Origin of the sequence: Pseudomonas sp. Pse79, from assembly GCF_024519615.1 — a bacterium.
GTDB classification, from domain to species: domain Bacteria; phylum Pseudomonadota; class Gammaproteobacteria; order Pseudomonadales; family Pseudomonadaceae; genus Aquipseudomonas; species Aquipseudomonas veronii.
Window position 1 is genome coordinate 199200 of record NZ_JALJRR010000007.1, and the last position, 56525, is coordinate 255724.

General features: G+C 62.0%; 56 protein-coding genes (1 of these 56 only partly in view). 28 read left to right on the top strand and 28 right to left on the bottom strand.

The window, feature by feature from the left end:
* From NR164_RS11785 to NR164_RS11805, 5 genes are all read left to right on the top strand, one after another.
* Positions 1-55 carry the final stretch of a GMC family oxidoreductase gene (locus NR164_RS11785; RefSeq protein ID WP_026140283.1) on the top strand. 1730 nt of this gene lie to the left of the window's left edge, so the window shows 55 of its 1785 coding nt (coding positions 1731-1785); its start codon lies beyond the left edge, outside the window; it ends in the stop codon at positions 53-55.
* A 12-nt stretch (positions 56-67) separates the two neighbouring features.
* Complete coding sequence (locus tag NR164_RS11790; RefSeq protein WP_017849000.1) at positions 68-1378, top strand: cytochrome c; 1311 nt, start codon at positions 68-70, stop codon at positions 1376-1378.
* 70 nt (positions 1379-1448) lie between these two features.
* Entirely contained in the window at positions 1449-2507 is a 1059-nt protein-coding gene (locus NR164_RS11795) for a PA0069 family radical SAM protein (protein ID WP_046381544.1), read from the top strand.
* A 227-nt stretch (positions 2508-2734) separates the two neighbouring features.
* Positions 2735-3466 (top strand): carbonic anhydrase, encoded by a 732-nt coding sequence (locus NR164_RS11800; RefSeq protein ID WP_017849002.1) that lies wholly within the window; start codon positions 2735-2737, stop codon positions 3464-3466.
* Positions 3467-3551: 85 nt separating this feature from the next.
* Complete coding sequence (locus tag NR164_RS11805) at positions 3552-5099, top strand: SulP family inorganic anion transporter (RefSeq protein ID WP_017849003.1); 1548 nt, start codon at positions 3552-3554, stop codon at positions 5097-5099.
* Positions 5100-5168: 69 nt separating this feature from the next.
* Here NR164_RS11805 and NR164_RS11810 read toward each other — a convergent pair whose 3' ends face one another.
* Positions 5169-5816: a hypothetical protein gene (locus tag NR164_RS11810; protein WP_057004942.1), complete on the bottom strand. Its 648-nt coding sequence runs from the start codon at positions 5814-5816 to the stop codon at positions 5169-5171.
* A gap of 368 nt (positions 5817-6184) precedes the next feature.
* Between NR164_RS11810 and coxB the strand changes: the two genes are divergently transcribed.
* From coxB to NR164_RS11830, 4 genes are read left to right on the top strand one after another with little or no spacing between them, the layout of a single operon-like run.
* Complete coding sequence (coxB, locus tag NR164_RS11815) at positions 6185-7312, top strand: cytochrome c oxidase subunit II (RefSeq protein ID WP_057004943.1); 1128 nt, start codon at positions 6185-6187, stop codon at positions 7310-7312.
* A 58-nt stretch (positions 7313-7370) separates the two neighbouring features.
* A complete protein-coding gene (gene ctaD / locus NR164_RS11820; RefSeq protein ID WP_017849006.1) occupies positions 7371-8960 on the top strand; it encodes a cytochrome c oxidase subunit I in 1590 nt (529 codons plus the stop codon).
* A 43-nt stretch (positions 8961-9003) separates the two neighbouring features.
* Positions 9004-9555 (top strand): cytochrome c oxidase assembly protein, encoded by a 552-nt coding sequence (locus tag NR164_RS11825; protein ID WP_026140285.1) that lies wholly within the window; start codon positions 9004-9006, stop codon positions 9553-9555.
* A 35-nt stretch (positions 9556-9590) separates the two neighbouring features.
* A complete protein-coding gene (locus NR164_RS11830) occupies positions 9591-10478 on the top strand; it encodes a cytochrome c oxidase subunit 3 (RefSeq protein WP_017849008.1) in 888 nt (295 codons plus the stop codon).
* 6 nt (positions 10479-10484) lie between these two features.
* Here NR164_RS11830 and NR164_RS11835 read toward each other — a convergent pair whose 3' ends face one another.
* Positions 10485-10688 (bottom strand): twin transmembrane helix small protein, encoded by a 204-nt coding sequence (locus tag NR164_RS11835; protein WP_017849009.1) that lies wholly within the window; start codon positions 10686-10688, stop codon positions 10485-10487.
* A 32-nt stretch (positions 10689-10720) separates the two neighbouring features.
* Here NR164_RS11835 and NR164_RS11840 point away from each other — a divergent pair, with 32 nt between their 5' ends.
* From NR164_RS11840 to NR164_RS11860, 5 genes are read left to right on the top strand one after another with little or no spacing between them, the layout of a single operon-like run.
* On the top strand, positions 10721-11485 hold the full coding sequence (locus tag NR164_RS11840; protein WP_256822775.1) for an SURF1 family protein: 765 nt from the start codon (positions 10721-10723) through the stop codon (positions 11483-11485).
* Entirely contained in the window at positions 11451-12044 is a 594-nt protein-coding gene (locus NR164_RS11845; protein WP_256822776.1) for a hypothetical protein, read from the top strand. Before NR164_RS11840 ends, NR164_RS11845 begins: the two co-directional genes overlap by 35 nt.
* 10 nt (positions 12045-12054) lie before the next feature.
* Positions 12055-13134 (top strand): heme A synthase, encoded by a 1080-nt coding sequence (locus tag NR164_RS11850; RefSeq protein WP_017849012.1) that lies wholly within the window; start codon positions 12055-12057, stop codon positions 13132-13134.
* Positions 13122-14021, top strand: a complete 900-nt coding sequence (gene cyoE / locus NR164_RS11855; protein WP_046381540.1) for a heme o synthase — start codon at positions 13122-13124, stop codon at positions 14019-14021. Before NR164_RS11850 ends, cyoE begins: the two co-directional genes overlap by 13 nt.
* Positions 14018-14653, top strand: a complete 636-nt coding sequence (locus tag NR164_RS11860) for an SCO family protein (RefSeq protein ID WP_017849014.1) — start codon at positions 14018-14020, stop codon at positions 14651-14653. The genes cyoE and NR164_RS11860 overlap by 4 nt, the downstream gene beginning before the upstream one ends.
* Before the next feature lie 144 nt (positions 14654-14797).
* Here the strand turns inward: NR164_RS11860 and NR164_RS11865 are convergent, their stop codons facing one another.
* Genes NR164_RS11865 through NR164_RS11875 form a run of 3 tightly spaced genes read right to left on the bottom strand, consistent with a single transcriptional unit; the run spans position 14798 to position 17301 of the window.
* A complete protein-coding gene (locus NR164_RS11865; protein ID WP_017849015.1) occupies positions 14798-15568 on the bottom strand; it encodes a MetQ/NlpA family ABC transporter substrate-binding protein in 771 nt (256 codons plus the stop codon).
* 51 nt (positions 15569-15619) lie between these two features.
* Entirely contained in the window at positions 15620-16294 is a 675-nt protein-coding gene (locus tag NR164_RS11870; RefSeq protein WP_017849016.1) for a methionine ABC transporter permease, read from the bottom strand.
* Positions 16294-17301 (bottom strand): methionine ABC transporter ATP-binding protein, encoded by a 1008-nt coding sequence (locus tag NR164_RS11875; RefSeq protein ID WP_017849017.1) that lies wholly within the window; start codon positions 17299-17301, stop codon positions 16294-16296. Before NR164_RS11875 ends, NR164_RS11870 begins: the two co-directional genes overlap by 1 nt.
* 244 nt (positions 17302-17545) lie before the next feature.
* Between NR164_RS11875 and katE the strand changes: the two genes are divergently transcribed.
* The gene (katE, locus tag NR164_RS11880; RefSeq protein ID WP_256822784.1) at positions 17546-19708 is read left to right on the top strand and encodes a catalase HPII; all 2163 of its coding nucleotides are present in this window, start codon (positions 17546-17548) and stop codon (positions 19706-19708) included.
* 102 nt (positions 19709-19810) lie between these two features.
* Here the strand turns inward: katE and NR164_RS11885 are convergent, their stop codons facing one another.
* From NR164_RS11885 to zur, 4 genes are read right to left on the bottom strand one after another with little or no spacing between them, the layout of a single operon-like run.
* Positions 19811-20530 carry a PA5502 family lipoprotein gene (locus NR164_RS11885; protein WP_017849019.1) on the bottom strand — a complete coding sequence of 240 codons (720 nt, stop codon included), beginning with the start codon at positions 20528-20530 and terminating at the stop codon, positions 19811-19813.
* A gap of 37 nt (positions 20531-20567) precedes the next feature.
* Positions 20568-21356: a zinc ABC transporter permease subunit ZnuB gene (gene znuB, locus NR164_RS11890; protein ID WP_017849020.1), complete on the bottom strand. Its 789-nt coding sequence runs from the start codon at positions 21354-21356 to the stop codon at positions 20568-20570.
* Complete coding sequence (gene znuC / locus NR164_RS11895; RefSeq protein WP_017849021.1) at positions 21349-22134, bottom strand: zinc ABC transporter ATP-binding protein ZnuC; 786 nt, start codon at positions 22132-22134, stop codon at positions 21349-21351. Before znuC ends, znuB begins: the two co-directional genes overlap by 8 nt.
* Positions 22134-22616, bottom strand: a complete 483-nt coding sequence (gene zur / locus NR164_RS11900; RefSeq protein WP_026140288.1) for a zinc uptake transcriptional repressor Zur — start codon at positions 22614-22616, stop codon at positions 22134-22136. The genes znuC and zur overlap by 1 nt, the downstream gene beginning before the upstream one ends.
* A 58-nt stretch (positions 22617-22674) precedes the next feature.
* On the opposite strand from zur, the gene NR164_RS11905 reads away from it, so the two are divergent.
* A complete protein-coding gene (locus NR164_RS11905) occupies positions 22675-23604 on the top strand; it encodes a zinc ABC transporter substrate-binding protein (protein ID WP_017849023.1) in 930 nt (309 codons plus the stop codon).
* 51 nt (positions 23605-23655) lie between these two features.
* Here the strand turns inward: NR164_RS11905 and NR164_RS11910 are convergent, their stop codons facing one another.
* Both NR164_RS11910 and NR164_RS11915 read right to left on the bottom strand, forming a co-directional pair.
* Positions 23656-24609, bottom strand: a complete 954-nt coding sequence (locus NR164_RS11910) for a homoserine kinase (protein ID WP_017849024.1) — start codon at positions 24607-24609, stop codon at positions 23656-23658.
* Between the two features lie 56 nt (positions 24610-24665).
* Positions 24666-24956 carry a DUF2782 domain-containing protein gene (locus NR164_RS11915; protein WP_079442558.1) on the bottom strand — a complete coding sequence of 97 codons (291 nt, stop codon included), beginning with the start codon at positions 24954-24956 and terminating at the stop codon, positions 24666-24668.
* A gap of 74 nt (positions 24957-25030) precedes the next feature.
* On the opposite strand from NR164_RS11915, the gene polA reads away from it, so the two are divergent.
* Positions 25031-27805, top strand: a complete 2775-nt coding sequence (gene polA, locus NR164_RS11920) for a DNA polymerase I (protein ID WP_017849026.1) — start codon at positions 25031-25033, stop codon at positions 27803-27805.
* Between the two features lie 269 nt (positions 27806-28074).
* Here polA and yihA read toward each other — a convergent pair whose 3' ends face one another.
* Positions 28075-28716, bottom strand: coding sequence for a ribosome biogenesis GTP-binding protein YihA/YsxC (gene yihA / locus NR164_RS11925; RefSeq protein WP_017849027.1), 642 nt, complete (start codon positions 28714-28716; stop codon positions 28075-28077).
* A 192-nt stretch (positions 28717-28908) separates the two neighbouring features.
* Between yihA and NR164_RS11930 the strand changes: the two genes are divergently transcribed.
* The 6 genes from NR164_RS11930 to NR164_RS11955 all read left to right on the top strand — a co-directional run bounded on the left by NR164_RS11930 (position 28909) and on the right by NR164_RS11955 (position 34498).
* The gene (locus NR164_RS11930; RefSeq protein WP_017849028.1) at positions 28909-29208 is read left to right on the top strand and encodes a cytochrome c5 family protein; all 300 of its coding nucleotides are present in this window, start codon (positions 28909-28911) and stop codon (positions 29206-29208) included.
* Positions 29209-29245: 37 nt separating this feature from the next.
* Positions 29246-29851: a cytochrome c gene (locus NR164_RS11935; protein ID WP_017849029.1), complete on the top strand. Its 606-nt coding sequence runs from the start codon at positions 29246-29248 to the stop codon at positions 29849-29851.
* Between the two features lie 167 nt (positions 29852-30018).
* Entirely contained in the window at positions 30019-30654 is a 636-nt protein-coding gene (dsbA, locus tag NR164_RS11940) for a thiol:disulfide interchange protein DsbA (RefSeq protein ID WP_017849030.1), read from the top strand.
* 10 nt (positions 30655-30664) lie between these two features.
* Entirely contained in the window at positions 30665-31543 is an 879-nt protein-coding gene (locus NR164_RS11945) for an endonuclease/exonuclease/phosphatase family protein (protein WP_046381537.1), read from the top strand.
* Positions 31540-33633, top strand: coding sequence for a GGDEF domain-containing protein (locus NR164_RS11950; RefSeq protein WP_256822777.1), 2094 nt, complete (start codon positions 31540-31542; stop codon positions 33631-33633). Before NR164_RS11945 ends, NR164_RS11950 begins: the two co-directional genes overlap by 4 nt.
* Before the next feature lie 88 nt (positions 33634-33721).
* A complete protein-coding gene (locus NR164_RS11955; RefSeq protein ID WP_017849033.1) occupies positions 33722-34498 on the top strand; it encodes an N-acetylmuramoyl-L-alanine amidase in 777 nt (258 codons plus the stop codon).
* A gap of 3 nt (positions 34499-34501) precedes the next feature.
* Here the strand turns inward: NR164_RS11955 and NR164_RS11960 are convergent, their stop codons facing one another.
* Both NR164_RS11960 and algB read right to left on the bottom strand, forming a co-directional pair.
* The gene (locus NR164_RS11960) at positions 34502-36289 is read right to left on the bottom strand and encodes a KinB sensor domain-containing domain (protein ID WP_046381534.1); all 1788 of its coding nucleotides are present in this window, start codon (positions 36287-36289) and stop codon (positions 34502-34504) included.
* 10 nt (positions 36290-36299) lie between these two features.
* Positions 36300-37646, bottom strand: a complete 1347-nt coding sequence (algB, locus tag NR164_RS11965; RefSeq protein ID WP_017849035.1) for a sigma-54-dependent response regulator transcription factor AlgB — start codon at positions 37644-37646, stop codon at positions 36300-36302.
* Between the two features lie 376 nt (positions 37647-38022).
* Here algB and NR164_RS11970 point away from each other — a divergent pair, with 376 nt between their 5' ends.
* The 5 genes from NR164_RS11970 (at position 38023) to NR164_RS11990 (ending at position 42412) form a co-directional block, all read left to right on the top strand.
* Positions 38023-38313, top strand: coding sequence for a hypothetical protein (locus tag NR164_RS11970; RefSeq protein WP_256822778.1), 291 nt, complete (start codon positions 38023-38025; stop codon positions 38311-38313).
* Between the two features lie 79 nt (positions 38314-38392).
* Complete coding sequence (locus NR164_RS11975; RefSeq protein ID WP_003170804.1) at positions 38393-38557, top strand: DUF1328 domain-containing protein; 165 nt, start codon at positions 38393-38395, stop codon at positions 38555-38557.
* A 2-nt stretch (positions 38558-38559) separates the two neighbouring features.
* The gene (locus NR164_RS11980; RefSeq protein WP_046381532.1) at positions 38560-39027 is read left to right on the top strand and encodes an inhibitor of vertebrate lysozyme family protein; all 468 of its coding nucleotides are present in this window, start codon (positions 38560-38562) and stop codon (positions 39025-39027) included.
* 728 nt (positions 39028-39755) lie between these two features.
* Positions 39756-41087 carry a glutamate/aspartate:proton symporter GltP gene (gene gltP, locus NR164_RS11985; protein WP_046381531.1) on the top strand — a complete coding sequence of 444 codons (1332 nt, stop codon included), beginning with the start codon at positions 39756-39758 and terminating at the stop codon, positions 41085-41087.
* A 95-nt stretch (positions 41088-41182) separates the two neighbouring features.
* Positions 41183-42412, top strand: a complete 1230-nt coding sequence (locus NR164_RS11990) for a nucleoside recognition domain-containing protein (RefSeq protein ID WP_017849039.1) — start codon at positions 41183-41185, stop codon at positions 42410-42412.
* Positions 42413-42515: 103 nt separating this feature from the next.
* Here the strand turns inward: NR164_RS11990 and NR164_RS11995 are convergent, their stop codons facing one another.
* The 14 genes from NR164_RS11995 to NR164_RS12060 form a co-directional block, all read right to left on the bottom strand.
* A complete protein-coding gene (locus tag NR164_RS11995) occupies positions 42516-43127 on the bottom strand; it encodes an ABC-type transport auxiliary lipoprotein family protein (protein ID WP_057004949.1) in 612 nt (203 codons plus the stop codon).
* The gene (locus NR164_RS12000) at positions 43124-44062 is read right to left on the bottom strand and encodes an MlaD family protein (protein ID WP_046381529.1); all 939 of its coding nucleotides are present in this window, start codon (positions 44060-44062) and stop codon (positions 43124-43126) included. The genes NR164_RS11995 and NR164_RS12000 overlap by 4 nt, the downstream gene beginning before the upstream one ends.
* Position 44063: 1 nt before the next feature.
* Entirely contained in the window at positions 44064-44867 is an 804-nt protein-coding gene (locus tag NR164_RS12005; RefSeq protein ID WP_017849042.1) for an ABC transporter ATP-binding protein, read from the bottom strand.
* Entirely contained in the window at positions 44864-46012 is a 1149-nt protein-coding gene (locus NR164_RS12010; protein WP_046381527.1) for an ABC transporter permease, read from the bottom strand. The genes NR164_RS12005 and NR164_RS12010 overlap by 4 nt, the downstream gene beginning before the upstream one ends.
* 54 nt (positions 46013-46066) lie before the next feature.
* The gene (locus NR164_RS12015; RefSeq protein ID WP_017849044.1) at positions 46067-47098 is read right to left on the bottom strand and encodes a DUF5924 family protein; all 1032 of its coding nucleotides are present in this window, start codon (positions 47096-47098) and stop codon (positions 46067-46069) included.
* A 70-nt stretch (positions 47099-47168) separates the two neighbouring features.
* The gene (locus tag NR164_RS12020) at positions 47169-48551 is read right to left on the bottom strand and encodes a pitrilysin family protein (RefSeq protein WP_046484541.1); all 1383 of its coding nucleotides are present in this window, start codon (positions 48549-48551) and stop codon (positions 47169-47171) included.
* Between the two features lie 57 nt (positions 48552-48608).
* Entirely contained in the window at positions 48609-50267 is a 1659-nt protein-coding gene (locus tag NR164_RS12025; protein ID WP_079442566.1) for a Na/Pi cotransporter family protein, read from the bottom strand.
* Between the two features lie 211 nt (positions 50268-50478).
* A complete protein-coding gene (locus NR164_RS12030; RefSeq protein ID WP_017849047.1) occupies positions 50479-51246 on the bottom strand; it encodes a TerC family protein in 768 nt (255 codons plus the stop codon).
* 64 nt (positions 51247-51310) lie between these two features.
* Positions 51311-52618, bottom strand: a complete 1308-nt coding sequence (locus NR164_RS12035) for a CitMHS family transporter (protein WP_017849048.1) — start codon at positions 52616-52618, stop codon at positions 51311-51313.
* A gap of 311 nt (positions 52619-52929) precedes the next feature.
* On the bottom strand, positions 52930-54891 hold the full coding sequence (locus NR164_RS12040) for a DUF4105 domain-containing protein (RefSeq protein WP_256822779.1): 1962 nt from the start codon (positions 54889-54891) through the stop codon (positions 52930-52932).
* Positions 54888-55208, bottom strand: coding sequence for a DUF2388 domain-containing protein (locus NR164_RS12045; protein WP_017849050.1), 321 nt, complete (start codon positions 55206-55208; stop codon positions 54888-54890). The genes NR164_RS12040 and NR164_RS12045 overlap by 4 nt, the downstream gene beginning before the upstream one ends.
* A 26-nt stretch (positions 55209-55234) precedes the next feature.
* On the bottom strand, positions 55235-55543 hold the full coding sequence (locus NR164_RS12050) for a DUF2388 domain-containing protein (protein ID WP_046381522.1): 309 nt from the start codon (positions 55541-55543) through the stop codon (positions 55235-55237).
* 106 nt (positions 55544-55649) lie between these two features.
* A complete protein-coding gene (locus NR164_RS12055) occupies positions 55650-55970 on the bottom strand; it encodes a DUF2388 domain-containing protein (RefSeq protein WP_256822780.1) in 321 nt (106 codons plus the stop codon).
* A gap of 159 nt (positions 55971-56129) precedes the next feature.
* Positions 56130-56312: a DUF1127 domain-containing protein gene (locus tag NR164_RS12060; RefSeq protein ID WP_017849053.1), complete on the bottom strand. Its 183-nt coding sequence runs from the start codon at positions 56310-56312 to the stop codon at positions 56130-56132.
* Positions 56313-56525 lie beyond the last annotated feature (213 nt).

Sequence of the window (56525 nt, forward strand, 5' to 3'; positions counted from 1 at the left end):
GCGAGCGATTCGCGAGCAGTACCTGAAAAATCCCGGCCCACTGGTTCAGGCATAAGGAACGATGACCATGAAAGCACGTGTTATCGCCTCCTTCGCGGCGTCCCTGGCGTTGCTCGGCAACTGCTCGGTGAGCGCCGCCGACACCGACCTGATCAAGCAAGGCGAATACCTGGCCCGCGCCGGCGACTGCGTCGCCTGCCACACTGCCAAGGGCGGCAAGCCGTTCGCCGGCGGCCTGCCGATGGAGACCCCCATCGGCGTGATCTATTCCACCAACATCACCCCGGACAAGACCGGCCTGGGCGCCTACAGCTTCGCGGACTTCGACAAGGCCGTGCGCCATGGCGTCGCCAAGAGTGGCAGTACGCTTTACCCAGCGATGCCCTATCCGTCTTACGCCCGCGTCAGTGAAAGCGACATGCAGGCGCTGTATGCGTACTTCATGAAGGGCGTGGAACCGGTCGCCCAGGAAAACCGGGCCAGTGACATTCCCTGGCCTTTGAGCATGCGTTGGCCGTTGGCGGCGTGGCGCTGGATGTTTGCCCCGCCCGTGGCGGATACCCCGGAAGTGGCGGGCGCCGATCCGGTGATCAGCCGTGGCGCTTACTTGGTCGAGGGCCTCGGCCACTGTGGCGCGTGCCATACGCCGCGGGCGCTGACCATGCAGGAAAAAGCCTTGAGTGCGGCCGACGGCAGCGCTTTTTTGTCCGGCAGTGCGCCGCTGGAAGGTTGGATCGCGAAAAGCCTGCGTGGCGACCACAAGGACGGCCTCGGCAGTTGGAGCGAAGAGCAACTGGTGCAATTCCTCAAGACCGGCCGCAGTGATCGCAGCGCGGTGTTCGGCGGCATGAGCGATGTGGTCGTCCACAGCATGCAGTACATGTCCCAGGACGACCTGACCGCGATCGCCCGCTACCTCAAGAGCCTGCCGGCGGTGGACCCTCAAAACCCGCCGCACCAGTACGACAAGCAGGTGGCCGAAGCGCTGTGGAAAGGCGATGACAGCCGGCCGGGCGCGTCGGTGTATATCGACAACTGCGCCGCCTGCCATCGCACCGACGGTCATGGCTACACGCGGGTGTTCCCGGCGCTGGCGGGCAACCCGGTGGTGCAGACGGCGGATGCCACGTCGCTGATCAACATCGTGTTGAACGGCGGCACTTTGCCGGCCACCCACACTGCGCCGTCCACCTTCACCATGCCGGCGTTTGCCTGGCGCCTGTCGGACCAGGAAGTGGCGGATGTCGTCAGCTTCGTGCGCGGTAGCTGGGGTAATAAAGGTGCTGCGGTGAAGGCCAGTGACGTGGCCGACCTGCGCAAGAACGACATGCACACGACGTCAGGCGACGACCTGGGGCAAGTCACGCAACCGCACTGACCGCCAAACGGCACTGGTCATCCAGCTTGCGCCCCTATACTGTATATAAAAACAGTATAGGGGCGTTTTCATGTCTGCACCTCTGCCGCCCCGTGGCCGGGGCACGGCGACCAACCTGCACAATCGTTTCGCGCCCACCGTCAGCGTGGCCGAGGACGACGGCTGGTACCAGGAGGTGCCGCCGACCCAGGGCACCGAAGTGCGTATCGAAACGGCCAAGACCATCATCACGCGCAACAACTCGCCGGACTTGCCGTTCGATCGCTCGATCAATCCTTATCGCGGGTGTGAGCATGGCTGCATCTACTGCTATGCGCGGCCCAGCCATGCCTATTGGGACCTGTCGCCGGGGCTGGATTTCGAAACCAAGCTGATCGCCAAGACCAACGCCGCCGACGTGCTCGAACAGCAGCTGTCCAAGCCCGGCTACGTGTGTGCGCCGATCAACCTGGGTTCCAACACCGATCCGTACCAGCCGATCGAGCGCGAGTACAAGATCACCCGGCAAACCCTCGAAGTGCTGCTGCGCTATCGGCACCCGGTGACCATCATCACCAAGGGCTCGCTGATCCTGCGCGATCTCGACCTGCTCACCGAACTGGCGCGCCAGCGGCTGGTGGCGGTGATGATCAGCCTCACCAGCCTCGACGACGAACTCAAGCGCATCCTGGAGCCGCGCACGGCGGCGCCCAAGGCGCGGTTGCGGGCGATCCGGGTGATGCGCGAGGCCGGTATCCCGGTGGGGGTGCTGTGTTCGCCGATGATCCCGATGATCAACGACAGCGAGCTGGAGAGCCTGCTCACCGAAGCCCATGCAGCCGGTGCACAAAGTGCCGCGTATATGATGCTGCGCCTGCCGCTGGAGGTGGCGCCGCTGTTCGAGGAGTGGCTGGCGGCGCATTACCCGCAGCGCGCCGCCCATGTGATGAGCCTGGTACGCCAGGTGCGGGGCGGGGGCGTGTATGACAGTCGCTTCGGCGTGCGTATGCGCGGAGAGGGGCCGTTTGCCGATCTGCTGGCGCAGCGCTTCAGCAAGGCAATCAGCCGCCTTGGGCTCGACCGTCGGGAAGGCTTCAATCTGGATTGCACGGCGTTCTGCCCACCGGGCAGGCAGATGGCGTTGTTGTAGACTATTGGGCAAACACGCACCGTGATCGTAGAGGTGGTCGCGTTTTGACATCACTGAAACCCGCGATCTAGAGCGGTTGATTCAGTTTGAGTTAAGTTTCGACGGCTACTTTGTTCAGCGAGTGACTGACGAGTTGGCACCCGGCTTTGCGGCGTTCTAAAACTATTCCATCGGCCCGGCGTCGAATTGACCTGAACCCTCCCCTGCATTAATCAAGAGGATGAATCATGAGTGACAAGGATAAACAGCCGTTGGCTGCGTCGGCTTCAGCCGCTCAAGTGGCGGAGTCCGCCGATGCAGCGCTAAAGCACATCGTTGACGGCTTTTTGCATTTCCATCACGACGTCTTCCCTCAGCAAGAAGAACTCTTCAAGAAACTCGCCACGGCCCAGAACCCTCGGGCGATGTTCATCACCTGCGCCGACTCGCGCATCGTGCCCGAGCTGATTACCCAGAGCTCGCCCGGCGACCTGTTCGTGACCCGTAACGTCGGCAACGTGGTGCCACCTTACGGGCAGATGAACGGCGGCGTTTCCACGGCCATCGAATACGCGGTCCTTGCCCTGGGCGTGCAGCACATCATCGTGTGCGGGCACTCCGACTGCGGCGCGATGCGCGCGGTGCTCAACCCCGCGAGCCTGGAGAAGATGCCGACGGTCAAGGCCTGGCTGCGGCACGCCGAAGTCGCCAAGACCATGGTTCACGACAACTGCGACTGCGCCAATGAAGGCGAGAGCATGAAGATGCTGACCGAAGAAAACGTCATCGCCCAGTTGCAGCATTTGCGCACCCACCCGTCCGTGGCCTCGCGCATGGCCAATGGTCATTTGTTTATCCATGGCTGGATCTACAACATCGAGACCAGTGAAATCCGCGCCTACGATGCGGAAAAGGCGGCGTTTCGACCGCTGAACGGCACCGAACCAATCCCCTCCGCGACGCCTAAAGCGCGCTTCTAACACACTTCCCTGCCGGGTAGAGCGGTGGCTGCCATGGATGCAGCCAGGCTTTGCCGCGCCCGGCGAATGCCTCGGGAGAGTCATCATGCGTGCTGCTCAATTAAAAGCTGTGTTGCCTCGGGAGCTGCTGGCCTCCGTGGTAGTGTTTCTGGTCGCCCTGCCCTTGTGCATGGGGATCGCGATCGCTTCCGGCATGCCGCCGGCCAAGGGCCTGATCACCGGGATCATCGGGGGCCTGGTGGTGGGCTGGATGGCGGGGTCGCCGTTGCAAGTCAGCGGGCCGGCGGCGGGGTTGGCGGTGTTGGTGTTCGAACTGGTGCGCCAGCACGGCATGCCGATGCTCGGGCCGATCCTGCTGCTGGCCGGCTTGCTGCAACTGCTGGCCGGGCGTTTGCGCCTGGGCTGCTGGTTTCGTGTCACGGCGCCGGCGGTGGTCTACGGCATGTTGGCGGGGATCGGCGTGCTGATTGTGCTGTCGCAGGTCCATGTGATGCTCGACGGTGCGCCCCAGCCATCAGGGCTGGACAACCTGGCGGGCTTCCCGGCCGCGTTGGCAGCGGCGGTGCCTACCCTGGGCGGCGGCCTTGGCTGGCAGGCCGGTTTGCTGGGGCTGTCGACCATGTTGGTGATGTACCTGTGGGATAAGTTCCGCCCGCAACCGCTGCGGTTTGTGCCGGGTGCCTTGTTGGGTGTGGGCCTGGCAACGCTGGCCAGCTTGGTACTGGCGTTGCAGGTCAAGCGCGTGGAGGTGCCGGAAAACCTCGCCGACGCCATCGATTGGCTGCGTCCCAGCGACTTGCTGAACCTGGCCGATCCCCAATTGTTGATCGCCGCGTTCGCCGTGGCGTTTATCGCCAGTGCCGAAACCCTGCTTTCGGCCGCCGCAGTCGACCGCATGCACAGTGGCCAGCGTTCTGACTTTGATAAGGAATTGTCCGCGCAAGGCGTGGGCAACATGCTCTGCGGCCTGGTCGGCGCCTTGCCGATGACGGGTGTGATCGTGCGTAGCTCGGCCAACGTGCAGGCCGGCGCCACCACGCGCTTGTCGGCGATGTTCCATGGCGTGTGGCTGCTGGGGTTCGTGCTGTTGCTGTCGAGCGTGCTGCAAAGCATTCCGGTGGCGAGCCTGGCGGGCGTTCTGGTGTACACCGGGATCAAGCTGGTGGACGTCAAGGCGTTCCGCGCGTTGGGCCGCTACGGGCGGATGCCGATGTTTACCTACGCGGCCACGGCGCTGGCGATCGTCTTTACCGACCTGCTGACCGGCGTGCTGGTGGGTTTCGGGCTGACGTTGCTGAAACTGGCGTTCAAGGCTTCGCGCCTGAAAATCAGCCTGATCGATTTGCCCGGCCACGGTGAAATGGAATTGCGTTTGAGCGGCGCGGCGACTTTTCTGAAAGTGCCGGCATTAACCCGTGTGCTGTCGACGGTGCCGGCGGGAAACACCCTGCATGTACCGCTGAACAACCTCAGTTACATCGACCATTCTTGCCTGGAGTTGCTGGAGGAGTGGGGCCGGGCCAATGCGGCCAAGGGCGCGAAGCTGGTGATCGAGGCGCGGGGGTTGAAGCGTCGCTTGGAAGGTCGGGTGCGGACCACGACGGGGATCGGTTCGGCGCCGTTTACCAACTGACGGAACCGGATCAAAAATGCGGGAGGGGGCTTGCCCTCTCCCGCATGTGTTTAGCGTCAGGTCGAAGACTCAGGCCTGCTGATCCAGTTCCAACTCAATGCCCAACTTGCGCGACAGGCACGGCCAGCGCTTCCACGCTGCTTCCGTTGCCAGGCTTTTGAGCTGCTCGCGGTAGGCCTCGACCGATTCCAGCGCAAAGCTGTCTTCGCTGAGCATTTCATCTACCGCATGGTGTACGGCTTCGTCCAACTGGTTGGCAAAGGTTTCACCGATCAGTTGATGGGCAATCAGATTGGCCACGGTGGTGTCCGCTGGAATCAACGGTTGGCCGAAATGCTTGATATACAGGTCATTGACCTCTTCGACCAGGCGATGGGCCAGGTAGGCCTCGTCCAGCAGGCCGTCGAGACCGATATGGCCCGCCAGAATCGCTGGCGGTTGCAGGAAAAACTGCTCGGCAATCTTCAGTACCGGCTTGACCTGGCTTTCGATACCGGCCTCGCGGGCTACGTCGTTGGCGGCGTCCAGCAGGTCTGGGACGAGGTCGACGTAGGCAGTGACAAAGCGTGTCATGACGAGGTTACGATCACCCTCCGCCAGGGTAATGGCCGAATGCAGGTGCGGTAATTGTTTCTCGAGTTGCTGGGCCAGTTGGCCGGTGCTGGCTTCGTGTTGATGGGCAAGGGAAATCTGCTCGCGCAATGCGGCGGTGTTCATGAAAGCTCCAGTGAAGCAGGCGTAGGAAAAGGGAAAGGACAAGGTAGTTCGTTTATACAAGCGTCTAAGACGCATTTGTCATAATTATTTCATGGTTATGCGCCGCTGTTATATCGAATTGCCATCGTTCGTCGGATAAACGATTCCGCCCCCCGGTCTTATGGGCCCCGTCCGTCTGTTTCAGCTCATTTGCCCCTGCACATTGCGGGGTGGCAGGTGCTGTCTATACTCGGTTTTGTACGCGATTAGCTGATGACGCCAGACTGCATAAGCAGGTGAGGCTAAGCGGTTGTAAGCAGTATGGAAGCCGCTCCCTTCGACGCAGGTGCACACCGGCGGGATAACAAGAACGATAAGGGGAACCCGCAATGACGCGACATCCACATGTTTGGATGGGCCTCCTGTTGTGGTCAGTATTCGGTCAGGCGCATGCCGCCTGGACAACGAATATGGCGCCAGGGGCGACAGAAGTCAGTCACGCCGTGTTCGACCTGCACATGACCATTTTCTGGATCTGTGTAGTGATCGGCATTGTCGTATTTGGCGCGATGTTCTGGTCGATGATCCTTCACCGCCGGTCTACGGGCCAGGTGGCCGCCAAGTTCCACGAAAGCACCACCGTGGAAATCCTCTGGACCGTAGTGCCCTTGCTGATCCTGGTGGCGATGGCCATTCCGGCGACCAAGACTCTGATCAACATCTACGACAGCACGGAATCGGACATCGATATCCAGATCACCGGCTATCAGTGGAAGTGGCATTACAAATACCTCGGCCAGGATGTGGAGTTCTTCAGCAACCTGGCTACTCCCGCCGAGCAGATCCACAACAAGGCCACCAAAGGCGAACATTACCTGCTGGAAGTCGACCAGCCGCTGGTGCTGCCGGTGGGCGCCAAGGTGCGTTTTCTGGTGACCGCCGCGGACGTGATCCACTCCTGGTGGGTGCCGGCCTTTGCGGTCAAGCGCGATGCCATCCCCGGTTTCATCAACGAGGCCTGGACCCGTATCGAGAAGCCCGGCATCTACCGGGGCCAGTGCGCCGAGCTGTGCGGCAAGGACCACGGCTTCATGCCCATCGTGGTCGAGGTCAAGTCCAAGGCCGACTACGACACCTGGCTCGGCGAGCGCAAGGCCGAGGCCGCTCAGCTCAAGGAGCTGACCTCCAAGGAGTGGACGCTGGACGAACTGGTCGCCCGTGGCGACAAGGTCTACCACACCACCTGTGTGGCCTGTCACCAGGCCGAAGGCCAGGGCCTGCCGCCGATGTTCCCGGCACTCAAAGGCTCGCCGATCGCCACCGGAAGCAAGGAAGACCACCTGCACCGCGTCTACTTCGGCAAGCCCGGCACCGCCATGGCCGCCTTCGGCAAGCAACTCTCGGAAGTGGATATCGCCGCGGTGGTGACCTACGAGCGCAACGCCTGGGGCAACAACAAAGGCGACATGGTCACGCCCAAAGACGTGCTGGCTCTGAAACAGGCGGAAAGCAAATGACTCACTTCATTGCGAATGCGCTGAACCGCCCCGCCCACTCGTTTGCAGGAGAACGGCCATGAGCGCTGTGATCGATGACCATGGCCACGCCAGTGACCATGCCCACGGCCCCGCCAAGGGTTTGATGCGCTGGGTGCTGACCACCAACCACAAAGACATCGGCACGATGTACCTGTGGTTCGCCTTCACCATGTTCCTGCTCGGCGGCTCGTTCGCCATGGTGATCCGCGCCGAGCTGTTCCAGCCCGGCCTGCAGATCGTCGAGCCGGCGTTCTTCAATCAGATGACCACCATGCACGGCTTGATCATGGTGTTCGGCGCGGTGATGCCGGCGTTCGTCGGCCTGGCCAACTGGATGATCCCGCTGATGATCGGCGCGCCGGACATGGCCCTGCCGCGCATGAACAACTTCAGCTTCTGGTTGCTGCCGGCGGCGTTCCTGCTACTGGTCTCGACCCTGTTCACCCCGGGTGGCGGGCCGAATTTCGGCTGGACCTTCTACGCCCCGCTCTCCACCACCTACGCCCCGGAAAGCGTGACGTTCTTCATCTTCGCCATCCACCTGATGGGCATCAGTTCGATCATGGGCGCGATCAATGTGGTCGCCACCATTCTCAACCTGCGCGCACCGGGCATGACCCTGATGAAAATGCCGCTGTTCGTGTGGACCTGGCTGATCACCGCCTTCCTGCTGATCGCGGTGATGCCGGTGCTGGCCGGTTGCGTGACGATGATGCTGATGGACATCCACTTCGGCACCAGCTTCTTCAGTGCCGCCGGCGGCGGTGATCCGGTGTTGTTCCAGCATGTGTTCTGGTTCTTCGGCCATCCCGAGGTGTACATCATGATCCTGCCGGCCTTCGGCGCCGTCAGCTCGATCATCCCGACCTTTTCGCGCAAGCCGCTGTTTGGCTACACCTCGATGGTCTACGCCACGGCGAGTATCGCGTTCCTGTCGTTCATCGTGTGGGCGCACCACATGTTCGTGGTCGGCATTCCGCTGGTGGGCGAGTTGTTCTTCATGTACGCCACCCTGCTGATCGCCGTCCCGACGGGGGTGAAGGTGTTCAACTGGGTCAGCACCATGTGGCAAGGCTCGCTGACGTTCGAGACGCCGATGCTGTTTGCGGTGGCGTTCGTGATCCTGTTCACCATCGGCGGTTTCTCCGGCTTGATGCTGGCCATCGCGCCGGCAGACTTCCAGTACCACGACACCTACTTCGTGGTGGCGCACTTCCATTACGTACTGGTGCCTGGCGCAATCTTCGGCATCTTCGCCTCGGCTTACTACTGGCTGCCGAAATGGACCGGCCACATGTACGACGAAACCCTGGGCAAGCTGCACTTCTGGCTGTCTTTCGTGGGCATGAACATGGCGTTCTTCCCGATGCACTTCGTCGGGTTGGCCGGCATGCCGCGTCGGGTGCCGGACTACAACCTGCAGTTCGCCGACTTCAACATGGTCTCGTCCATCGGCGCGTTCATGTTCGGTGCCACGCAGATCTTCTTCCTGTTTATCGTGATCAAGTGCATCCGCGGCGGCCCGCCAGCACCGGCCAAGCCGTGGGACGGCGCTGAAGGCCTGGAGTGGAGCGTGCCCTCGCCCGCGCCGTACCACACCTTCACCACGCCACCGGAGGTCAAATGAACCGGCTTCCACAAATCCCCTCCCACACTGTCGGGTGATCGCCATGGCTGACTCCGTGCCACTCAAGCGCCTGGTCACCCGTCTGTTGATCCTGGTGCTGGCGATGTTCGCTTTCGGCTTTGCCCTGGTGCCGATCTACGACGTGATGTGCAAGGCGTTCGGCATCAACGGCAAGACGGCCGGGCAGTATGAGGGCGAGCAGATCGTCGATCCGTCGCGCCAGGTGCGGGTGCAGTTCCTGTCCACCAATGCCATCGACATGGTCTGGGAGTTCCATTCCAAGGCCGATGAGATCGTGGTCAACCCCGGCGCGGTCAACGAGATGCTCTTCGTGGCCTACAACCCCAGCGACAAGCCGATGACCGCCCAGGCGATCCCGAGCATTTCCCCGGCTGAAGCGGCGATGTACTTCCACAAGACCGAGTGTTTTTGCTTCACCCAGCAAGTGCTGCAACCCGGTGAGCGCATCGAAATGCCGGTGCGCTTCATTGTCGATCGCGACATGCCCAAGGATGTGAAGCATTTGACCCTGGCGTACACGCTGTTTGATATCACCGCGCGCCAACCGCCCGTGGCTGTCCATAGCGGCGGCTAGCTACTGTTTGCCCGCTCAATCAGGAGAGCGAATACATGTCGACTCATGATACGTACTACGTACCAGCGCAAAGCAAATGGCCGATAATTGCCACGGTTGGCCTGCTGATCACCGTGTATGGCCTGGGCGTGTGGTTCAACGACCTGAAGGCTGCGCGCCCGGAATCCCACGGGCCGTGGATCTTTTTCGTCGGTGGCCTGTTGCTGGCCTACATGCTGTTTGGCTGGTTCGGCGCGGTGATCAAGGAAAGCCGCGCCGGGTTGTACAGCGCGCAGATGGACCGCTCGTTCCGCTGGGGCATGACCTGGTTCATCTTTTCCGAAGTGATGTTCTTTATCGCGTTCTTCGGTGCGCTGTTTTATGTGCGGCATATGTCGGCGCCGTGGTTGGCGGGCGAAGGCTCCAAAGGCATCGCGCATATGCTGTGGCCGAATTTCGAGTTTGTCTGGCCGCTGCTCAACAACCCCGATCCCACGCTGTTTCCCGCGCCCGAAGGCACCATCAGCCCGTGGGGCCTGCCGTTGGTCAACACCATCCTGCTGGTGAGTTCCAGCGTGACCATCACCATCGCCCACCATGCGCTGCGCAAAGGCCATCGCGGTGCGCTGAAGCTCTGGCTGGCGATCACGGTGCTGCTGGGCCTGGGGTTTCTTGGGTTCCAGGCCGAGGAATACATCCACGCCTACAAAGAGCTGGGCCTGACATTGGGCTCCGGCGTGTACGGCGCGACCTTCTTCATGCTCACCGGTTTTCACGGGGCCCACGTGACCATCGGCACGATTATTTTGTTCGTGATGCTGATGCGTATCTTGCGCGGGCACTTCAATGCCGAGCACCAGTTCGGTTTCGAGGCGGCCAGTTGGTATTGGCACTTTGTGGATGTGGTCTGGATCGGCCTGTTTTTCTTCGTGTATGTGCTGTGAGGCGCGCTACCAAGGCGCATGCGACACCAACTGGCCGCTGAAAAAGCCCCAGGCGATCAACGCCACGGTGATCACGGCCAGTACGACACGCACGGTCAAGGCGGTGACGAGGCGGTTGGAGTGGCCCTCGTCCTTGACCAGAAAGAACAAGCCACTGAACAGGCTCGCGACGGTCGCGATCAGCATCAGGGCAATGGCGGCTTTGAGCATGGTCTGGCTCCAGGGCTTATAGGGGAGGGGCGATGAAATCCAGTATAGCCAGTGCCATCCAGCGCTTTCGCCCCGGTATCGCGCCGACGCTGGTGGTGATCGTGTTGCTGCCGCTGATGGTGGGCCTGGGGTTCTGGCAACTGTCACGGGGCCATGAAAAACAGCTGATGGTGGACAGCTATGCCGAGCGCCGCGCCGCTGAGCCGGTGGGCAGTGCGCAACTCGATAGCATGGCTGATCCGGCCTTCCGTCGCGTGCATCTGCGCGGTCAATTCGACGGCGAGCACAGTGTGTTGCTCGACAACCGCATGCGTAATGGCAAGGCCGGCGTCGAGCTGCTGCAACCGTTTCACGACCAGGCCAGCGGCTTGTGGCTGCTGCTCAATCGCGGCTGGTTGCCCTGGCCGGATCGGCGCGCGCCGCCCGTCTTCAGCACGCCGGAACAGCCGGTGAATCTTGACGCCTGGGTGTATGTCGCGCCCGGCGAAACCTTCCAGTTGCACGCCGACCCGGCGACCACGCACTGGCCGCGCCTGCTCACCGCGCTGCATCCGGCCACGCTGTGGGCCGAGCTGGGGCGCAGCGGTTTTGCCTACGAACTGCGCGCCGAAGCCGGCCCCGGCACCTACGACACCACCTGGCCCATCGTTGCCATGGGCCCGGAAAAACACCTGGCCTATGCGGTGCAATGGTTCGCCATGGCGCTGGCGCTGCTCAGCCTTTACCTCTACCTCGGATGGCACAACGCAAAGGAGAAGCACCATGGGAGCGGCCATGAATCCACTCAACATGTCTGATGCGCCAGCGACGCCCGACCGGCGCAAAGGCCGCTGGCAGCTGATCCTGATCCTGCTGATGGTGATCGGCCCGATGGCGCTCGCCACCTTTATGTACAAGCTGCAGTTCTGGGTGCCGGACAGTCGCAGTTACCACGGCGAACTGATCGGCAACGGCCAGACCCGCGCCGATATCGGCGTGCAGGCGGACGAACAGCGCTGGCAGTTGCTCGTCACCGCGCCCAGCGCCTGCGCCGCCGAGTGTCGGCAACTGGTGTACCTGGCGCGGCAGCTGCAGATCGGCCTCGGCCGCGATGCGTCCCGGGCCAGTCATGCCCTGGCCAGTGCGCAGCCGGTCGGCGCCGATTACGAGGCCAGGCTCAAGGCCGAATACCCGCAATTGCAACGCTACCCGCTGGACCTGACGACCTTCGGCAAAGCCGCCGGCGCACCGGGCGAGGCGCAACTGTGGATCGTCGATCCCCACGGCAACCTGGTGCTGCGCTACGACACGACGGTCAAGGGCAAGGACTTGCTCAACGACCTGCGCCACCTGCTGAAACTGTCGAACATCGGATAAGGGCATCGTCATGGCCAAACCTGGATTTCGCCTCGCGCTGTTTGCCACCTTGCTGGCGCTGATTGTCGTATTGCTCGGCGCCTATACGCGCCTGACCCACGCCGGCCTGGGTTGTCCGGATTGGCCAGGGTGCTACGGCTTTATCAGCGTGCCGCAAAGCGATGCCCAGTTGGCCCATGCCGAGCTGCATTTCCCGGACACGCCGGTGGAGGCCGACAAAGGCTGGAGCGAGATGGTCCATCGTTACTTTGCCGGCACCCTGGGCCTGCTGATCGTGCTGCTGGCGGCGCGCTCGTGGCGGCATCGGCGCGACCCCGGCCAGCCGGTGAAGTTGCCGCTGTTCCTGTTGGCGGTGGTGTTCGCCCAGGCGGCGTTCGGCATGTGGACGGTGACGCTCAAGCTCTGGCCGCAAGTGGTGACCGGGCATCTGTTGGGCGGCTTTGCGACCTTGAGCCTGTTGTTTCTGCTGACCCTGCGCCTGTCCGGCGTGCTGCCCGCGCTGATCGTGCCCAAGCGCCTGCAATATTGGGCCACCGCCGGCCTGGTGCTGGTGATCGGCCAGATCGCGCTGGGCGGCTGGGTGAGTTCCAACTACGCGGCGGTGGCCTGTATCGATTTGCCCACCTGCCATGGCCAGTGGTGGCCGGCGGCGGACTTTGCCAATGGCTTCCACCTGACCCAGCACATCGGCCCCAATTACCTCGGCGGCCAGCTCGACAGCGACGCGCGCACGGCCATTCACCTGACCCACCGCATCGGCGCGCTGCTGGTCACCCTGGTATTGCTGGGCCTGGCCTGGCAGCTGCGCGCGGTGGGCATGACCCGGCTCGCGGGCCTGCTGCTGATCGCCCTGGCGGCACAGATCGGCCTGGGCCTGAGCAACGTGTATTTCCACCTGCCGCTGCCGGTGGCGGTCGGTCACAACGCCGGTGGCGCAGCCTTGTTGCTGACCCTGGTACTGGTCAATTACCACGCCCGTACCAGCCTGGTCCGGGTGCGCCGCCAGATGCCGTTCGGCTGGCGCTTCAGCCCGCGTAAACACGTATCGGGCCTTATCACCCTCAAAGGAGAGATGCCATGGCGACCTTGATCGGCGCGCGTCACGGCCAGGCGATCTGGCGTGACTACCTGGAGCTGACCAAGCCGAAGGTGGTGGTGCTGATGCTCATCACCTCGCTGGTGGGCATGTTCCTCGCCACCCGCGCCGGGGTGCCGTGGGCGGTGCTGATCTTCGGCAACCTGGGGATCGCCCTGTGTGCCGGTGGCGCGGCGGTGGTCAACCACGTCGTCGATCGGCGCATCGATACGCTGATGGCGCGCACGCAAAAGCGCCCGATCGCCCAGGGGCGTGTGTCGCCCGGGGCGGCGCTGGCCTTTGCTTTGTTTCTGGCTGTTGCCGGGTTGGCGCTGCTGCTGGCGTTCACCAACCCGCTGGCGGCCTGGCTGACGCTGGCTTCGTTGCTCGGTTATGCGGTGATCTACACCGGCTTTCTCAAGCGCGCGACGCCGCAGAACATCGTCATCGGTGGCCTGGCTGGCGCGGCGCCGCCGCTGTTGGGCTGGGTTGCGGTCACCGGGCATGTCAGCGCCGAGCCGCTGCTGCTGGTGCTGATCATCTTCGCCTGGACCCCGCCGCACTTCTGGGCCCTGGCCATTCACCGCAAGGAGGAATACGCCAAGGCCGATATTCCGATGCTGCCGGTCACCCATGGCGAGCACTACACCAAGGTGCATATCCTGCTCTACACCTGCGTCCTGCTGGCGGTGAGCCTGATGCCCTACGTCATCCATATGAGCGGCCTGCTGTACCTCGGATCTGCGCTGGTGTTGGGTGCACGCTTTCTGCAATGGGCCTGGGTGCTGTACCGTGGCGCTCAGCCGCACGCGGCGATCAACACGTTCAAGTACTCTATCTGGTACCTGTTCCTGCTGTTTATCGCCCTGCTTGTAGACCACTACTTACTGTTGAACCTATGACCCGAACTCAAAAAACTGTCTTCATTCTGGTGGCCATTGTCGCGTTGATCATGGGCCTGACCGTCAACAAAGTGCTCTCGGGCAAGGGCCAGGGCGACCCGACCGCCTTGATCGATGCCGGCATCATCCTGCTGCCGCAAAGCCGTCAATTGCCGCCGGTGACCATGACCAACCAGGACGGCCAGCCGGTGCTGGTCAACGAGTTGAAGGGTAAGTGGAGCCTGCTGTTCTTCGGCTACACCTTCTGCCCGGACATCTGCCCCACCACCCTCGCCCAACTGCGCCAGATCAAGAGCGAGTTGCCCAAAGAGGCTGTGGATAAGTTGCAGGTGATCCTGGTCAGCGTCGACCCGAACCGCGACACGCCGACTCAGCTCAAGCAATACCTGGGCTATTTCGACCCGCAATTCGAAGGCCTGACCGGCGCGAATGTGGACGATGTGCAGAAGGTGTCGAACGCGGTGAGCATCCCGTTCATTCCGGCGGACACGACCAAGCCGAACTACACGGTCGACCACAGTGGCAACCTCGCGCTGATCGGTCCGGATGGCACCCAGCGTGGGTTCATTCGTGCGCCGCTGAACAACCAGAAGCTGGTGGCGCAGTTGCCAGGGCTGTTGCAGCGCAAATAACAGGCAACACAAAACACAGGTGGGAGGGGGCTTGCTCCCGATAGCGGTGGGTCAGTCAACGTATGCATCGACTGAACTGCCGCTATCGGGAGCAAGCCCCCTCCCACATTGTTTGATCTGCGGTGTGTTGGGGAGCGAGTCGGATCAGAACGCCGGCTTGATCGCGCCTTTGTACTTCTCTTCGATGAACTTCTTCACTTCAGGCGTGTGCAGGGCTGCGACCAGCTTCTTCACGGCGTCCGAGTCTTTGTTGTCTTCGCGGGTCACCAGGATGTTCACGTAAGGCGAGTCACTGCCTTCGATGACCAGAGCGTCCTTGGACGGGTCCAGTTTGGCTTCCAGCGCGTAGTTGGTGTTGATCAGCGCCAGGTCGACCTGGGTCAGCACGCGCGGCAACGTGGCGGCTTCCAGTTCGCGGAACTTGAGTTTTTTCGGGTTGGCGGTGATGTCCTTGATGGTCGACAGGATGTTGGTCGGGTCCTTCAGGGTGATCAGGTTGTGCTTGGCCAGCAGCAACAGCGCACGGCCGCCGTTGGTGGCGTCGTTCGGGATCACGACGTTGGCGCCGTCAGGCAGGTCGGCCAGGGTCTTGTACTTGCTGGAGTAAGCGCCCAGGGGTTCGAGGTGGACCGCGCCGACGCTCACCAGGTGCGTGCCCTTGGCTTTGTTGAACTCATCCAGGTACGGCTGGTGCTGGAAGAAGTTGGCGTCCAGGCGCTTTTCGGCCACTTGTACGTTGGGCTGCACGTAGTCGGTGAAGACTTTGACCTGCAAGTCCACGCCCTCTTTGGCGAGTGCCGGCTTCACGAATTCGAGGATTTCCGCGTGGGGCACCGGCGAGGCGGCAACCGTGATGGTCTCGGCGTGGGCCGAAAACGCGGCGACGGCGGCGAAAGCAACCAGTAGTTTTTTCATCCAGCAAGCTCCTTGTTCGGGCATTTATCGGCGTATAGCCGGCAATAGTCGTTATTTTCGAGAAAAATGCACCACCAGCTTGTCGCCGACGGTTTGCAGAATTTGCACCAGGATCAACAACAGCACCACCGTGACGACCATCACATCGGTCTGGAAGCGCTGGTAGCCGAAACGGATGGCCAGGTCGCCCAGGCCGCCGGCACCGACGACGCCGGCCATGGCGGTGTAGGACACCAGTGTAATCGCCGTCACCGTAATCGCCGCGAAAATGCCGGGGCGAGCTTCAGGCAATAAAGCATGGGTGATGATCTGGCGCGTGCTGGCCCCCATGGACTGGGTGGCTTCGATGATGCCGCGGTCCACTTCACGCAGCGCGGTCTCCACCAGGCGCGCAAAGAACGGCGTTGCGCCCACGACCAGCGGCGGAATCGCACCGGCCACACCCAGCGAAGTGCCGGTGATCAGCACGGTGAACGGGATCATCACGATCAACAGGATGATGAACGGCAGCGAGCGCAGGATGTTCACGCTCAGCGACAGCAACGCGTACAGGCCTTTTTGCTCGAACAGCTGGCGCGGGCTGCACAGAAACAGCAGCACGCCCAAGGGCAAGCCGAGCAGCACGGTGAAGAACAGCGAACCGAACAGCATGGTCATGGTGTCGCCTGTGGCGAGCCAGATTTCGGACCAGTCGATATTGGCGAAGAAACTCATCAGGACTTCCATTAGCGCAGCACCTCCATGTGGACGTCGGCGGCGGTGAAGCGGGCAAAGGCCGCTTCCATGTCACCGCCGGTGATGGCGAGGGTCAGTTGCCCGTAGGGGATGTCTTTTATGCGGTCGATACGCCCGGCGAGGATGCTGTAGTCCACACCCGTTTCGCGGGCGATGTTACCCAGCAGTGGTGCGTAGGTCGCTTCGCCCTGGAACGTCAGGCGCACGATGCGACCCGGTACATGGGCGAAGTCATCGCGCTGCTCGCTTTCGTCGACCTGATCGGCTTCCTGGACAAAGCGCTTGGTGGTCGGGTGCTTGGGGTGCAGGAACACGTCGGCCACCGAGCCTTGCTCGACGATCACGCCGGCATCCATCACGGCCACCTGGTCGCATACGCGGCGGATCACGTCCATTTCGTGGGTGATCAGTACGATGGTGAGCTTCAACTCGCGGTTGATCTCGGCCAGCAGTTGCAACACCGAGGCGGTGGTCTGCGGGTCAAGGGCGCTGGTGGCTTCGTCGCACAGCAGGATTTTCGGCTTGGTCGCCAGGGCGCGGGCAATGCCGACGCGCTGCTTCTGGCCGCCGGACAGTTGCGCCGGGTACTTCTTGGCGTGGTCCGACAGGCCGACGCGCGCCAGCAGTTCGGCGACGCGCTGGTCGATGGCCTTGCGCGACAATTCGCCCGCCAGTGTCAGCGGCAGCGCCACGTTGTCGGCGACGGTCTTGGAGGCCAGCAGGTTGAAGTGCTGGAAAATCATCCCGACCTGCTGACGGAAACGGCGCAGGCCGTTGGCATCCAGGGCCGTGACTTCTTCGCCATCGACGTTGATCTGGCCGCCGCTGGGTTGCTCGAGGCGATTGATCAGGCGCAACAAGGTACTTTTTCCCGCACCGGAGTGGCCAATCAGACCAAACACCTGGCCGTTCTCGACGCGCAGGTTGGTGGGGTGAAGCGCGGGGATTTCCTTACCGGCGACGCGGTAGGTTTTATGGACGTTATGAAACTCGATCACGTAGCGAACCTTGTGGGGCGCATGGAAAAGGGATCAGCGGTTAGCCGGGCGCGCATTTTAGCCTGTCCGTATAGCGGTTCTTAGCATTTATTTCGCATTCAACCAGTGATTTGGCAATAACGCGATCAAAGGTCATAAAAAAGGAACGGTGCAAATTCGTGTCAGTCACTACTTCAGCAACTCGATTTCCCGGGTGCCGTGCCTGGGGTTTTGCTCAAACGAGCCGGGGACCGCTCTGGCTACTTTGAATAAGGAGTTTTGTCTGATGAGTACCCACAAGCCAGCCATCCCGCCGAAGAGTGAACTGGCGGGCACCGATACCCTGGACCGTGGCAACACCAACGCCAAGCTGCAGGCCCTGGAGGCATTCCGTAGCGACGCGACCGGCCAGGCGCTGCGTACCAACCAAGGCGTGAAGATTTCCGATAACCAGAACACCTTGAAAGTCGGTGCCCGCGGCCCCTCGCTGCTGGAAGACTTCATCATGCGTGAAAAAATCACGCATTTTGACCATGAACGTATCCCGGAGCGCATCGTGCATGCGCGCGGTACGGGCGCGCATGGCTATTTTCAGACCTATGAGAACCATTCGGCGCTGAGCAAGGCCGGTTTCCTGCGTAACCCCGAGCATAAAACCCCGGTGTTCGTGCGTTTTTCCACCGTGCAAGGCCCGCGTGGTTCGGGCGATACGGTGCGCGACGTGCGCGGTTTTGCCGTGAAGTTCTTCACTGAGGAAGGCAACTTCGACCTGGTGGGCAACAACATGCCGGTATTTTTCATTCAGGATGCGATCAAGTTTCCTGACTTTGTGCATGCGGTAAAGCCTGAGCCGCACAATGAAATGCCTACCGGAGGCTCGGCCCACGATACGTTCTGGGATTTTGTCTCGCTGCAGCCGGAATCGGCGCACATGGTGATCTGGGCTATGTCTGACCGGGCTATTCCGAAAAGCCTGCGTGCCATGCAGGGGTTCGGTATTCACACCTTTCGCTTGATCAATACCGAAGGTAAATCGAGCTTCGTGAAATTCCACTGGCATCCAACAGTCGGCACCTGTTCCCTGGTGTGGGACGAAGCGCAAAAGCTTGCCGGTAAAGATACCGATTACCACCGTCGCGACCTGTGGGAAGCGATTGAGGGCGGTGACTACCCTGAGTGGGAGTTGGGTGTACAGATCGTTGCGCAAGAAGACGAGCATAAGTTCGACTTCGACCTGCTCGATCCGACCAAGATCATCCCCGAAGAGTTGGTGCCGATTACGCCGCTGGGCAAGATGGTGCTTAACCGCAACCCCGACAACTTCTTTGCCGAAGTCGAGCAAGTCGCCTTTTGCCCTGGCCATATCGTGCCGGGTATCGACTTCACCAACGACCCGCTGCTGCAAGGCCGCCTGTTTTCCTACACGGATACCCAGATCAGCCGACTCGGTGGGCCGAACTTTCATGAGCTGCCGATCAATCGGCCTGTAGTACCTTTCCATAATGGTCAGCGGGATGCCCAGCATCGCACTGTGATCGATAAGGGCCGGGCTGCGTATGAGCCGAATTCGATCGATGGCGGTTGGCCGAAAGAAACGCCGCCCGCGGCTCAGGAGGGTGGTTTCGAAACCTATTACGAGCGCGTCGATGCCAACAAGGTGCGCGAGCGCAGTGAGTCGTTTGGCGATCACTTCTCCCAGGCCACGCTGTTTTTTAACAGCATGAGCCACCATGAGAAAGAGCACATCATCGCGGCCTACAGTTTTGAGTTGGGCAAGGTGGAGCGCGAGGTTATCCGTGCCCGTCAGGTCAATGAGATTCTGGCCAACATCGACCTGGAACTGGCCAGGCGCGTTGCACAGAACCTGGGTCTGCCCGCACCGACCAAAGGCACGGTGCCGCCGTGCAAGGCGTCGGTGAAAGCGTCGCCGGCGTTGAGCCAGGTGAACCTGCTGTCGGGCGATATCAAAACGCGCAAAGTGGCGATTCTGGCGGCCGATGGTGTCGACGGCGCGGCAATTGCCGCATTGAAGAAAGCGCTGCAAGCCGAGGGCGCACACGCCAAGTTGCTCGGGCCGACCTCGGCGCCGGTCACCACGGCCGATGGCAAGCATCTGGCGGTGGATGCGTCGATGGCAGGCCTGCCCTCGATTGCGTTTGATGCGGTGTTCGTGCCCGGCGGTAAGGCGTCGATCAAGGCGTTGAGTGGGGACGGTGTGGCGTTGCACTACCTGCTGGAGGCCTACAAGCACCTGAAGGCGATTGCCGTGGCCAGTGACGCGCAGCCCTTGCTCGACCTGCTCAAGCTCGAGGCGGATGCGGGGTTGATCGTGGGGGCGGATGCCAAGGCGTTCAAGGCGTTCTTTAAAGCGATTGCCCAGCATCGGGTCTGGGATCGTGAGCCGAAGGCCAAGGCGGTTCCGGCTTAAGTCATCTGTTGTTGGTTAGATCGCCATCGGGGGCAAGCCCCCTCCCACACTTTGAATGTATTCACCGTTCAAAATGTGGGAGGGGGCTTGCCCCCGATGGCTTTATTCCGCCTTACGCGGAATCAGCACAACCTGCGCCGGAATAGTCTTCAGGATCTGCCGGTGAATCGTCAGGTCGTAGCCCGAATCAATGCGCTTGACCCGTTTGCTCAGCAAGGTCGCCAGCCACGGGTAATCCTGGGTGCGCGGTGCCTGGATGGTCACATCGCACTGGTAATTCACCACGTCGGTGGCGATGGCATCCAACTGATGGCGCAGCTCTTCGATGTCTGTGAGGTTCAGCGCCACGGTGGTGCTCTGCGCGGCCGGGTCGATGACCTTGGCGACGGGCTTGGTTTCGGCGGCCTTGAGGGCGGCCTCGGCTTTGTCCAGCTCGGCTTTGCGCGCGTGGGTGATGGCGCTGTTGACGCCACCGGTCAGCGCCGGAGCCTTGGGCATCAATGCGCGGGCGCGGCTGAGGGCGGTAGCGGCGGCGTTGACATCACCTTTTTGCAACACGATCTGACTGCGTTGCAGGTAGGCCTCGGCCAGTTGACGCTGGTAAGCCTCGAGCGCCGGATCGTTGGGCGACTGGGCCTGCAGCGCGGCCAGTTGGTCTTCGGCGGTGGCCAGCTCGCTGCTGGCCAGGTTTTGCTCCAGTTGCGCGATGGCGACAGCGCGTGCGTCCGGGGCCTCGGGGGCGGCGGGCGGGGTACTTTGACAAGCGCCCAGCAGCAGGGAAAATGCGGCAAGGAGCAGATAACGGGAGGTGAACGGCTTCATTCCTGCGACTCTCTATTTGCGCAAAAAGCGAGCAAGTCTACACCCCTCGACGGGGCAGGACAAAACTCAGCAGAAACAGGGCGGCCGCCGTGACCACAATCGACGGCCCTGCCGGCGTGTCCTTGAACCAGGACAGCGCCAGGCCCCCACACACTGCCAGCATCCCCAGTACGCTGGCGCCGATCGCCATCTGTTCCGGCGAGCGGGCGTGGCGCTGGGCGGCGGCTGCGGGAATGATCAGCAGTGACGTGATCAACAATACGCCGACAATCTTCATCGCGACAGCGATCACCACGGCGATCAACAACATCAAGGTCATGCGCAGCGCGGGCACGGGCAAGCCTTCCACCGTGGCCAGTTCTTCATGCACGGTGATTGCCAGCAGCGGGCGCCACAGCGTCACCAGCAGCACCAGCACGGCAGCGCTGCCGCCGAGAATCCACGCAAGGTCCGTGGGGCTGATCGCCAGCAGGTCGCCGAACAGGTAAGCCATCAGGTCGATGCGTACTTCATGCATGAAGCTCAGCACCACCAGGCCCAGGGACAGAGTGCTGGGCGCCAGGATGCCCAGCAACGTGTCGGAGGCCAGCGGCTGGCGCTGTTGCAGGGTCACCAGCAGCACCGCCAGCAGCAGGCAGCCGACGGTCACGGCGATGGCCGGGCTCACATCCAGCAGAAAGCCCAGGGCCACGCCCAGCAATGCGGCGTGGGACAAGGTGTCGCCGAAATAGGCCATGCGCCGCCAGACCACGAACGAGCCCAGCGGGCCCGCCACCAGCGCCAGAGCCAAGCCTGCCAGCAGGGCGTAGAGCAGAAAATCAGCCATGCTTGCAGCTATCTCCATGAACGTGAGTGTGGGGTGTGGCGGGATCGTCGACCACGGCGCCATGCAGGTCATGGGCGTGATCGTGATGGTGGTGATAAATCGCCAGGCTCTGCGCGTTCTTGCCGAACAGCTCGACGAACGCCGGGTCGCCGCTGACTTGCTCCGGATGGCCGGAGCAGCACACGTGGCGGTTGAGGCACACCACTTGGTCGGTGGTGCTCATCACCAGGTGCAGGTCGTGGGAGACCATCAGCACGCCGCAGCCAAGGCGGTCGCGCAGGCGGGTGATCAAGCTGTACAACTCGGCCTGGCCGGCGACGTCGACGCCCTGCACCGGTTCGTCGAGCACCAGCAGTTCCGGCTCGCGCAACAGGGCGCGGGCCAGCAACACGCGCTGCATTTCACCGCCGGAGATGCTTTGCACCGGGCTGTCGATGACCTGTTCGGCACCGACCTCCTTGAGCGCGGCTTGCGCGCGGGCGCGGTCCACGCCCGGCACCAGGCGCAGGAAGCGCAGCACCGACAAGGGCAGCGTCGGGTCCACGAAGAGTTTTTGCGGCATATAACCGACACGCAGCTTGGGCTTGCGCCACACACTGCCGGTGTCGGGCTTGAGCAGGCCGAGTACGGCGCGCACCAGGGTGGTCTTGCCGGCGCCATTGGGGCCGATCAGCGTGACGATCTGCCCCGGTTCGACGCTCAGCGCGATGTTATCCAGCACGTTTTGCCCGGCGAACGTGACCCCGACCTGCTCCAGGCGGATTAACGCGTTGCTCATCAAGCCCCCTGGCAACCGGCGCAGAGCCCGACGACTTCGACGGTTTGCCCTTCCACCTTGAAGCCGACGTCGGCGGCGCTCTGGATGATGGCGTCGCTGATGCTGCTTTGCTCAAGCTCAATGGCGGCGTGGCACTTGCGACAGATCAGGAACTGCCCCTGGTGCGCGTGTTCCGGGTGGTTGCAGCCGACGAAGGCGTTGAGTGACGCGATGCGGTGTACCAGGCCGTTGTCCAGCAGGAAATCCAGCGCGCGGTACACCGTGGGCGGCGCGGCGCGGCGACCGTCCTGCTCGCTGAGCACGCCGAGGATGTCGTAGGCGCCCAGCGGCTTGTGGCTCTGCCAGACCAGTTCCAGCACGCGCCGACGCAGGGCGGTCAGGCGCAGACCCTGCCGTGCGCAGAGGGTGTCGGCCTCCGACAGCGCGGTATGCACGCAGTGAGAGTGGTCGTGGGGACGGCTGGCAAGCGGTGTTATAGGCATGAGCGGCGACAGATATTTGATAGAGACGTTATTATGTTACCCGTTCCTACGCCATTGAGTGGTCATCGTGTCCCGACTTTTTCCCGTTTTTGTCGTATTTGTCGCCAGTTTGCTCACCGCGGGTGCCGCTCAGGCGGAGGTCAAGGTGCTGACCAGCATCAAGCCGCTGCAGTTGATTGCCGCGGCGGTGCAGGACGGCGTGGCGGTTCCCGAGGTGTTGTTGCCGCCGGGGGCCTCGCCGCATAACTATGCGTTGCGCCCATCCGACGTGCGGCGCGTGCAGTCGGTAGACCTGCTGTATTGGATCGGCCCGGACATGGAAGGCTTCCTGCCCCGCGTCCTCAAGGGGCGCAGCCTGCCGACGGTGGCCGTGCAGGATCTTCCGGGCATGAAACTCCGTCGTTTCGCCGAAGATAGCCATTCCCACGCCGACGATGCCGACGAACATGACCACGATCATCGCCCAGGCACTTTGGATGCACATCTGTGGTTGTCGACGCTCAACGCCCGGGTGATTGCCGCACGCATGGGCGCCGACCTCAGCGCCGCGGACCCGGCCAATGCCGAGCGCTACCAGCTCAACGTGAAGGCGTTCGTGAGCCGACTGGATGCGTTGGACGCACGCTTGAAAGCGCGGATGGCCGGCATCCACGACAAGCCTTACTTTGTGTTCCACGAAGCCTTTGATTATTTCGAAGAGGCCTACGGCCTCAAGCACGCCGGTGTGTTCAGCGTGGCCGCCGAAGTGCAGCCCGGTGCCCAGCATGTGGCGGCGATGCGTACACGTTTGCAGGAAGTCGGCAAGACCTGCGTGTTCAGTGAGCCGCCGCTGCGTCCGCGCCTGGCGGAAACGCTGGTGGCCGGTTTGCCGGTGAAATTGGCGGAGCTGGATGCGTTGGGCGGGTACACCCCGGCTTCCGCTCAAGGTTACGAACAGGTGCTGGACAAGCTGGGCAATGACTTGGCGGGCTGCCTGGAGTCGCTCTGAAAGCCCAGGCATAACGTCTGTAGGAGGGAGCAAGAAGCTCCCTCCCGCATTTTAGAGCGCGAACGGCAGCTGGATCGCGACCTGCTGGCGCTGCGCCAGCCGATGCTCGAACTCCGCCGGGTCATGAATCAACACATCCTGTCCGGCAAACGACTCCGCCGCGATCAGGCGTGACAACCAGAACCGCACGCACGCCACGCGCAACATCGTCGGCCACAACTCGGCTTCTTTCGCGGTAAACGGGCGCAACCCCGCATAAGCCCCGAGCAGTGCGCGGGCGCGCTGGCCGTCGAGTACGCCGTCGGCGTCCGAGCACCAGTCATTCAGGGCGATCGCCACGTCGTACAGCATCGGGCCCGAGCAGGCGTTGTAAAAGTCGATCAAGCCCGTCAGGTGCGTGCCTTCGAACATCGCGTTGTCGCGAAACAGATCCGCATGAATATTCGCGCGCGGCAGGGCGAGGATCTGCGCCTTGTGGGCCTCGATCTCATCCAGTGCGTCGCGCAGCAGGCGTTGCGGCGCTGCGTCCAGGTGCGAAATCAACTGCGCGCCTTCGCTGAGCATCCAGTCCAGCCCGCGATCGGTCTTGCGCTCCAGCACCTTGTCGCCCTGGGTCGCCAGGTGCAGATGGCCAAGCAGGTCGCCGACCTGGGCGCAGTGCTGGGCATTGGCGTCCTTGATGTGCTTGCCGGCCAGGCGCGGTTGCAGCAGCGCCGGTTTGCCGGCCAATTCGCGCAGGGCCACGCCGTCGGTGGTGCGCAGGGCGTAAGGCACCGGCAAGTCGGCGTCGTGGAGCACGTCGAGCAGTTCGATGAAGAACGGCATTTCCTGCACCGGGCCGCGCTCGACCAGGGTCAGGACGAACTCACCCTGTTCCAGGCTGATGAAGAAATTGGTGTTTTCGCTACCCGCGGCGATCCCCTGGAAATCAAGCAGGCGGCCGAGCCCGTAAGGGGCAAGAAAGGTTTCCAGCTCGGGCCGAGCCAGGGGGGTGAACACAGACATGGTTAAAACTGCCAGTACGGGCGCCGCGGTGTGCGGCGCCAATTGAAGTTAAGAAATCATTTCCATTCGAAGATCTTCCATGACGGGATCAGCATATCCGGTTGGTCAGAGCGGATGTAGTTCCCATCGGATCCGTCTGCGCGCACCAGGAAATACGGTGGGAAGCCTTTCTTCGTTATCTTGATTGCGTACAGGAAACCGTTTTGACGGTACTCCTGAATGGTTCTGTCGCCCTCTGTGCGAATGGTAACTTCCGGATCACCCGGAGGTGCACTGTCTGCCGCCATGGCAACCATCGGAGCGAATGCAAACAAGCCGGTCAACAGCAGGCGATTGAATGAGCGCATGATAACCTTGTCCCTTTGTTGTCTGTGGTCCGGCTATTCTAGCGCCTGACCCGCCGAAAAGGTTGATCCTGCTCATGAGCCAAGCCCCCCTCGTCCTGGTGGACGGTTCTTCATATCTGTACCGCGCCTTCCACGCGCTGCCACCGCTGACCACTTCCAAAGGCCTGCCGACCGGTGCGGTCAAGGGCGTGTTGAACATGCTCAAGAGCCTGCGCAAGCAGTACCCGGACAGCCCGTTCGCGGTCGTGTTCGACGCCAAGGGTGGGACCTTTCGCGACGAAATGTACGCCGAATACAAGGCCAACCGCCCAAGCATGCCCGACGACATGCGCCTGCAGATCGAGCCCCTGCACCAGAGCGTGATCGCCCTGGGTTTCCCGCTGTTGTGCGTCGAAGGCGTCGAAGCCGATGACGTGATCGGCACCCTGGCCCGCAGCAGCGCAGCCGCGGACCGCCCGGTGGTGATCTCGACCGGCGACAAAGACATGGCGCAGCTGGTGGACGGGCACATTACCTTGGTCAACACCATGACCGGTAGCGCCATGGATGTGGAGGGCGTAAAGGAGAAATTTGGCGTCGCTCCGGAGCAGATTATCGACTATCTGGCGTTGATGGGCGATTCGTCCGACAACATTCCTGGCGTTCCGGGCATTGGTCCGAAGACCGCTTCTGGCTTGCTGGTGGGCGTCAATGGCGGCCTGAAAGAGCTGTATGAAAATCTGGATATTGTGCCGAGCCTGCCTATCCGTGGGGCCAAGACCCTGCCGGCCAAGCTGCAAGAGCATAAGGACATGGCCTTCCTCTCCTATCAACTGGCGACGATCAAGATCGACGTGCCGCTGGACGTGGGCCTGGATGATCTGCACCTGATCGAGCCGGATCGCGAAAAACTCCTGGAGCTGTACACCCTCCTGGAGTTCAAAAGCTGGTTCGAGGAAGTGCAGCGCGACGCCAAGCGCACCGGCTTGGAGGTGGCGGCTCCGGTCGCCGAGAATGCGCCGGTCGTCAGCACCGAGCTCAAGTACGAGACCATCCTCGATCAGGCGCGTTTCGATGTGTGGCTGAAGAAGCTCGGCGAGGCCAAGCTGTTCGCCTTCGATACCGAGACCACCGGCATCGATGCGCAGCAAGCGCAGCTGGTTGGGTTGTCGTTCGCGGTGCAGCCCTACGAAGCGGCCTACATCCCGCTGACCCATTCCTACATGGGCGTGCCGGAGCAGCTGGACCGCGACACGGTGCTGCGCGCGCTCAAGCCGATCCTCGAAGACCCGAGCAAGCTCAAGGTGGGCCAGCACGCCAAGTTCGATATGAATATCCTCGCCAACTGTGCCATCGGTGGCGATCAGAATTGTGGCATCACGGTGCAGGGCATTGCCTACGACACCATGCTCGAATCCTACGTCCTCGACTCCACCGCCACACGGCATGACATGGACAGCCTGGCTCAGAAATACCTGGGTCACACCACGGTGAGCTTCCAGGATATTGCGGGTAAAGGCGCCAAACAGCTGACCTTTGACCAGATCTCCCTCGAACAGGCCGGCCCTTACGCGGCTGAAGATGCCGACGTCACCCTGCGCCTGCACCAGACCTTGTTCGAAAAACTCCAGGCGATCCCCAGCCTGGTCAGCGTGCTGACCGATATCGAGATGCCGCTGGTGCCGGTACTGGCGCGTATCGAGCGCCAGGGCGCACTGGTGGATGCCAAGTTGCTCGGCGTGCAGAGCGTTGAGCTGGGCGAGAAGATGGTCGAGCTGGAGCGTGAGGCATTTGCCATCGCCGGTGAGGAATTCAACCTCGGCTCGCCCAAGCAATTGGGCGCGATCCTCTACGAAAAACTCGGCCACCCGGTTCTCAGCAAGACCGCCAAGGGCCAGGCGTCGACCGCCGAAGCGGTGCTTGCCGAACTGGCCGAGCAGGATTTCCCGCTGCCCAAGGTGCTGATGCAGTACCGCTCCATGAGCAAGCTGAAAAGCACCTACACCGACCGCTTGCCTGAGCAGATCAACCCGCGCACTGGGCGCATCCATACCTCGTATCACCAGGCGGTGGCGGCCACCGGGCGTTTGTCGTCGAGTGATCCGAACCTGCAGAACATTCCGATCCGCACCGCTGAAGGCCGGCGGATTCGTCAGGCGTTCGTCGCGCCAAAAGGCTACAAGCTGCTGGCGGCGGACTACTCGCAGATCGAGCTGCGGATCATGGCGCACCTGGCCAAGGACGAAGGCTTGCTGCACGCCTTCCGCAATGACCTGGACGTACACAAGGCCACCGCCGCCGAAGTATTTGGCGTGGAGCTGGGCGCGGTCACCACCGACCAGCGTCGCAGCGCCAAGGCGATCAACTTCGGCCTGATCTACGGCATGAGCGCGTTTGGCCTGGCCAAGCAGATCGGTGTCGATCGTAAACAGTCCCAGGCCTATATCGACCGTTATTTCGCCCGCTATCCGGGCGTGCTGGCCTATATGGAGCGCACCCGCGCCCAGGCGGCCGAGCAGGGTTATGTCGAGACGATCTTCGGTCGCCGCCTGTACCTGCCGGACATCAACGCGAAGAACCCGGCGCTGCGCAAAGGCGCCGAGCGCACGGCGATCAACGCGCCGATGCAGGGCACGGCGGCGGATATCATCAAGAAAGCCATGGTGGCGGTGGATAACTGGCTGACCGCGTCAGGCCTGGATGCCAAAGTCATCCTGCAGGTACACGATGAACTGGTGCTGGAGGTTCGCGAGGATCTGGTCGATCAAGTGCGTGACGAGATCCGCCAGCACATGAGCCACGCGGCGACGCTGGATGTGCCGTTGCTGGTGGAAGTGGGCGTGGGTGATAACTGGGACGAAGCGCACTGATAGCGCGGTTCTGCCACCGCCGAGGGTGGTGGCAGAACGCTTTAGACCCGAAAACGCCGTCGCTTATTGCAAATAGTTTTTTGTACCTGCCGGAACTTAACTCATGAAATGCCACTCAGAGTTACTGAATGGGTGGTGAAGCCCTTCAATGCTCCTATGTTGTGTTAAGTGTTGGCAGATATCTGGACCCCGCCCTAGCGGTCCGGAGCTTGAACCCCGAACTTCCCCTCCCCATACGAAGTCCGGGGTTTTTTTTGCCTGCGCAAAAGTCACTCCGCGGTTTCTGCGCCCTTGTCGGCCAATTCCATCCAGTCGGCCAGCACGGTGTAGGCTTCTTCCAGGCCCAGGCGCTTTGGCGCCGAGAACAGCTGGATGGTGATGGTGTCACCCCAACCTTTGCGGATTTCCGCCTGCACCTTCAACAGCGTGTTCTTGGCGGCGCCATAGGTCAGTTTGTCGGCTTTGGTCAGCAGGATATGCATCGGCATGCCGCTGGCGACTGCCCAGTCGAGCATCAGCAGGTCGAAGTCGGTCATTGGATGACGGATGTCCATCATCAGGATCAAGCCCTTCAAACTCTCCCGGCCACCCAGGTAAGCCTCGAGGTGACGCTGCCAGTGCAGCTTCAGCGGGATAGGTACTTTTGCATAACCGTAGCCCGGAAGGTCGACCAGACGCCGATCATCGTCTAGCTTGAAGAAGTTGAGCAACTGCGTGCGGCCCGGGGTTTTCGAGGTGCGCGCCAGGCTGGCATGGGTCAAGGTGTTCAGGGCGCTGGATTTGCCCGCGTTGGAACGGCCGGCAAAGGCGACTTCAAAGCCCTCGTCATCGGGGCATTGGTCCACTTTGGCGGCGCTGAGCATGAAGGTGGACTGTTGGCACAGGCCGAGGATGGGGTTCTTGAGTTGCATGAGATTTCCGATATGGGCGGTGCCGAAAAAGGGTGCGGCAAGCGGTGTCGTTTCCGTTTCAGTAGCGCCAGTATATAATGCCGCAGATTTTGTGTGTGCTTTGTCCCAGCGAAGGATGAAGTTCACGGGAGCGATAGACCTTTATTGCGCATTAGAACGCAAAACGCTCCCAAACCCTGAAAAGGTCGATGTATGACCAGATGGTTGCTTGCTGTCGGTGTCTTGATGCCGCTTTACGGCGCTCAGGCTACACAGGAACCGGAAGCGGTGTACAACCGAGTTTGCGTGGCTTGCCATGCCGGCCAACTGCCGAACGCCCCGAAGCGGGGTGACCAGGCAGCCTGGGCGCCCAGACTGGCGCAAGGCATGGACACGCTGGTGCAACACGTGACCCAGGGTTTCAAGGCAATGCCGCCGCGTGGTTTGTGCATGGACTGCAGTACCGAGGATTACCAGGCCATCATTGAGTGGATGGTGAGTAAACCCGGTTAGATAACTCTTAAACCCTTAGCCGTAGTTGGATTAGCTGATGAACAAACTGATCGTGAGTCTGCTGTTGACCTTGGGCATCACCGGTGTTGCCCATGCTGCAGGCGACGCTGCTGCGGGTCAGGCGAAAGCCGCCGTGTGTGGTGCTTGCCATGGACCGGATGGTAATAGCCCGGCGCCGAACTTCCCTAAACTGGCCGGCCAGGGTGAGCGTTACCTGACCAAGCAGATGCACGACATCAAGGACGGCAAGCGCACGGTCCTGGAAATGACCGGCTTGCTGACCAACCTCAGCGATCAGGACCTGGCCGATATCGCGGCCTATTTTTCCAGCCAGAAAGGCAGTGTGGGAGCTGCTGATCCGAAGCAAGTGGCCCGTGGCGAAGAGCTGTTCCGTGGCGGCAACCTCGACAAAGGCATGCCTTCCTGCATCGGTTGCCACTCGCCTAACGGCGTGGGCAACGCCGCTGCGGGCTTCCCGCATGTGGGTGGCCAGCATGCGCAGTACGTCGCCAAGCAACTGACGGACTTCCGTGAAGGCAATCGTACCAACGACGGCGATACCAAAATCATGCAGAGCATTGCCGCCAAGCTGAGCAACAAGGACATCGAAGCGGTTTCCCAATACATTCAGGGTCTGCACTGATCGAGGGCTGCGTTAACGCTCGATTAATCCGTTGATGCAAGCATAAAAAGGGTGGCCTAGGCCGCCCTTTTTTGTGGCCGGTGCCGTTACACTAACGAACTCATGCCCGCGCAGACCTGTCACAACAAAGGTCGCGTGAGGCGACTTTATTTGTCCAGGAGTAAAGCATGCGTAATCTGATCCTCAGCGCCGCTCTCGTCACCGCCAGCCTCTTCGGCATGACCGCACAAGCCGCCGACGTGCCGCTTGAAGCCGGTAAAACCTACGTGGAATTGGCCAACCCAGTGCCGGTTTCGGTGCCGGGCAAGATCGAAGTGGTGGAGCTGTTCTGGTACGGCTGCCCGCATTGCTACGCCTTCGAGCCAACCATCAACCCATGGGTTGAGAAACTGCCCAAGGACGTGAACTTCAAACGCATCCCTGCCATGTTCGGCGGCCCATGGGATGCCCACGGCCAACTGTTCCTGACCCTGGAAGCCATGGGTGTCGAGCACAAGGTTCACAACGCTGTCTTCGAGGCGATCCAGAAACAAGGCAAGCGCCTGACCAAGCCTGAGGACATGGCTGACTTCGTCGCGACCCAAGGTGTCGACAAGGACAAGTTCCTGGCCACCTTCAATTCCTTCGCTATCAAGGGCCAGATCGAAGCCGCCAAGAAACTCGCCGTGGCTTATGGCGTGCAAGGCGTTCCGACCATGATCGTCAACGGCAAGTACCGTTTCGACCTGGGCACCACCGGCGGTCCTGAAGCGACCCTCAATGTGGCCGACCAGTTGATCGCCAAAGAACGCGCCGCCAAGTAAGGGGCCTGCCATGCGTCGCTGGGGTACCGAACGCGTTGTCGGTCTGCATGACCCGCAGGTCAACGAAGCTCACCTGGAATCCACGGGCCTGCCGGCGGACAGCCGCCTGCGGCTGCTCAGCTTCAATATCCAGGTGGGTATCAGTACCGAGAAGTACCGGCACTACCTCACCCGTGGCTGGCAGCACTTGCTGCCCCACAACGGGCGGGCCGGCAACCTGCAGAAGATCGGCGACCTGTTGGGCGACTTCGACCTGGTCGCCCTGCAGGAAGCCGACGGCGGCAGCATTCGCTCCGGCTACATCAACCAGGTGGAACACCTGGCCCAGTTGGGTGCATTTCCCTACTGGTATCAGCAACTCAATCGCAACCTCGGGCGTCTGGCGCAGCACAGCAACGGCGTGCTCAGCCGCCTGAAACCATCGGCCATCGAAGATCACCCATTGCCGGGCCCCAAGGGTCGTGGCGCGATCCTCGTGCGTTTTGGCGAAGGTTCGGAAGCCCTGGTGGTGGTGATGATGCACCTGGCGCTCGGGGGGCGGACCCGCAACCTGCAGTTGGCCTACGTGCGTGAGTTGATTGGCGGCTACAAGCATCAGGTGTTGATGGGTGACATGAACACCCATGCCATCGACCTGCTGCAGAATTCCCCGTTGCGTGACCTTGGGTTGCTGGCGCCGCAAGTCGAAGCCACGTTCCCCAGCTGGCGCCCGCAACGCTGTCTTGATCACATCCTGCTCAGTCCGACCCTCACGCTTGAAAGTGTGCAGGTGCTGGCGCAGCCCATCTCCGATCACCTGCCGGTCGCGGTAGAGATTCGTCTGCCGGGTTCGCTCACGGTGGATGCATTGCCCGCGTTGAGCCCCGGCCCTCGCGGACCCCTTGCATGAGCGACGAAGCCCAGCGCTGGAAAGAGAAATACCTTAAAAGCATCGATCAACAAGACAAACTCGAACGCCGCTGGGCCGCCCGCCTCGACCTGCTGCGCCGAGGCTTGGTGCGCAGTACGTTGGCCGCTGAAGGCACCGACCGCGCGGTCGATCAATGCATGAAGGAAATGCGCGACGTGGTGCGCAGCGACGACATGGATGCCGCCCTCGCCGCATTGCTGCCGCGCCTGGAAAAAGCCGTACTGGATTCGGAGCAGCGTCGCGAAACCCGGATTGACCAGATGAGCAGCGCGCTCACGGCCCTGGTTGCGCAGTTGCAGAAACTGCCGCTGCCCCGCGAGGTGGCCCGCCCGTTGAAAACCTTCGCCAAGCAGCTGGATAGCCGCGTGGGCCAGGCGCGCGAGATCCCGCTGTTGCTCAGTGAGTTGAGCAACCTGCAAGGGCAGGCGTTGAATAACCTGGAACCGGACGGCGAAACCCCACGCCCCGGTCCCGGCCTGCTGCAGCGTCTGTTTGGTGCCAAGGAAGTTGCGAGTGAGGCGCCGACCGGCGAGCCCGCGCCGCCGCCTTCTGCGCCCTCTGCGCCCGCCGCCGCCAGGCCGGTGCCCGAACCCGTCGCCGAGGCGGCACCGCCGCCCCAGTCCGACGAGTTGGCCCAGGCCCTGCGGGCGTTCGCGCCGTTGCCGCAAGGCTCGGCCCCGCCCCCGCCGGAACCGCCGGAACCGGTGGCGGCAGCCAAGGCGGCCACGGTGGCCACGGTGGCCGAGGTCGTGAGCCCGGTCGTCGCCCCCGAAGCCGCGCCCCAGCCCGTGCCGATCGCCCGGCCTGTCGAAGTGGCGGCGCCTGCCGCGCTTCCAGCAGCGGCGCCAGAACCTGGCGCCGAAAGTGCACTCGCCGCGCTTATCGAACCACCACCGGTTCAGGTCGATGCACCGCAACAAACCGTCATCGGCAGCCTGTCACTGCCGCCGGTGCTGGACGCGCCGGACCCGGACGAGCTGCTGGCGGACGCAATCTACGCCCTGCCCGATTCGCCGGAGCCGTCCTACAGCTCCGTGGCCAAACACATTGAAGACACCTTGCTTGGCCTGCTGGAAGACCTGTCCCTGCCCGAGCGCCACCGGCCCCAGGCCGAAGCCATGCGCGAGCGCCTGGCCCATGGTTTGAACTGGTACGAACTGCTGCCGATCCTCGATGACCTGGCCACGCTGATGCTGGCGATCACCGACAGCGGCCAGCATGAGTTCGAGGCCTACCTCAAGCAGCTCAACGAACGCCTCGAAGCATTCCAGGGCCATCTGCAGACGGCCAGCGAAGGCTATGCCGACAGTCGCTCGGCCGCCCGTGAGCTGGACACGCAAATCCGCGAACAGGTCGACGGCCTGCAAAGCAGTGTGCAGGGCGCCGCCGACCTGGACAGCCTCAAGCAGGTATTGGAAAGCCACCTTGAAGGCCTGCTCGGCACCATGGACCAGCACCAGCAGCAGCGTGACCTGCGCGAGCAGGAAGTGGCGGAGCGCTTGAAAGGGCTCGCCGAACGCGTCGCCAATATGGAGCAGGAGGCCCAGGGTTATCGCGATCACCTCGAAGTGCAGCGCCAGAAAGCGTTGGTCGATCCGCTTACCGGCTTGCCCAACCGTGCCGCGTGGAGCGAGCGTCTGGACCATGAGGTCAACCTCTGGCATCAGCGCGGCAACAGCCTGTCGCTGGCGATGCTGGACCTCGATCACTTCAAGCGTATCAACGACGGTTACGGGCACCTGGCCGGGGACAAAGTGCTGAAAATCATCGCCAGCGTGCTGCGCAAGCGCCTGCGCCCCGGCGACTTCATTGCGCGCTTCGGCGGCGAAGAGTTTGTGTTGCTGATGCCCGACTCACCCCTGGCGAATGCCCTGAGCGCTGGCGAAGTGCTGCGCGCGGCGATTGAAGTCTGCCCGTTCCACTTCAAGGGCGAGCCGGTGACGATCACGGTGTCGATGGGCGTGGCGCAGTTCCAGCCCGGCGAGCGCAGCGACCTGGCGCTCAAGCGCGCCGACGAGGCGTTGTACCGGGCCAAGGCAGCGGGACGTAACCGGGTGCAGGCGGCCTAAAAGATGTTCCATTTTGTAATTTGACGTTCGGGCCACAAACGGTACGTTACACTGTTGCATTATCGTCTTCAGCGTAACGTTATCCGCCATGAAATCCGTGTACTTCGCCTTTGTGTTCCTCCTGCTCAGCGGCTGCGCCAGCGGCCCGCGCCTGGATACCAGCCACCCTTCGGTCAACCATGACAACCGCGTGCAGTTCGTGGTCGTCCATTACACCTCGACCAACCTCGAACGCTCCCTGGCGCTGCTGACCCATGGTCAGGTCAGCAGCCATTACCTGATCGGCGACGACGCTTCGGGCACCATCTACAAGCTGGTGGATGAAAGCCAGCGCGCCTGGCATGCCGGGGAAAGCGAGTGGATGGGCCGCACCTGGCTGAACTCCAGCTCCATCGGGATCGAGATCGTCAACCCGGGGTTCCGCGACACGCCGACGGGCCGCGTGTGGTACCCGTATTCCGAAGCGCAGGTGAAATCCCTGGAGGTGTTGCTCAAGGACATCAGCACGCGCAACGGCATCGACCCCAGAAACATCATCGGTCACAGCGACATCGCGCCGCTGCGCAAGCTGGACCCGGGGCCGTTGTTCCCATGGAAGCGCCTGGCCGAGAAAGGCCTGGGCGTCTGGCCCGACGCGCAGGCGGTGGCACGCTTCCAGGCGCAGTACGCCACGGACCTGCCGAGCATCACCTGGTTCCAGGAAGCGTTGGCGCACCTGGGCTACCAGACGCCGCAGACTGGTGAGCTGGACGTCGCCACGCGCCATGTGCTCGCCGCGTTCCAGATGCACTTTCGCCCTGCGCTGTTCGATGGTACGCCGGATGCCGAGAGTGCCGCGATCCTGCGTGCCCTCGACCGGCGTTAATCGCTACAGCGGCAACGCCATATAAAACTGCGTGCCCTGCCCCGGCCGCGAATACACGCCCATGCGGCCGCCGTGCAGTTGCACGATCTCCTTGCACAGCGCCAGCCCCAGGCCGGCGCCGCCTTTCTTGCGACCCACCTGCACGAAGGGTTCGAAGATGCGGCCTTGTTGGCCATAGGCGATACCTTCGCCGTTGTCCTCGACGCTGATGATCACCCGCTCGCCATGGCGCCGTGCCTGCAGACGGATCTGCCCGCCCTCGGCGGTATGGCGCAGGGCGTTGCCCAACAGGTTGTCGAGCACGCGTTCCAGTTGCGCCTGGTCGGCATACAGCCGAGGCAGGTCGGGCTGGGCTTCTACCAGCAGTTCGATGTGTTGTGCATTCGCCGGCTCGGCAAAGCGCGCCCGTGCATGCTCCAGCAGGTCGGTGACATCGCACGGGGCCAGGGTGAGTTTCTGCAGGCCGTTCTGGTAGCGCGAAAAGTTGAGCAGGTCATTGATCAACTGCATCAGGCGCTGCATTTCTTCATTGACCGTATCCAGCAGGTCCGCTTCACGGGACTCCGCAGGAAACTTCGCGCGTTCGCGGAACAAACCGAAGGCCATGTGCATACCGGTCACCGGCGTGCGCAGTTCGTGGGAGGCGCGCAACACGAACTCGCTGCGTACCCGTTCAAAGGCGCGCTGTTCGGTGACGTCATGCAGCACCATCACGGCACCGAGGATATGCCCCTGGGTGTGGCTCACCGGCGTCAGGCTGTAGGTCAGCAGGCGCAGTTCGCCCTCGACTTCCACTTCCAAGTCGTCCGGCGCGCGCTCCAGGCTGCCGCCGCGCAGCACCAGTTGCAACTGATCGTCCATTTCCGGGCGACCCAGCGCCTCGCCCAGGCCCTGGCCGAGACGTTCCTCGTCCCAGCCCAACTGGCGCTGTGCCACTGGGTTGAGGTGCTCCAGGCGGCCTTGCCGGTCAATCATCAACAGGCCGTCGTCGATACTGTCGAGCACCGCCTGCAGGCGCTGCTGGCCGGCGAGCAACTCATCGATATTGGTTGCCTGATGCTGGCGCAAGGCTTCGGCCATGATGCCGAAGCGCCGGGTCAGTTGGTTCATTTCCGCTGCCGAAGAAATGGGCAGGGTCACTTCGAAATCGCCTTGCCCGATCTTGTCGGCGGCCTTGGCCAGTGCTTCGATCGGCCCGCCAAACCGTCGGGCGATGCCATGGGCGGTAACAAAACCGATGATCAACACCGCGAGGCCAACCAACCCCAGCAGCCCGGCGATCAACAAGGCGCGCTCGCGGGATTTATGTTCGCTGGCGCTGATGTTTTCCAAGGCCTGCTTGTGCTCGGCGATCAGGCCGTTGCGCAGGACATTGAAGGTTTCGGTGATTTTCTCTTTGCTGCCGGGCGGTGGGGACGCTTGTTGAGACTCGTCAAAAGCCGCCAGGAAGCGCTGATAGTCGGCCCGGGCCCGGCTGAAACCGCCGCTGTTCCCGTCGCGCTGTTCATGCGCAATGCCTTGGTCGAGCAGCTCGAAGTAACGCTGTTCGGACGCTTGCAGCGCCTCGGGATTGGGGCGCTGTTCGAGCATCATCATCAACTGATCGCCCAGGCTCTGGCGCAGTTTGAGTCCCAGGTCGAGGGTGATGAAGTTGCTGCGGATCGACGACTCCTGGGTCTTGGCCATCTGCATCACGCTGACCAGGCCCAGGATCAACCCCAGCAGGGCGACGGTAATCAGCGCTGAGATACTCAGGAATAACCGAGTGCGCAATGTCATCGCTAACTTCATAGGGTGCCGCTCACAGGTTGTACTGTTTGCGTTTGCGGTACAGCGTCGACGCGTCGATGCCCAGGGTGCGGGCCGCCTGATCCAGGGTGTCGCTGGTGGCAAGTACCGCGCCGATATGCGCTTTTTCCAGCTCGTCCAGGCTCAACGCTGCACCGATACGGGGGGCATTGTTGGTCGGCTGTTCGGCCATCCCGAGGTGGCTGATTTCGACTTTTTCCTGCGGGCAGATAATGCTCGCGCGCTCGACCACGTTGCGCAGCTCGCGGATATTGCCCGGCCAGCGATAGTTGAGCAGCGCTTCGCGTGCCTCATCGCTGAAGCCCCGCGCCGGGCGGGCGTATTCCTTGACGAAGCGGGCGAGGAAGCGGTCGGCCAAGGCCAGGATGTCTTCGCTGCGTTCGCGCAACGGCGGCAGGTGCAAGGTGATGACGTTGAGGCGGTACAGCAAGTCTTCGCGGAAGCGGCCGTCGCGCACCATGTCTTCGAGATTCAGGTTGGTGGCCGCGAGGATGCGTACATCGGCGCGCCGGGTGACCGGGTCGCCCACGCGCTCATATTCCTTGTCCTGGATAAAACGCAGCAACTTGGGTTGCAGAGTGAGGGGAAAGTCGCCGATCTCGTCGAGAAACAGCGTGCCGCCATCCGCCTGGTTGACCCGGCCCAAGGTGCTTTCGCTGGCGCCGGTAAAGGCTCCGCGGCTATGGCCGAACAGTTCGCTTTCCATCAGCTCCGCCGTCAGCGACGGGCAGTTGATGGTGACGCAGGATTTCTTCGAGCGCTTGCTCCAGCCATGAATGGCCCGCGCCAGCTCGCCTTTCCCGGTGCCGGACTCGCCGAGGATGAGGATGTTGGCGTCAGTCCCGGCCACTTGGCGCGCGGTTTCCAGCACCGCCATCATCGCCGGGCTGTGGGAGTCGAGACCGTCTTTCGGTTGGCGCACTTCGCCTTCCAGTGCTTCCAGGCGCGCGGAGAGCTGGCGCACTTCCAGCTGTTTGGCGGTGGCCAGACGCAGTTGGTCGGGGCTGCACGGTTTGACCAGATAATCAGCCGCGCCGGCCTGGATGGCATCCACCGCGGTGTCGACGGCGGAATGCGCGGTCACAATCACCACGCGCATCCACGGCGCCTGGATACGCATCTGCGCCAACACATCCAGGCCGTTGTCCTCGCCCAGGCGCAGGTCGAGGAAGCACAGGTCGAACACCTGGCGTTGCATCAAGGCATCGGCCTGGGCGGCGCTGTTGGCGGTGGCTACGGTGTAGCCCTCATCTTCCAGGCAATAACGGAAGGTACGAAGGATTGCGGATTCGTCGTCCACCAAAAGAATGCGGCCTTGAAGTTCCTTGGCTGATTCCATCTGTCCCGCGCTCCTTAATATGAATGATGGTGTTTAGTCCCGGAATAATCGGGCAAGTTGCATGGTTCATTCTGATCGATAAAACGCAACGTCGTGCAGCTATCTGCCTGCATTCCTACAAAGCCTGCGCCCAATGGCGTTTTCATGCCTTCTTGCCACTTCGGCAACGCGCGATTGGTTTTCTATCCGTCGATCCGACCGCTGGCGATCGTGCATTTCGCACGGCGCCCAGGCGGCCATCGTGCAGGATGCTGGGCTTTGCTCCGGCCGCATATATCTAACTGATTGATTTAGTTGAATATTATTTTGTAAAAAAACTGGCATGCGCTCTGCAATAGCTCTCCTAACGAATAATCAAAATGCGGGAGAAAGCAGCATGACTCGCCCAAGCCTCAGCTCACTGCATGTATCGCCACTGCGCTTGCAACAAGGCCTGTTCGCCAGCCTGGCCTTGATGGTCACGTTGATTGGCGGCCAGCAGTTGCAGCATTGGCAGCAGCAAACCCCGCATTTCGAACGTCCGGCGATGACCCAGACCCACTTTCGTTCCATTGATAGCCGTTCCGTTGGCAGCGTTTCTGCCGATGTAACCGTTCCCCAACTGCGGATGGTTGACCAGGCGTCTGCCCTGAATGAACTGCCATCCCAGGAACGTTGGGTGTTCTAGGCAATAAAAGGTCGCTTGAGTTGAGCGATTGCACGGCAGTACCGCTGTCACCCCCTATAAAAGCGTAAGGAGAATCACCATGTTGAGTTGGGCAATCACATTTCTGATCATCGCCATTGTGGCTGCAGTCCTGGGCTTCGGTGGTATCGCGGGCACCGCCACGGGTATCGCCAAGATCCTGTTTGTGGTCTTCCTGGTGATGTTCATCGCTTCGTTCTTCTTTGGTCGTCGTGGCCGAGGCTGAATATGACCCGTTTGTCCCTCAAAACCATGGCTGCCGTCCTGCTCTTGGGCGGTAGCGGCTTGGCGATGGCCGCTCACGACGGCCAGAGCCGCGCCAACGAATTGCTCGGCGCGGACCCGCAGTACCGTGAAACCTGGCAAAGCGTGGTGAAGAAAGAAGAGCGCCTGCCAGAATGGGTCATGAACCTGTCCGGCGCCGCCGAGCAAATGAATGCCGTCGAAGAAGGTGGCGACAAGTACTTGGTCGGGCCGCTCTGCGAAACCGCAGACACCTGCCGAAACAAGCGCCTGATCGTCGCCTTCAGTTACGACAAGGAAGATGCCTACGCCATGTTGGTGGAAGTCCCGGCCGGCCTGCCGGCGGACAAATCCCCGACCCGGCACGCCGATTACCGGTTTATCGGTAAGCCGGACGCAGGCATGCAAAAACTGCTGATGGAGCAGCTTAAGAAAGATCCGAATTGGTACTAGGTTCCGTCTGATGCATTTGTCGTCTACGGGACCGGCGTCCATAGAAAGAAGCCTGTGCGCTTCTTTCTGTTTGCATCGCTCGCCAAGGGTGATGCATGACCAGGGGGCCGGGTTGCTCTGATCCTTCGCGATCGGCGCGACCTACGGGGACAGGGAGTGCCTGCGCAAGGGCCGGGTCAGGTGAAAAGCTGCGCCGCAAGTCCACCCGCTTTCGAGCTTGCTGGATTTGCGGCGCGCTTATGACGTTCATCCCCGCTTCTTATGCCGCTCATAGCCGAGAGTCTTCTTTTCGCCCGAGCCCAATCATTACTGGGTATGTCGGGGCGACCATCTATCGAGAAAATTTTGCCTGCGCTATAGGACATTTCAGACAACAGGCCCCTGAATACACAGGCATTTTCGCGAATGCCCTGAGGTCTCCTGAATCTCTGAGCGAGCCTGATTTGACCGGTTCACGGCATATTCACCGGGCAACATGTCGCATTTGAACTGACCGTTCGGACAGTTATTCTTAAAAAAAGCCATGCCGATTCGGCATGGGGTAGGCGTTTACGGCATTAGACGTCGCCCCCTTGCATGGGAATAGTTGCGCCTTTTTTCGCCTGCCAGTAAGCCATTTCGGCCATGCGGCGATGACTTTCTACGGAGGCAGATGCACACACTTTTTCGCTTCCGAGCGTTGCAGCTGGCGCATTTGCCTTAAGTTCACTTGAAGTAAGGGTAATGACATGAAGAAGGCAAAGCTAAGCCTCGCCTGGCAGATCCTCATCGGTTTGGTGCTGGGTATCGCAATCGGTGCCGTGCTCAACCATTTCAGTGCTGAAAAGGCCTGGTGGATCAGCAATGTGCTGCAGCCAGCGGGCGATATCTTTATCCGCCTGATCAAGATGATCGTGATCCCGATTGTGATTTCTTCGCTGATCGTCGGCATTGCCGGTGTCGGTGACGCTAAAAAGCTCGGGCGCATCGGTGTCAAAACCATCCTTTACTTCGAAATCGTCACCACCATCGCCATCGTGGTCGGCCTGTTGCTGGCCAACCTGTTCCACCCCGGTACGGGCATCGACATGAGTACCCTGGGTACCGTGGACATCTCCAAGTACCAGGCGACTGCGGCGGAAGTGCAGCATGAGCATGCGTTCGTCCAGACCATCCTCAACTTGATCCCGTCGAACATCTTTGCCGCCGTCGCGCGTGGCGAGATGCTGCCGATCATCTTCTTCTCCGTGCTGTTCGGCCTGGGCCTGTCGAGCCTCAAGCCTGAGCTGCGCGAACCGTTGGTGACGATGTTCCAGGGCGTGTCCGAGAGCATGTTCAAAGTCACCCACATGATCATGAAGTACGCGCCTATCGGTGTGTTCGCGCTGATCGCGGTGACCGTCGCCAACTTCGGCTTCGCTTCCCTGCTGCCACTGGCCAAGCTGGTGATTCTGGTTTACGTCGCCATCCTGTTCTTCGCCTTTGTGGTCCTGGGCCTGATCGCACGCCTGTTCGGCTTCTCGGTGATCAAGCTGATGCGTATCTTCAAGGATGAGCTGGTGCTGGCCTACTCCACCGCCAGTTCGGAAACCGTGCTGCCGCGTGTGATCGAGAAGATGGAAGCCTACGGCGCGCCGAAGGCGATCTGCAGCTTCGTGGTGCCGACCGGTTATTCGTTCAACCTCGATGGTTCGACCCTGTACCAGAGCATCGCGGCGATCTTTATCGCGCAGCTGTATGGCATTGATTTGTCGGTCGGCCAGCAACTGATGCTGGTGTTGACGCTGATGGTCACCTCCAAGGGCATCGCCGGTGTGCCGGGTGTGTCCTTCGTGGTGTTGCTGGCGACGCTGGGCAGCGTGGGCATTCCGTTGGAAGGCCTGGCGTTCATTGCCGGCGTCGACCGAATCATGGACATGGCGCGTACCGCGCTCAACGTGATCGGCAACGCCCTGGCGGTACTGGTTATCTCCCGTTGGGAAGGCATGTACGACGATGCCAAGGGCGAGCGCTACTGGAACTCCCTGCCGCACTGGCGCACCAAGCAAGTGCTGCCGGTCGGCGAGACCAGCCGCGGCTGAGGCCAGCCTGATGCGAACAAACCCCGGGAAATCCGGGGTTTGTCGTTTCTGCCAGCCCCGCTATCATTCGCCCCATCTTTCGGGGGATTCAACTGATGCTCAATGGCCTGTGGCTTGGCTTCTTTGTCGTGGCAATGGTGTCAGCACTGGCGCAATGGCTGGTGGGCGGTAACGCCGGGATTTTTGCGGCGATGGTGGAAAGCATTTTCGCCATGGCCAAATTGTCGGTGGAGGTCATGGTGTTGCTGTTCGGCACCCTGACGTTATGGCTGGGGTTTTTGCGCATCGCCGAAAAAGCCGGGATCGTCAATTGGTTGGCCAAGGCCCTGGGCCCCCTGTTCCGCCGGCTGATGCCGGAAGTGCCGGCCGGCCACCCGGCCATCGGCTTGATCACCCTCAACTTCGCCGCCAACGGCCTGGGCCTGGACAATGCCGCCACGCCCATCGGCCTGAAAGCCATGAAGGCGTTGCAGGAACTCAACCCGATCCCCAATACCGCGAGTAACGCGCAGATTCTGTTCCTGGTGCTCAATGCGTCCTCGCTGACGCTGTTGCCGGTGACCATCTTCATGTACCGCGCCCAGCAAGGCGCGGCCGACCCGACGCTGGTGTTCCTGCCGATCCTGCTGGCCACCAGCGCGTCGACCCTGACGGGCTTGCTCTCGGTGGCGGTGATGCAGCGCCTGCGGCTGTGGGACCCGGTGGTGCTGGCCTATTTGATACCAGGCGCACTGCTGCTGGGCGGCTTCATGGCATTGCTGGCGACCTTGTCCGCCACGGCGCTGGCCGGGCTGTCGTCGATCCTCGGCAACCTGACGCTGTTTGGCCTGATCATGCTGTTCCTGCTGGTCGGCGCGTTGCGCAAGGTGAAGGTGTACGAGGCGTTTGTCGAAGGGGCCAAAGAAGGCTTCGACGTCGCCAAGAACCTGCTGCCATACCTGGTGGCGATGCTTTGCGCGGTGGGCGTGTTGCGTGCGTCCGGCGCGCTGGACTTTGGCCTGGAAGGCATTCGTCATGTGGTGGCCTGGACCGGCCTGGACACGCGCTTCGTCGACGCGCTGCCGACCGCGATGGTCAAGCCGTTCTCCGGCAGTGCCGCACGGGCGATGTTGATCGAGACCATGCAGACCCAGGGCGTCGACAGCTTCCCGGCGTTGGTGGCGGCGACGGTTCAGGGCAGTACCGAGACCACCTTCTATGTGTTGGCGGTGTATTTCGGCTCGGTGGGCATTCAACGGGCAAGGCATGCGGTGGGTTGTGCATTGCTGGCGGAGTTTGCTGGTGTGGTGGCGGCGATTGCGGTGTGCTACTGGTTCTTCGGTTAAGGCTTAGAGGGCTATCGGGAGCAAGCTCCCTCCCACATTTAACCGTATTCATCCTGACAAAACGCGGTTAAATGTGGGAGGGGGCTTGCCCCCGATGAGGCCCTCAGCGTTTCGGCGCAGTGTTGCCCTGCGCCACCACCCAATCCACCACCTGCTTGTTCAACTGATCCCCCGCCAGCCCAAACCCGGCCACCACCGCCGGTACTTTGTTGTCGCCGACTGGCTGGCGCACTTCAAACCGGCGGCTGGCAATGATCCGCTGATCACTGCCGCGCACCAGCCGCGCATCCAGGCGGATCACCACCTCCACTGCGTTGCCGCGGTATTCGCTCTGGAACGCCTGCAATTGCCCGCCCAACTCGTAGTCGGCCTGCAGGTTGGTCTCGTCGCTGCTCAGCAGTGTCACCCGGCCATCGCGCTGGAAGCCATCCATGAAGCGGTTACGCAGCAGCACCGGCGCCGGGTCGCTCCAGCGTGAGTTGGCGTAGCTGCTGATCAGATCACCCTGGGGCACCACGGCAATGCGCGAGCTGTCGAGGAACTCGCTGGTCTGCGGCTTGGTCACGCGCAGCGACCAGGCTACCGGCGCCGCTTGGGTGGTCGCCGGGGCCGAGGCCAGGCGATAGACGTCGGATGGGTTGGGGCTGGGCAGGATCGAGCACGCGCTGACCAGCGCCAGGGCCACGGGGGCGATCAGTTGGTAAGCACGCTTCATGGCGTGAACTCCTTGTTCTTGTCGCTGCCCAGCAGGTAACCGCTGGGGTTGGCTTCCAGGCGGCGGGAGATGGCGCGCAGCGAACCGAGGGTTTCGCGCAGTTCGCGCACAGCCGGCGCCAGTTCGTTGAGGCCCTGCATGCCGCTGTTCACCGAGTCCTTGTTATCGGTCAGCAAGGTATTGATGGTCGCGGTGCTTTGCTCAAGGGATTTCATCGCTTGTTCGGCGCTGCCGAAGACCTGCTTGCCTTGATCGTTGAGCAGGCCGTTGGCATTGCGCATCAGCGCAGTGGTCTGCTCCAGGGCGGCACCGGCCTGCTTGCTGACCTGCATCAGTTGCTGCATCACCACCTTGATATCACCGCGCTGCTCGGCAATCGCGCCGGTGGTTTGTTCCAGGTGGTCCAGGGTGTTGCTGATGCGCTCGACATTCTGCGCGGAGAACATTTCGTTGGCGTTGTGCAGCAGCAGGTTGATGCTGGTCATCAGGTCGTTGCTGTTGGTCAGCAACCGCGCGATTGGCGATGGCGAGGCAATGATCTCCGGCAGGTTGCCGTCCTTGCCCTTGAGTTTCGGGCTTTGCGGTGTGCCGCCGCTGAGCTGGATGATCGATGTGCCAGTGATGCCGGTCAGCGCCAGTTTGGCCTGGGTGTCTTCCTTGATCGGCGTCTGCCCGGAGAGGCGGATGCGCGCGAGCACGCGGCGCGGGTCTTTGGGGTCCAGGCGCAGGCTGATGACATCGCCCACCTTGATCCCGCTGTACTGCACCGAGCTGCCCTGGGACAGGCCGCTGACCGCCTCGTTGAAAATCACTTCGTAATCCTGGAACGCGGTGTCGACGCTGGACTTGGCCAGCCACAGGCCGAACAGCATCGCGCCGACTACCACAATCACGCTGAACAGACCGATCATCACATGATGGGCTCGGGTTTCCATGTCATACCTCGTTGAGCGGTTGAGCGGCATCCAATGCCGCGCGGCCCCGGGGGCCGTGGAAATATTCGTGAATCCAGGCGTCGTCGGTTTCCGAGACGACATCGATGGCATCGGCCACCAGCACTTTCTTCTGCGCCAGCACCGCCACGCGGTCGGTGATGGTGTACAGCGTGTCCAGGTCATGGGTGACCAGGAACACACTCAAGCCCAGCGCATCGCGCAGGGTCAGGATCAGTTGGTCGAATTGCGCGGCGCCGATCGGGTCGAGCCCGGCGGTGGGTTCGTCGAGGAACAGGATGTCCGGGTCCAGCGCCAGGGCACGGGCCAGGGCTGCACGCTTGATCATGCCGCCGGACAGCGACGCCGGGTATTTGTCGGCCGCCGACAACGGCAACCCGGCCAGGGCCAGTTTGACCGCAGCCAGGTGCTCGGCGTCGGCGCGGCTCAGGCCGGCGTGTTCGATCAGCGGCAGCGCGACGTTCTCGGTCACCGTCAGCGAGGAAAACAGCGCGCCCTTCTGGAACAGTACGCCAAAGCGTCGTTCCACCAGGGAGCGCTCATGCTCCGGCAGGTTCGACAAGTCCTTGCCGAATACCCGTACCTCGCCTGCGCTGGGCCGGCGCAGGCCGACGATGCTGCGCAACAGCACCGACTTGCCGCTGCCGGAACCGCCGACCACGGCGAGGATTTCGCCCTTATACAGATCCAGGTCGAGGTTTTCATGCACGCTCTGGCTGCCAAAGCGATTGCACAGCCCACGGACTTCGATCACCGCCTCGCTGGGCGCTCGGGGTCGGCGACTCACCAGCTCATCTCCATGAAGAACAGCGCGGCGACCGCATCCAGCACGATCACCACAAAAATCGATTGCACCACGCTGGAGGTGGTATGGGCGCCGACCGACTCGGCGCTGCCGCTGACCTTGAAGCCTTCCAGGCAACCGATGGCGGCGATCAGGAAGGCGAAGAACGGCGCTTTCACCATGCCCACCAGGAAATGCTTCACGCCAATGTCCGACTGCAGCAGCGAGAGGAACATCGCCGGCGAAATATCCAGGGTCAGCGCACACACCACCCCGCCGCCGACAATCCCCGAGAGCATCGCCAGGAACGTCAGCATCGGCAGCGACACCAGCAGTGCCAGTACCCGGGGCAATACCAGCAGCTCCATCGGGTCCAGGCCCAGGGTGCGGATTGCGTCGATTTCTTCGTTGGCCTTCATCGAGCCGATCTGTGCAGTAAAGGCACTGGCGGTGCGGCCGGCGATCAGGATCGCGGTGAGCAAGACGCCGAATTCCCGTAGGAAGGAGAACGCCACCAGGTCCACGGTGAAAATCGTCGCGCCAAAGCTCTTGAGTACCGTGGCGCCAAGGAATGCCACCACGGCGCCCACCAGAAACGTCAGCAAGGCGACGATGGGCGCGGCGTCGAGGCCGGTCTGTTCGATATGCGCAACCATCGGCGTCACGCGCCAGCGCTTGGGCCGGAAAATGCTGCGGGCGAAGGTTTCCAGGATCAGGCCGATAAAGCCCAGCAGTTGCTTGCTGTCCAGCCACACTGTGTCCACCGCGGCACCGATGCGCGCCAGTAACTGGATGCCGGCGGCTTCTTCCGGCGCTTTTTCCGGTACGCAGAAATCGTTCAGGGAGCGGTAGACGGTCTTGAGCAGCGCGCGGTCGGCGGCGGACAGGCTGCAATCGGTCTGTTCGGCGGATTGCTCGATGCGGTCCGGGCCCAGCAGCTCCACCAACAGTGAGGCGCCGGCTGTGTCGAGGGCGCCGAGGCCATTGAGGTCGATGCGGGCGCCGGCGTCGTATTGGCCGTCGAGTTTGTCCGACAGTTTCTTCAGGTTTGTGTAGTGGGCAAGCGTCCAGTCCCCCGTAATCCTGAGTAACGGGGGGGCGGTGGACGTATCGAGGTGGGCTGTGCCGGCCGAGGTACGAGTGGTCATAAGCTCCGAGCTTGTCTGGCTATCCACAATGCCTACGTAATAACACGATACAGCTTACTTTGGGTTGTCCGTTTGTGCTGTGTCAGTCACTTTGAAGCGCAGCACACCGATCACCTGCCCGTCCTCGGTCAGCACCCGGACTTGCCAGCGTCCCACGGAGTCGGCCGGGAAGTTCTGCTTGTGGGTCCAGGCGCGGTAGCCTTCCTTGCGCCCGCCGTGGATATCCAGGGCGATGCGGTCGACTTCCTGGCCGTTGAATTTCCACACATGGTAGATCCGCTCATCCAGCCCGCGCGGGGCATTGATCGCGGTATAGGCATACAGCCCGCCGCTGCGCAGTTGGGCGGCGCTGACCTCTTTGAGATCGTCGCCGGGTGTGCGGTCTTGCAACTGGGTGCTGATCGCCACTTCGGTCATCCACAAGGTGGCCGGTGGAACCCAACTGCGTAGGAACCATCCGGCACAGCCAATCGCGGCCGTGACCCCGAGCAGCATCGCCCAGCCTTTGACGCTGCGCAGCGGCAGGCTTACGGCCAGGCTCGGGATCGACAGGACCATGGCCACGCCGAGGGCCAGCTTGTAACTCTCGGCGGTGGTCAGGTGCAGGATGATCGGCAGCGCGGTGAGCAGCGCGGCGAACAGGGTCAAGGTGTGCAAGGCGAGGAACAGCGAGCGTTTGGGCGCCAGCCACTTGTAATACAGCGGGTCGGTGATCGACACCAGCGCCGCCGCGCCGAGCAGCCCAGTGAAGATCGATTGGCCGCTGTTCCAGGTGGTGGTGATGAAAAAGAACGGCAGCACGAAAAACAGACTTTCCTGGTGGATCATCTGGGTGGCGTAACGCAGCAGCGGTTCGGGGATTTCGCGCTTGAAGAGTTTGGTGAACAGCTGGGTAAAGCTGTTTTCCAGCATCAGCCACAGCCAGCTCACCAGCATGATCACCGCGATCCAGCTGGCCATGCCCTGCTGGCGGTCCACTAGGATGAAGCTGCTCACCCCCGAGATGAAACCGCCGAGTGCAATCACCCCTGGGTAGCGCTTCATCAGTTCGAGGATGCGCTGGATGTAGTGGTTCAGGTTCGGCATTCGGCGGTCACAGTCTTTGTAGGAAAAATCCCAGACAGAATAACGTCTTAGCCCTGGGTGCGGTGCCTCATTACGCGATCCGTTTGCGATAACTGCGCACGCCGATCACTCCAATCGCGATCAGCCCGAGCACACCGGCGCCGATCCAGTTCAGCATGTCGTAGCTCAGCAGCGGTTTCTCGATGCGCCAGTAGCCCGGCTGCTTGAAGAGTTGGCGCATGGCCTGGTTGGTCTGCGCCAGGCTCACGGCCTTGATGCGTTTGACCGGGTCGCTGAAGTGACCGTTGTCATAGTCGCCCGAGGCGCTCCAGTAATAGTCGGCCAACGCGCTGTTGCCCTGCACGGCCCAGGCCTGGCGTGCGATGGCGGCGTTTTGCAGGCGGGCGAATGCCGCCGGGTCGAGGCCGTCCTTGAGCAGTTGGGCCGTGAGGTCTTGCAACACCTGTTCGGCTTCGGCGAGGTTTTCCCGTTCGAGGTCGGCATTCAGGCTGAGGAAACCGACGCCGCCGAGCACTTCGCGTTCGCTCCACGGGCCGTAGGACAAACCGTGCTTGAGGCGCAGTTGGCGATACAGCGCCCAGTCGAGGTAGTCCTTGAGCAGGTTGTAGGTTTCGTCATGCTGGTCGTCGAGTACCGGCTCGGGGAACAACCAGTGCAGTTTGGCGCCGTTGCCGACCCAGCCATGGATCAGGTCACGGCGGTTGGCGGCGGCGTGCTGGATTTCCGGCAGGGCCAGATGCTCGGTGGGCTCGACCGGGACAAGTTGGCCATAAGTGCGTTCCAGATAGGCCGGCAGCAGTTTGTCGAGGTCGCCGACGATGATCAGCGTCATGTTGTTGGGGGCGTACCAGTTTTTGCGCAGTTGCTCCAACTGGTCGCGGGTCAACTGGCCGGCCTCGGCGCGTTCGGCGCACTTGAGGCCCAGTTCGACCGCCAATTGGTTGCTGGCGGTGTGGCCCAGGTCCTGGCGGTCCAGCAGGCGTTGCAGGTGCGAGTAATGGCCGCCGTCTTCGCGCTCGACCACCTGCTTGGCGGCATTGATATGGGCGTCGGTCAGTTCGGTGCGGGTGAGGATCGCCCGCAGCAGGTCCAGGACCTTGCGCTGGTTTTGCGCGGGCGCCTCGATCACGAAGGTGGTGTCGGCGTTGCTGGTGTAGGCGTTCCACTCGCCGCCCAGGGCTTGCATGCGTTCTTCGAGGTCGCCTTCACCGCCGCCGTCGATACCGCTGAACAACAAGTGTTCGAGCAGGTGCGGCAGTTCCTTGTCTTCGCAGCGGAAGTCATCCAGGCCCACGCCGACCACCAGGCGAATCGCCACATGCCCGCGTTCGGTGCCCGGTTTGAGCAGCAGCTGCAGGCCGTTGGGCAAGGTGTAACCCTCGACGTGCAGGCGGTCAAAGGCAAAGGCGTGTGCAGAGCCCATGAGCAGGCAGGCGAGTAACAGGCGACGCATAACTGGCTTCCTGGCGAGTGAGGTCAGTGTTAACTGACTTCAGCGGCCGTCTTACGTTCAGGGCGAATGTGTGATGTCGGCAATATCTTCGGCGGACAGCGCGCCGGTGTCGGACGTTTCCAAGACTACATAAGCACTGCTGCAAAACAATGAGTTCAAGCGTTTCATGTCGGCAATCAGTTCCAAATGCAGGGAACTGGTCTCCAGGCTCTGTACGATCTTGCGTTGCAGGCGGCTGACGTGGGCATGGGCCAGGCGCCGCTCCTGGGCGCGGAAGCGGCGTTTCTCGCGCAGCAATTGGCGCGCGCTTTCCGGGTCGGCACTGAGGAATACCGACAGGCCCAGGCGCAGGTTGGCAATCAGTTGGCTGTGCAGGCCGGTGAGTTCTTCCAGGCCCACTTCGGAGAACTGGCGACGCTGGGACGTTTTCTGCTGCTGGACTTTGCGCAGCATGCGTTCGATCAGGTCGCCGGCCAGTTTCAGGTTGATCGACAGCTCGATGATCTCGGCCCAGCGGCGGTTGTCCTGTTCGCTGAGGTCTTCGCGGGGCATTTGCGCCAGGTAGAGTTTGATCGCGCTGTAGAGCGCCTCGACGTCGTCGCTGAGGCTGCGCATTTCCTGGGTGATGGCCGTCTGTTTGCCGCGCAGCACTTCGAGCATCGCGGTGAGCATGTTGTCGATCAGGTCGCCCAGGCGCAGGGTTTCCCGCACCGCGTTGGCCAGCGCCAGGCTTGGCGTGGCCAGGGCGGCGAGGTCCAGGTGGCGCGGCGTGGCCTTGCCGTTGGCCTCTTCCCGTTCGGGCAGCAACCACGCGCAGACCCGGGCCATCGGGCCGATGCTCGGTAGCAGGATCAGGCAGCGACTGACGTTGTAGAGCAGGTGGAAGCTGATGACCATGCCTTGGGCGCTGTAATCCAGGCCGTCCATCCACAACACAAGCGGGTCGAGCACCGGGATGATCAGCAACAGGCCGATCAATTTGTACAACAGGCTGCCCAGGGCCACCTGGCGTCCGGCGGCGTTCTGCATGTTGGTGCTGAGGAAGGCGAGCACGCCGCTGCCGATGTTGGCGCCGATCACCAGGCCGATGGCCACGTGCAAGCCGATCACTCCGGCGCCGGCCAGGGTGGCGGTCAGCAGTACGGCGGCGAGGCTGGAGTAGGAAATCATCGCGAACAACGCGCCGACCAGCGCATCGAGCAGGATGTCGCCGGTCAGTGAGGCGAACAGCACCTTCACGCCCTGTGCGTGGGTAATCGGCCCGGCGGCTTCGACGATCAATTGCAGGGCGAGGATGATCAGCCCGAGGCCGATCCCGACCCGGCCCAATTGCCCGGCCCGTGTCTGCTTGCGCGAGAGGAAGAAGATCACCCCGAGAAAGATCAGCAGCGGCGACAGCCAGGACAGGTCCAGGGTGAGCACCCGGGCCATCAGCGCCGTCCCGACGTCGGCGCCGAGCATGGTCGCCAGGGCAGGCATCAGCCCCATCAGGCCCTGGCCGACAAACGATGTGACCAGCATGGCGGTGGCGTTGCTGCTCTGCACCATGGCCGTTACCAGGATACCGGCGACGAACGCCAGCCAGCGCTTGGACATGTTTTGCCCGATGACGTGGCGCAGGTTGGAACCATAGACCCGCAGGATGCCGGTACGGACGATATGCGTGCCCCAGATCAGCAGGGTCACGGCGGAAAGCAGATTGAGCAAGGTCAGCATGCTCGGCCCCCCGTGTGGGTGGGCTCCAACAGGAGCCAATGAGAATTGCCGCGTGCCGTTCTACGTCTTGTACTTAAGCTGTAGTTGGCGAAAGGGCTGTGCGCCAGCATCGCATAGCTAAAGTCGGGTTTGAAACAAAACTGTCATGAAACCAGTTTTGTGCAGATGAAAAAATGGGGCGCGAACGCCCCATTTCAGCAGCGGATCAAGATTATTGACCCGGAATGTCCTTGCGCAGTTTCACAGGGTCCTGCTGTTTCTTCTTTTTCGCGATGGCGGTACGCATCTTGATGTTCACCGCTTCCACCGCCAGCGAGAACGCCATGGCGAAGTAGACGTAGCCTTTAGGCACATGCACGTCGAAGGATTCGGCGATCAGCACGGTACCCACCACTACCAGGAACGACAGCGCCAGCATCTTCAGCGACGGGTGCTTGTCGATGAAGTCACTGATGGTGCCGGCCGCTGCCATCATCACCAGCACCGCGACCACGATCGCCGCGATCATCACCGGTACGTGGGACACCATGCCGACGGCAGTGATCACCGAGTCCAGGGAGAACACGATGTCGATGATCGCGATCTGGATGATGGTGTAGATGAACTTGCCACCGGCGCCTTTGGGCTCTTCGTGGGTTTCGTCTTCACCTTCCAGGGCGTGGTACATCTCCTGGGAGCTTTTCCACAGCAGGAACAAACCACCGAAGAACAGGATCAGGTCGCGCCCGGAAATGCCCTGGCCGAAGACCACGAACAGGTCGTCGGTCAGGCGCATGACCCAAGTGATGGACAGCAGCAACAGGATTCGCGTGACCATGGCCAGGGCCAGGCCGAAGATCCGGGTACGCGCCTGCATGTGCTTGGGCATGCGGCTGACCAGGATCGAAATCATGATGATGTTATCGATGCCCAGAACGATCTCGAGGGCCGTCAGGGTGAAGAAGGCAATCCAGATTTCCGGATTGGTCAGCCATTCCATGTGTATTCCTTTAAGCGAGTGTTAAACCGCGCCAGCTGCAGCGCCGCGCGGTGAGTCGGTACGATTATAGAGTGCTGAACAGCGGAAAAATCCCCATCAGCAACGCCGCGAACATTATGCACAGGCACACCAGCACTGCCCACTTCAGGGTGAAGCGCTGGTGATCGCCGAATTCGATACCGGCCAGGGCCACTAGCAGGTAAGTCGATGGCACCAACGGGCTGAGCAAGTGTACGGGTTGGCCGACGATGGAGGCGCGGGCCATTTCTACGGCGGTGATGCCATAGTGACTGGCGGCTTCGGCCAGCACCGGCAGTACGCCATAGTAGAACGCATCGTTGGACATGAAGAAGGTGAACGGCATGCTCACCAGTGCGGTGATCACCGCCAGGTAAGGGCCCAGGGCTTCTGGAATGACCGCCAGCAGGCTCTTGGACATGGCGTCGACCATGCCGGTGCCCGACAGGATGCCGGTGAAAATCCCTGCAGCGAAGATCAACCCCACCACGGCCAGTACGCTGCCGGCATGGGCGGCGACGCGGTCTTTCTGCTGTTGCAGGCACGGGTAGTTGACGATCATTGCGATACTGAACGCCACCATGAACAGCACCGGCAGTGGCAACAGGCCGGCGATCAAGGTACACATCAGCGCCAGGGTCAGCACGCCGTTGAACCAGATCAGCTTCGGACGGCGGGCATCCGGGTATTGCGACACGCTGATTTCGCTGTGGTCGATCTCGTCGCCCTGCAGGTGCAGTTCACCCAGGCGCGCACGTTCGCGCTTGCCGTACATGTAAGCGATCACCAGGATCGCGACCACGCCGGCGGCCATGGCCGGGATCATCGGGACGAAGATGTCTGACGGGTCCACATGCAGCGCACTCGCGGCGCGAGCGGTCGGGCCGCCCCAGGGCGTCATGTTCATCACGCCACCGGCGAGGATGATCAGGCCGGCCATGATCCGCGGGCTCATGCCGATGCGCTGGTACAGCGGCAGCATCGCGGCCACGCAGATCATGTAGGTGGTGGCGCCGTCACCGTCGAGGGACACCACCAAGGCCAGCACGGCGGTGCCGACCGAGACTTTCAGCGGGTCGCCCTTGACCATCTTGAGGATCTTACGCACGGCCGGGTCGAACAGGCCGGAGTCGATCATCAGGGCAAAGTAGAGGATGGCGAACATCAGCATCACGCCGGTCGGCGCGAGCTTGGTGATGCCTTCGAGCATCATCGGGCCGATCTTCGGCGCAAAACCGCCGAACAGCGCGAACAGAATCGGCACGATGATCAGGGCGATCAGCGCGGACAGGCGCTTGGTCATGATCAGGAACATGAACGTGATGACCATGGCAAAGCCAAGGAAAGTCAGCATAGGAATACTCCAGGCGTAGCGCGGCTAAGGAATGGCGAACCGGGTGGGGTCAGCGCAGAACGAGAGGCACGAGGCTTACGGGAGGAGTTGGGGCGAACAGGCGGGAGCGGGCGGACATCGGGAATCACCATTGTTGTTGTTAACAGCCGGTCTGTTGCCGGCAGTGGGGGCGATCCTAGACGCGTAAGCTTTCAGCCAGCTTTCGTTGATCAAACAGGTGAGGTGGAAATGACACACGGTCTCCAGGCCTGCGCAGATCAACATGTGGGAGGGGGCTCGCTCCCACATTCAGCTGGTGTATGCGCAAATTTTCAGGGCAATTCGAGGCCGCCCGCTGCTTTGTGCAGTTTGCGCAGATGTTCGCCAATCTGCTTGAGGTTGGCTTCGCACGCGGCAATCTCGGCGGCGCGGGACGGGTCCAGCAGCGCCCTCACCTCTTTATCCAGTTCGCCGGTCAGGGATTGCAGCTGTTTCTGGCGCTCGGCACTTTCCGATTCCAGCCGCTTGGACTCCGAAGGTTGCGGCAAGCCGTAGCCACCGCTGCCCAGCAGTTCTGCCGGGCGGCTGAGGAAGCCGCTGTTGGCGAGAATCTGCTGCAGCGTGGCGTTGGCTTTCTCCATGCCGCCATTTTTCAGCTCGCGGGCGCCGAGGTAGCGTTGTTTGACTTCGTCCTGGGCCAGCATCAATTGCTTGCGAAAGCTTGCCTGTTCCAGCAGCAGTAATGCGGCGCTGGTGCGCAGGTCGGCCTGCTCGAACCAGTGGCGGCGCTCTTGCGCGCTCAGGGACAGCCAGTCTTCGACCTGGGTCTGCTGGATCGGCAGGCGCTTGCGCAGCACGTCGAACATCGCTTGGTAGCGCTCGCGGAACGAGTCGAAGTGATAGCCCAGGCGCAGCGCCTCGCGCTTGTCGTTCAACACGCTGGTATCGGCCAGGCCGCGCGCCTGCAGGACCTCCAGCAGCCCGTTGGGCGTGATGTTGTCCAGACCGGTCAATTGCGGATTGGCACTGCCGCTGCGTAACAGTTTCAGGCCTTCGACCGCGCAGTTGTTGGACAGGAAGAAGTAGTTGCCGTCGTAGCTCCAATGCATTTCGGCCGCGTGTTCGACGGTGTCCTCGATCTCCCGGCGCGTCAGCTTCAGCGGCACCGAGGCGAGGCCGCGCAACTCGGTCTTGGTGTACTCGTCGATGACCTGGGCCAGCGGCAACACGAACAGCCGTGACGGGTACTTGCCCACCAGGCCGTCCCAGCTCGACAGTTGTACGTCACCGACAAAGGCGCGGTAGGACAACACCAGATGCTGGTCCAGATCCAGCCGACAGTCCGGGCCGCGAGGGCGCCCCGGCGCGCAGATCACCAGGCGCAACATGCTGTGGCCCCAGCGACTGACCAGGTTCTGGTTGGCTTCGGCGAGCAGGTAATCGATTTCGTAGACCCGTTCCGGGTCGACATGGCCCAGGGGCGTCTTGGCGAAATCGTTGCCGGCGTTGAGGAAGGCGTAGGTCTTGGCGCAGGTGTCTTGCGCGGGCGGCGCCCAGCCAAAGTGTTCCTTGTAATAGCGGAACAGCGCGGGGCGGCGGCAGGCGTAGCTCGGGTCGAGGAGGAAATATTCCATGTTGACCGCGACGAACTCCAGTGGGCTGCTGGTTTCGTAGAGGTCCGGGCTGCGCGCGACCTGGCGGTTGTGCTGCTCGCGCTCACCGCGGCGGCCGACGTATTGCGGCCAGCCGGCGAGGTCGAGCAGGCGCGGGTCGTCGCTGAGGGTGAAGCGGCGGTCGTTCTGGCCACGGCATTGATCGGGCAGGCCGACCAGGCCGGTGATGCTGTTCTGGCGGCTGCAGCGGCGGATCAGCGCGCGCTCGTCGCTGGGCCACAGGCGCGCACGGTCGTAGATGTGGGTCAGTTCATGCAGCACGGTGGCGAGCATTTCCCGGCGCACGGTGCCGTGGGGGCGGTTGGTCTTGCGGGTGGCGGCGCTGCCGTCGGTCAGGCTGGCGAGCAGGTTGCGGTTGAGGTCCAGCTCGGACACCAGGGAGGCCTGGCCGTAGGCGTTGGCGGGCATCTTGTCGGTCCAGCCGACATCGATGCGCCGGTCCAACTGTTCGATGAAGCGCGGCGGCAGTGAGCGCAGCGCTTCATCGAGCAACGCCTGGCTGGCCTGCTGTTCGGCTGGGCTCAAACCTTCGGTAATGAGCCGCAGTTGCAGGCTGGCCTGGGCTGCGCCGGCACACAACAGCACAGCCCCGGCCAGGAGCCGGGCGATGAGACGCCTCACAGCGCGAGAATGGCTTCGGCGAGGGTCTGGTCGCTGGCATCACGGGCTTCCGGTACGCGGGTGCGCAGGGTGTCGAAGGCGGCTTCGAGTTGTGCGCCACGGATCTCGCCGTTGCTGGCGACGAAGCTGGCGGCGTCATCGTGGGCTTCGCGCACGATTTTGGAGTCGCGGATGGAGGTGGTGGTGTCCGAGGTGAAATCAATGGTGCGCGCGGAGGCGCGGACGATGATGTTACTGGTGGCCTTCAAGGTCTGCGCGTGGGCGACATCGGTCAACAACAGCAGGCCGAGAGCGGCGGCGATCAGCGGGCTACGCATGGAATGACTCCGAAATACAAAGATGATTATTGGACGAGAATTGCTTGCGCCAGTTCAAGGTCGCTGGCGTTAAGTTTTGGTTGGCTGCGGCGCAGACGATCCAGCGCTGATTCCAGCCGAGCCCCCCGCCATCGGCCGTCAGTGGCAATGAATGCGGCAGCGTCATCCTGGGCGGCCAGCACCCACTTTCGGTCAAACGGCGCGGAGGTCACTTTGCTGGTGGCATAAGCGCTCACCACAGTGCTCTGGGTGGACAGATCAAAGGCCGAAGCCAATGGCGACCAGCCGGCAGCAAACATCACGGGAACCAGCACTAGGCGGTATGAAAAAGCCATGGGACTCGACAACTGAAAGCGAGCGCCAAGGCTAGCGCAATGCCCGGGCGAGAGCCAGCGTCGAGGCATCCGGGAGCGGCTGGCGCTCCCTTGTTCCGACGGGTTTTCAGATGGCCAGAATGGCCTGGGCCAGTTGTGCGTCTGTCGCAGCGCTCAGTTGTGGCGCTTGCTGGCGGATCTGTGCCAGAGCGCTTTCCAGTTTGACCCCACGAATGGCGCCTTGGCTGGCGACGAAGCTGGCGGCGTCGTCACGGGCGGCGCGCACGACCTTGTTGTCACGCAGGGAGGAGGTGGCATCGGAACTGGCATCGGAGGTGGCTTTCAATGCGCCGACGATCGAGTCGGTCGTCACGATGAGGCTGGACGCATGGGCGTTGGCGGTGAGGGCCAACAGGGCGGCGGCACTCAGCAGGCGAAGACGGGACATGGGGTTACTCCTGTAGATGAACAAATAAGGTCGCGCGCAGCGGCCACTGTGAAACGGATGTGGATGCCATTGAGCATCAGACGCCCGTTCTACACGGTTCGCCACGTGGTGACCGGATATTAAGCCGCGGCTTGTCCATTCGAAAAGCGTCTTGACTGTCTAGTCACGCCAGAACGGCTTGGACAGCTCGACCTGGCGCTCACCGGGGCTGATACCCGCGTCGGACAGCTCTCGCGGGTCGAGCTGGGCCAGTTGGTGTCGTTCTCGGGCCTGTTGCCGCCACCTGGCGAGCGTGGCGACGGTGCGGCGTAACAACGTGGTGCGCGGGGTTGGTGGGTGCATGGGGAGCGCCTTACAGGGTCTTTTTTTTGGAAGACCATGTTGAGCGGATCGTTTCGACCGATACAGATACACCGGCACTCAATTGTACTGCTTAATTGTTATAATAATTTAACTGTACTGGTTGATTTGCAAGCGATCTGTTCGGGGCCGAAAACACCCGGGCCCAGACACAACAAAGCCCGCCTCCGGTGACCCGGGGCGGGCTTTGCTTAA

Bases quoted from the DNA above. Each gene is read 5' to 3' on its own strand.
- NR164_RS11790 (WP_017849000.1), top strand. From the start codon at position 68: ATGAAAGCACGTGTTATCGCCTCCTTCGCGGCGTCCCTGGCGTTGCTC.
- NR164_RS11795 (WP_046381544.1), top strand. From the start codon at position 1,449: ATGTCTGCACCTCTGCCGCCCCGTGGCCGGGGCACGGCGACCAACCTG.
- NR164_RS11800 (WP_017849002.1), top strand. From the start codon at position 2,735: ATGAGTGACAAGGATAAACAGCCGTTGGCTGCGTCGGCTTCAGCCGCT.
- NR164_RS11805 (WP_017849003.1), top strand. From the start codon at position 3,552: ATGCGTGCTGCTCAATTAAAAGCTGTGTTGCCTCGGGAGCTGCTGGCC.
- NR164_RS11810 (WP_057004942.1), bottom strand. From the start codon at position 5,816: ATGAACACCGCCGCATTGCGCGAGCAGATTTCCCTTGCCCATCAACAC.
- coxB (WP_057004943.1), top strand. From the start codon at position 6,185: ATGACGCGACATCCACATGTTTGGATGGGCCTCCTGTTGTGGTCAGTA.
- ctaD (WP_017849006.1), top strand. From the start codon at position 7,371: ATGAGCGCTGTGATCGATGACCATGGCCACGCCAGTGACCATGCCCAC.
- NR164_RS11825 (WP_026140285.1), top strand. From the start codon at position 9,004: ATGGCTGACTCCGTGCCACTCAAGCGCCTGGTCACCCGTCTGTTGATC.
- NR164_RS11830 (WP_017849008.1), top strand. From the start codon at position 9,591: ATGTCGACTCATGATACGTACTACGTACCAGCGCAAAGCAAATGGCCG.
- NR164_RS11835 (WP_017849009.1), bottom strand. From the start codon at position 10,688: ATGCTCAAAGCCGCCATTGCCCTGATGCTGATCGCGACCGTCGCGAGC.
- NR164_RS11840 (WP_256822775.1), top strand. From the start codon at position 10,721: ATGAAATCCAGTATAGCCAGTGCCATCCAGCGCTTTCGCCCCGGTATC.
- NR164_RS11845 (WP_256822776.1), top strand. From the start codon at position 11,451: ATGGGAGCGGCCATGAATCCACTCAACATGTCTGATGCGCCAGCGACG.
- NR164_RS11850 (WP_017849012.1), top strand. From the start codon at position 12,055: ATGGCCAAACCTGGATTTCGCCTCGCGCTGTTTGCCACCTTGCTGGCG.
- cyoE (WP_046381540.1), top strand. From the start codon at position 13,122: ATGGCGACCTTGATCGGCGCGCGTCACGGCCAGGCGATCTGGCGTGAC.
- NR164_RS11860 (WP_017849014.1), top strand. From the start codon at position 14,018: ATGACCCGAACTCAAAAAACTGTCTTCATTCTGGTGGCCATTGTCGCG.
- NR164_RS11865 (WP_017849015.1), bottom strand. From the start codon at position 15,568: ATGAAAAAACTACTGGTTGCTTTCGCCGCCGTCGCCGCGTTTTCGGCC.
- NR164_RS11870 (WP_017849016.1), bottom strand. From the start codon at position 16,294: ATGGAAGTCCTGATGAGTTTCTTCGCCAATATCGACTGGTCCGAAATC.
- NR164_RS11885 (WP_017849019.1), bottom strand. From the start codon at position 20,530: ATGAAGCCGTTCACCTCCCGTTATCTGCTCCTTGCCGCATTTTCCCTG.
- znuB (WP_017849020.1), bottom strand. From the start codon at position 21,356: ATGGCTGATTTTCTGCTCTACGCCCTGCTGGCAGGCTTGGCTCTGGCG.
- znuC (WP_017849021.1), bottom strand. From the start codon at position 22,134: ATGAGCAACGCGTTAATCCGCCTGGAGCAGGTCGGGGTCACGTTCGCC.
- zur (WP_026140288.1), bottom strand. From the start codon at position 22,616: ATGCCTATAACACCGCTTGCCAGCCGTCCCCACGACCACTCTCACTGC.
- NR164_RS11910 (WP_017849024.1), bottom strand. From the start codon at position 24,609: ATGTCTGTGTTCACCCCCCTGGCTCGGCCCGAGCTGGAAACCTTTCTT.
- NR164_RS11915 (WP_079442558.1), bottom strand. From the start codon at position 24,956: ATGCGCTCATTCAATCGCCTGCTGTTGACCGGCTTGTTTGCATTCGCT.
- polA (WP_017849026.1), top strand. From the start codon at position 25,031: ATGAGCCAAGCCCCCCTCGTCCTGGTGGACGGTTCTTCATATCTGTAC.
- yihA (WP_017849027.1), bottom strand. From the start codon at position 28,716: ATGCAACTCAAGAACCCCATCCTCGGCCTGTGCCAACAGTCCACCTTC.
- NR164_RS11930 (WP_017849028.1), top strand. From the start codon at position 28,909: ATGACCAGATGGTTGCTTGCTGTCGGTGTCTTGATGCCGCTTTACGGC.
- NR164_RS11935 (WP_017849029.1), top strand. From the start codon at position 29,246: ATGAACAAACTGATCGTGAGTCTGCTGTTGACCTTGGGCATCACCGGT.
- dsbA (WP_017849030.1), top strand. From the start codon at position 30,019: ATGCGTAATCTGATCCTCAGCGCCGCTCTCGTCACCGCCAGCCTCTTC.
- NR164_RS11945 (WP_046381537.1), top strand. From the start codon at position 30,665: ATGCGTCGCTGGGGTACCGAACGCGTTGTCGGTCTGCATGACCCGCAG.
- NR164_RS11950 (WP_256822777.1), top strand. From the start codon at position 31,540: ATGAGCGACGAAGCCCAGCGCTGGAAAGAGAAATACCTTAAAAGCATC.
- NR164_RS11955 (WP_017849033.1), top strand. From the start codon at position 33,722: ATGAAATCCGTGTACTTCGCCTTTGTGTTCCTCCTGCTCAGCGGCTGC.
- NR164_RS11960 (WP_046381534.1), bottom strand. From the start codon at position 36,289: ATGAAGTTAGCGATGACATTGCGCACTCGGTTATTCCTGAGTATCTCA.
- algB (WP_017849035.1), bottom strand. From the start codon at position 37,646: ATGGAATCAGCCAAGGAACTTCAAGGCCGCATTCTTTTGGTGGACGAC.
- NR164_RS11970 (WP_256822778.1), top strand. From the start codon at position 38,023: ATGACTCGCCCAAGCCTCAGCTCACTGCATGTATCGCCACTGCGCTTG.
- NR164_RS11975 (WP_003170804.1), top strand. From the start codon at position 38,393: ATGTTGAGTTGGGCAATCACATTTCTGATCATCGCCATTGTGGCTGCA.
- NR164_RS11980 (WP_046381532.1), top strand. From the start codon at position 38,560: ATGACCCGTTTGTCCCTCAAAACCATGGCTGCCGTCCTGCTCTTGGGC.
- gltP (WP_046381531.1), top strand. From the start codon at position 39,756: ATGAAGAAGGCAAAGCTAAGCCTCGCCTGGCAGATCCTCATCGGTTTG.
- NR164_RS11990 (WP_017849039.1), top strand. From the start codon at position 41,183: ATGCTCAATGGCCTGTGGCTTGGCTTCTTTGTCGTGGCAATGGTGTCA.
- NR164_RS11995 (WP_057004949.1), bottom strand. From the start codon at position 43,127: ATGAAGCGTGCTTACCAACTGATCGCCCCCGTGGCCCTGGCGCTGGTC.
- NR164_RS12000 (WP_046381529.1), bottom strand. From the start codon at position 44,062: ATGGAAACCCGAGCCCATCATGTGATGATCGGTCTGTTCAGCGTGATT.
- NR164_RS12010 (WP_046381527.1), bottom strand. From the start codon at position 46,012: ATGACCACTCGTACCTCGGCCGGCACAGCCCACCTCGATACGTCCACC.
- NR164_RS12015 (WP_017849044.1), bottom strand. From the start codon at position 47,098: ATGCCGAACCTGAACCACTACATCCAGCGCATCCTCGAACTGATGAAG.
- NR164_RS12020 (WP_046484541.1), bottom strand. From the start codon at position 48,551: ATGCGTCGCCTGTTACTCGCCTGCCTGCTCATGGGCTCTGCACACGCC.
- NR164_RS12025 (WP_079442566.1), bottom strand. From the start codon at position 50,267: ATGCTGACCTTGCTCAATCTGCTTTCCGCCGTGACCCTGCTGATCTGG.
- NR164_RS12030 (WP_017849047.1), bottom strand. From the start codon at position 51,246: ATGGAATGGCTGACCAATCCGGAAATCTGGATTGCCTTCTTCACCCTG.
- NR164_RS12035 (WP_017849048.1), bottom strand. From the start codon at position 52,618: ATGCTGACTTTCCTTGGCTTTGCCATGGTCATCACGTTCATGTTCCTG.
- NR164_RS12045 (WP_017849050.1), bottom strand. From the start codon at position 55,208: ATGCGTAGCCCGCTGATCGCCGCCGCTCTCGGCCTGCTGTTGTTGACC.
- NR164_RS12050 (WP_046381522.1), bottom strand. From the start codon at position 55,543: ATGGCTTTTTCATACCGCCTAGTGCTGGTTCCCGTGATGTTTGCTGCC.
- NR164_RS12055 (WP_256822780.1), bottom strand. From the start codon at position 55,970: ATGTCCCGTCTTCGCCTGCTGAGTGCCGCCGCCCTGTTGGCCCTCACC.
- NR164_RS12060 (WP_017849053.1), bottom strand. From the start codon at position 56,312: ATGCACCCACCAACCCCGCGCACCACGTTGTTACGCCGCACCGTCGCC.